Raw genomic sequence first — 57,671 nt, 5'->3', positions numbered from 1 at the left:
ATAAGGAACAGGGGCCGGGCAAACCGGCCCCTTTCGCTTAGAAGAGGAGACTTGGACGATGAAACCCCAACACCTTCTTCCCGCTTTGCTGTTTCTGGCCGCACCTGCCTGGGCGGATGAGACCGCTGAGCTGTGTGCTGAAGCCGAAGAGCGTTATGCCGAGCTGTTTGGTCAGCCCTCATCCTCCGTTGAGGATGCGGAAGTGGTGCTGATGTACAAATACACCTTCTGCCCGGTCGAGCTGACCGTGAAAGCAGGCACCACGGTGCGCTGGGTCAACGTGGACAAACGCACCAGCCACTCGGTCCTGCTAAAAGATGGCAGCGAACCCGAAAGCGACAGGCTGTTTCCTGAGGAAACGGTTGAACTGACCTTCCTCACCCCCGGCCCGCAGGAATATTTGTGCGGACCCCATTGGGAAACGCAGAACATGATCGGCATGATCACCGTCGAACCCTGAGCCGAGGCACCATACAGGCATGAGAGAGAGGAGCGCGGGATCAATTCCTGCGCTCCTTAACTTTAGTCAAGGAGGTTCCTTTTCGATTTCGCCAGTCTGGCCGCATGACACGCCCGGCTCACCCAGCAACGTCCCCTGATCGCGCAGGAATTCCGGGCTCCGAAGACATTCAGACCAAGCGAGTTTGCACATGAGCGGTAAGGTTTTTCTGATTGGCGCAGGCCCCGGTGACCCTGAACTGATGACCCTGCGCGCATTGCGGATGCTGCAAGAGGCAGATGTTGTTGTTTATGACCGTCTGGTCTCGACCGATATCCTCAACTTGCATGCCGAGGGCGCACGGCTGATCCCGGTTGGCAAGGCCCCCAAATGCCATACGGTGCCGCAAGATCGCATCAACGAAATCCTCGTCGAAGAAGCCAGCGCCGGTCACACCGTTGCGCGCCTTAAAGGCGGCGACCCGATGATCTTCGGGCGTGGCTCGGAAGAGGCGGCGCATCTGATGGCTAACGGCATCCCGGTCGAATATGCGCCGGGCATCACCGCCGCACAGGGGGCCTCCTGTTCCACCGGCGTGCCGCTGACCCATCGCGGGCTGGCGACCTCGGTGCAATATGTCACTGGGCATCGGCAGGCCGACAAGGTGCTGGATCTGGATTGGAAACGTCTGGCCGACCCGGATTCGACGCTGGTTGTCTATATGGGCGTCGCCAATATCGGCCAGATCGCCATGGGTCTGATGACCGAAAACCTGCCCGGCTCGACCCCGGTTCTGGCAGTGGGCAAAGCGACCACACCGGATGAACGCCGCATGGTATCCCGGCTGGATCGATTGGCAGCGGATGTGCGCGACGCTGATCTGAAAGCACCGACGCTGTTCATCATCGGCAAGGTCGTATCGCTATACGCAGAACGGCCCGTGGCCGAACTTTTGGAGCAGGCGCATGGCTAAGTTTGGTTCCAGGCAATCAGGGGGCAGTCGGTCGCTGCCCGATGGTGCTGCCAAGGGTCCAGGTTGGACCGCGCGCGCTGTACTGACAACGGCTGTGCTTGTGGCCACATCTGCCTTTGCCGCCGACACTCTTGACCCCAACGCGCTGAAACGTCTTGTCCATCAGGACTGCGGCTCGTGCCATGGGCTGTCGTTGAAAGGCGGTCTCGGCCCTGATCTGAGATCCGAGACACTGGAGCACTACGACGCGGACGTTCTGACCGGCGTGATTCTCGATGGCATCCCCGACACCGCGATGCCCCCATGGCGTCCTTTGATCAGCGAAGAAGAGGCTGAATGGATCGCGCGTTATCTGCTGGCACAGGAGGCACAATGAAACAGCTCATTCTTACTCTCGCCACCACTTTGCTCATGACCACAGCCCAAGCTGAGCCCACCGCGACGGGCGATCTCGGTCTTGTCATTGAACGCGCCAAAGGCTCAGTTCTGCTGGTGGACCAATCCGACCGCGCCGCACTGGCCCGGATCGAAGGGTTGGGCGATCTGTCCCATGCCTCGCTGGTCTACTCGCCCGATGAACGCTTTGCCTATGTTTTCGGGCGTGACGGTGGGCTCACCAAAGTAGACATCGTCACCCGCCAGATCGTGAACCGCGTCGTTCAGGCGGGCAATGCCATTGGCGGCGCGATTTCGGATGACGGAAAACTGGTCGCCGTATCGAACTATGAACCCGGTGGCGTGCGTGTCTTTGACGCCGAGACGCTGGAGATGGTGGCCGATATCCCAACTGACAGCAAAACCATCGGTCTGGTCGACGCACCGGGTCGCCGGTTTGTCTTTACCATGTGGGATACGGGCGAGACCTGGATCGCCGATTTCGCCAAGGGTGACCCCGCAATTACCAAGATCACCGATATGGGCAAAAACCCCTATGACGCGCTGATCACCGCAAACGGCCGCACCTATATCACGGGTCTGTTCGGCGAGGACGGCCTGACCGCGCTGGACCTCTGGGCCGAGACGCCCGAACCCATCCGCGTGCTGCCCAACTATGGGCGCGGACAGGAAGAGATGCCGGTCTACAAGATGCCCCACCTCGAAGGCTGGGCGCTGACCGGCCGCGAATTCGTGCTGCCGGCTGTCGGCCATCACGAGGTTCTCTGGATCGATTCCGACACCCTGACCGAGACCGGGCGCACGCAGACCCACGGCCAGCCGGTCTTTGCCATGGCCCGACCCGACGGTCGGCAGGTTTGGGTGAATTTCGCCCACCCGTTGAATGATACAATTCAGGTCATTGATTCAGTGAGCAAGGAAATCATCCACGAGTTCAAACCCGGCCCCGCCGTGCTGCATATAGAATTCACGCCTCGAGGGCATGAGGTTTGGATCAGCGTCCGCGATGCCAACAAAGTCATGGTCTACGACACCCAGACCTTTGAAAAGCTGCGCGAGATTGAGGCCGACAGCCCCTCGGGCATTTTCTTCACCGCGCGTGCGCACAGAACGGGGCTTTGACATGCAGCATATCACCGACCCGATCGACCGCCGTCTTCTGGACGATTTCCAGCGTGATTTTCCCATCGTAGAGCGCCCGTTTCAGGTTCTGGCCAACGCGCTTGGGCTGGAAGAGGCCGAAGTGCTCGATCGTCTTGCGCGGATGCGCAAAACCGGACGCATAACGCGGGTTGGCGCGACGATTGCACCCGGCGCGGTTTCCGCCAGTACGCTTGCGGCTGTGGCGGCTCCGGAAGAACGGCTGGAAGAGGTCGCGGCGCTGATCGATGCGGAACCCGGTGTGAACCACAATTACCAGCGCGAGGATGACTGGAACCTTTGGTTCGTGGCCACCGGCCCGGACCGGGCACATGTGAACGACACCCTCGCCCGGATCTCGCAGCGCTCGGGGCTGCGGGTTCTGGATTTGCGGCTAGTGCGGCCGTTCAACATTGATCTGGGCTTTCGTATGTCGGGCGAGACCCGCAATGCTCCTGGCCCGCGGAAAGTGGATCGTTCAGCCATGCGAGAGGGCGACCGACCCCTGTTGCAGGCCCTCAGTTCTGGCCTGTCGCTGGTCTCTGATCCTTATGCTGCGCTGGCTCGGACCCTGAACCGCGACACAGAAGACGTAATGGATCGCGTAGCCGCCTTGCACCGGGCCGGGATCGTCTCTCGCCTGGGCGTCATCGTACGCCACCGCGCTTTAGGCTGGTCCGCCAATGCAATGGTGGTCTGGGATATGCCGGCCGAGCAGGTCAGCAGCGCTGGCCCGGCACTGGCAGCGCATCCCGGTGTGACACTGTGCTATGAGCGCAACCCGGTCGAGGATATCTGGCCCTATCGCCTCTATTCCATGATCCATGCGCGTTCGCGCCCTGAGGCAATGGAGGTTTTGGCCGGGGCCGCCGCCCTGCCCGAACTATTTGGTGCGCAGCGCAAAGTACTGTTCTCGACCCGCTGTTTCAAACAGACCGGTGCGTTAATCCAACCGAAGGAGGCCGCCGCATGACGCTCGACGACACCGATCGCGCGATCCTGAACCGGATGCAGGATGACCTGCCGCTGACAGCGCATCCTTACGCTGCAATTGCCCAGGAAATAGGGATCGCAGAGTCCGACCTGCTGGCCCGCCTGACCCGCATGAAAGACGAGCGCGTAATCACCCGCTTTGGTCCCTTCTTTGACGCTGCTGCGATGGGTGGAGCCTTCTGTCTGTGCGCCATGGCCGTGCCCTCACAGGATTTCGAAAACGTCCTGACCAAAGTCAATGCGCATCCCGAGGTTGCCCATAATTATGAACGCACGCATCGGCTGAACATGTGGTTCGTTCTGGCGACCGAAACACCCGAAGGGATCGCAGCCACAGCCGAGGCTATCGAACGGGAAACCGGGATCGCGGTCCTGCAATTCCCCAAACTTCAGGAATTCTTCATCGGCTTCCGGGTGGCGGCATGATCGACGAAAAAGACCGAGAGATTATCGAGGCGCTGCAAGGCGGCCTGCCCCTTGTGCCCGCCCCCTTCGCCCAGGTGGCCGACGGCTTGGGCCTGGATGAAAAGACTCTGATGTCCCGTCTGGCCGATATGAAATCGCGCGGTGTCATCCGGCGCATCGCTGCGGCCCCCAACCACTATAAACTGGGCATGACCTCGAACGGCATGACTGTGTGGGATGTCGAAGATGGCCGCGTTGCCGAACTCGGATCGCAGATCGGTGCCCTGCCCTTCGTCACCCATTGCTATGAACGCCCGCGCGCCTTGCCTGACTGGCCTTACAATCTGTTCGCCATGGTTCATGGCGCTGACCGGGATGAGGTCGAGGAGAAGCGTGCCGAGATTGCCGCCATCCTCGGCGATGCCTGCCGGGCCAAAGATATCCTTTATTCCACGCGCATCCTGAAAAAGACCGGGCTGCGCCTGAAAAAGAAAGGCTGAGATATGTTCCGCCTGACCGAATACATGCACCAGCTCGTGAAACCGACCCCAGTGCGCAGACGCCGCCCCGGCCCGGTGAAACCGGTGGTGATCTGGAACCTGACACGGCGCTGCAACCTGAAATGCCGCCATTGCTATACCGTCTCGGCGGATGTGGCGTTCCCGGGTGAGCTCAGCCATGAGCAAGCCATGGTAACCCTTGAGGATCTGGGCCAGTTTCGCGTCCCGGCCTTGATCCTCTCGGGTGGGGAACCACTGGATCGGTTCGACGTCTACGATATCGCCAAACGCGCCCGTGAATTGGTGCCTATGCTGGCGCTGTCGACCAACGGCACACGGATTTACGACGAAACCGCCGATATGATTGCCGACGTGGGCTTCAACTATGTCGGCATTTCGCTGGACGGCATCGGAGCCACGAATGACTGGTTCCGAGGAGTCGAAGGCGCCTTTGCCGACGCCCTGCGCGGTGTGCGCGAATGCAAGAAACGCGGCATCAAGGTGGGCCTGCGGTTCTGCCTGACCGAAGGAACGCAACATCACCTGCCTGACCTGCTGCAGCTGTGCGATGATGAGGGAGTCGACAAGTTCTATCTGTCTCACCTTGTCTACGCCGGGCGCGGCGACAAAAACCGAGGCGAAGATGCCGAGCACCTGCGCACCCGTAAGGGTCTGGACCTCCTGCTGGAACGTGCGTGGGAGGCTGCGTCTGGCGGTCGTCCGCTGGATATCGTGACCGGCAATAACGACGCCGATGCCGGGTATTTCCTGAACTGGGTCCGGACGCATTTCGACGATGACAAAGCCGCCCATGTGCGCGAGCATCTGGCCGCGTGGGGCGGGAACTCCAGCGGGCTGGGCGTGGCCAATATCGACAATCTGGGCCGCGTGCATCCCGACACTTATTGGTCCGATTACACAGTCGGCAATGTGAAGACCAAATCGTTCTCAGAACTTTGGACCGGTGACGACCCGATGCTGGCCATGCTGCGCACCCGTCCGCGTCCTTTGAAAGGGCGTTGCGGGGCCTGCCAGTTAAAGGACGTCTGCGGCGGAAACACCCGCATCCGGGCGCTGCAACTTACTGGTGATCCGTGGGCCGAAGATCCGGCCTGCTATCTGTCGAACGAAGAAATCGGCGTGGATGGCGCGAGCGAGCGCCTGCAGGTCACGCCGTTCCGGGGGAAAAGCCATGATCCGGCGCATCAGTTCTTTTGACACTCTGAAAATCGGCGCTTTCTGCTCGCTACTGCTAGCGGGCACCGCATGGGCCGATGCTCCATCTGATTACGCCGAGCATTGCGCCTCATGCCATGGCGAGAACCGTCTGGGTGGGGTCGGTCCGGCGCTTATTCCCGAAACGCTGAAACGGATGCGAGGGCCGCGTGTGGCCGCTGTGATCGCCGAGGGGCGTATCGCGACACAGATGCCGGCGTTTTCGTATGAACTGGACGCGCTGCAGATCGAGGAACTAGCAGGGTGGCTGAAATCACCGCTGGAGACCGATCCCGAATGGGGCGAGGCCGATATCATGGCCAGCCGAACTCTGGATGAGGATTATATCTCAGTCGATGCCCCGGTCTGGGGCAGCGATCCTATGAACATCACTCTGGCCGTTGAGACCGGCGATCACCATGTCAGCGTTCTGGATGGGGATACTTTCGAGGTTCTGGACCGGTTCGAGACACCTTTTGCCGTGCATGGCGGGCCGAAGTTCAGCCCGGACGGGCGCTATGTCTTCATCATGTCCCGCGATGGCTGGGTGCAGAAATATGACATCTGGGCGCTGAAACAGGTGGGCCGCGTGCGTGCGGGCTTGAACAGCCGCAACATCGCCATGTCAGGAGACGGCAAGTGGGTGGCCGTGGCGAACTATTTGCCGAACTCTCTGACACTGCTATCCACCGAAGACCTGTCTGTAGCGAAAGTCATTGATGTAAAAAGCAAAAAAGGAAAACCCAGCCGCGTCTCGGCGGTCTATCAGGCACCGCCGCGCGAAAGCTTCGTTCTCGCGCTGAAAGACGTGCCCGAGATTTGGGAAGTATTCTACGGGGCGAACCCACCGCAATCCGGTTTGGGGCATGATTTCCGCATTGAGGGTCAGTTCAAGAACCCCGATCCCTTCCCGGTGCGCAAGATTACCACGCCCGATTATCTGGACGATTTCTTCTTTGATCAGAGCTATGAATACGTCATGGGCGCCTCGCGCGATGGCAAGGGCGGGCAGGTGATCGATCTGGTGATTGGCCACAAAGTGGCTGATCTGGACCTGCCTGGGATGCCTCACCTAGGTTCGGGGATTACCTGGAAACATGGCGACTCCACCGTGATGGCGACGCCGCATCTGACCGATGGCACGGTCTCGGTGATCGACATGGAGACATGGGAAACCGTCAAGCGGATCAAGACCGAAGGGCCCGGCTTTTTCATGCGCAGCCATGAGAATTCGCCTTACGTCTGGGCCGATGTGTTTTTTGGGCCGAACAAGGACGCCATGCATGTAATCGACAAGCAAAGCCTTGAAATCGTAAAAACTTTACGCCCTGCGCCAGGCAAGACCGTGGCGCATGTGGAGTTCACCAAGGATGGCAGCCACGCGCTGGTTTCGATCTGGGAAGATGACGGCGCGGTGATCGTCTATGACGCGCAGACGCTGGAAGAGGTCCGCCGCCTGCCGATGCGTAAACCGTCTGGGAAGTACAATGTCTGGAACAAAATCACCTTCTCGGAAGGCACCAGCCACTGAGGATAAATGGCCGGTCTGGAAACTGGCCATCCTGCTTTACCCGGCCACGGCTCTGACCGTGGCCATCAACCTGTTTCTGGCCGGGCTGATCCTGCACAGCGCTGGATTTGGTGCCATCGGGCCGGTGCCCGCGATCCTGTGGTCGATCCCATTGGGCATACCTGCCGCGTGGTTGGCGGGGCGTTGGGTGCGCGGGTTGATGGATGAGGCAGATAGTTGATTTCAAATGTTAAAATCGAAAGTTTCCAGAACCTGACCTAAGTCAAGTATCGCGCCGAGAGAATCCCCTAGAACACGCAGCATAGCTTCCCGAGTCGGAGTCTCCATGCCTGCCCTCGTCCCTTTGCACAATCTCCCTGCCCGTGCGGTTCGCGCGGCAGCTGGGTTGGCGGGCATGCTCCTTCTTTTGTTGCAGACCTTTGGACCGGCGCTGGCGAGTCCCGGTGAAAGTGTCTGGGTGGAGATCTGCTCGGAAGGCGGCGCGGTCTGGGTTGAGGTTGACCTTGAGGAGGACACCGAAGACCCGACCGCGTACTGCCCGAAATGCGCCGATTGCGCGCTGTGCGCGGTCACCAGCGCGGCACCCGTGCCCGAGCTGGCGCAAGTGCCGCAAATCGGAATCTTCCGTGTTGTACAGGTTCAGAACAGCAAATCTTCCTTGTTGTACAACTCGGATCGGCTGTGGCCCGAAACCCGGGGACCCCCGTGCCCGACCCAAGAAACAACTGAACGCGCCCCGCGCGCGTCCATGGCGTCCACCCTAAGTATCGGAGGTGCGCCGTGGTCGTAAGTCGCGCAATCCATTTCCTGCTGGCCCTTGCCCTGTCCTGCCTGATGGCGATCAGCGCCCATGCCGACAGCCTTGCCAGCTTCCTGCCCGATATCGAACCCGCCGATCTGGCCCCCGGTGCTGATGCCTTCGGGCCGGTCCGTGATGACGTTCCGGTTGCCCCCGTCCTGAAGGGCGGCGAGACCGTTGCCTGGGCCTTCCTGACTTCTGACTTCGTGGGCACCACCGGATATTCCGGTAAACCGATCCATGTGGTTGCCGCCATCGATGACGACGCGGTGCTGACCGGTGTGCAGCTGGTCAAACACTCGGAACCCATCGTTCTGATCGGCATCCCGAACTCGAGGATGGTTGAGCTGACCGAAGGCTATGCCGGTCTGGACCTGAAGGTTGAGGCCGAAACCGGTGGCGAGGGGCATGACCTCGACATTATCTCGGGCGCGACAGTGACGATCATGGTGATCGATGACAGCCTCGTGCGTGGTGGGATCAAGGTGGCGCGTGCGCTGGGGCTGGGCGGATTGTCTCCGCTACAGGCAGACGGGCCGAAACGCGAAGTCGATATGGCAAAGGACGCTGTATATGACTGGGCAACGCTTTCGGGCGACGGCTCGATACGGCGGCTGACACTGGATGTCGGTCAGGTCAACGCAGCTTTTGAAGCCACTGGCGATCAGCGCGCCATCAAACGCCCTGAACCGGGCGAGCCGGATGACACATTCATCGACATGCACGTGGCGCTGGTCTCGGTTCCATCGATCGGCAAATCACTGTTGGGCGAGGCCGAATATCAGAACCTTGTCGAATGGCTGGACGAAGGCGAACAGGCCATTCTGGTGCTGGGGCGCGGGTCCTACAGCTTCAAGGGATCAGGGTATGTCCGCGGCGGAATCTTCGACCGGATTCAGCTTATACAGGGCGATAATTCGGTGCGGTTCTTCGACAAGCAGCAAGAGCGCCTTGGCCGGGTTGCCGCCCCGGATGCGCCCAGTTTCACCGAGCTAGATATATTCAAGATCCCCGCCGAAGCCGAGTTCAACCCCGCCGAGCCGTTCCGCCTGCAATTGCTGGTGCAACGGGCCGTGGGTGCGGTCGAAAAAACCTTCCTGACCTTCGATCTGGGCTACAAGCTGCCCGAGCAGTATCTGTTGCCAGTCGCAGTCCCCACTGTTGTGGATGACGCCACTGGCGAAGCCGCAGCAAAAGCCGCCTTGTGGAAACGCATCTGGAAGGATCGCACGGTCGAGATTGCCGGTCTGGGCGTCATGTTGTTGGTGCTGACCGCAACCTTCTTCTTCCAGTTCCACGCCACGATGAACGCCCGGGTCTTTTACTGGTTCCGCATCGGATATCTGACCCTGACGCTGTTCTTTATCGGCTGGTACGCCAATGCGCAGCTGAGTGTTGTGAACCTGATGGCGCTGGCCGGCAGCCTGCGCACCGGTTTCAGCTGGGATGCCTTCCTGCTGGATCCGCTGGTCTTCATCCAGTGGTTTGCCGTGGCCGCCGCCCTGCTGTTTTGGGGGCGCGGGGCCTATTGCGGCTGGCTGTGCCCGTTTGGTGCCCTGCAGGAACTGACCAACAAGATCGCGCGCGCACTGAAAGTGCCACAATGGACGCTGCCATGGGGACTGAACGAACGCCTATGGCCTGCGAAATACATGATCTTCCTTGGTCTCTTCGGGCTCAGCTTTGTCTCGATCCCGCTGGCTGAGACCTATGCCGAGATCGAGCCCTTCAAGACTGCGATCATTCTGAAGTTCATGCGCGACTGGCCCTTTGTGGTCTTTGCGCTGACACTGCTGGGAATCGGGCTGTTCATCGAACGGTTCTATTGCCGCTACCTCTGCCCGCTGGGTGGAGCGCTGGCGATCCCCGCCCGAATTCGCATGTTCGACTGGCTGCGCCGCTACAAGGAATGCGGCAGCCCATGTCAGACCTGCGCCAACGAATGCCCCGTTCAGGCAATCCACCCAACTGGTGAGATCAACCCGAACGAGTGCGTCACCTGCCTGCATTGTCAGGTGCTCTACCAGTCCGAGGACAAATGTCCCGTCGTTATCCGCCAGCTTAAGCGGCGGGCCAAGACAGGGTCGGTCAACCTCAAGACCCCCCTCGGGCAACCACCGGCGAACCATCCGAACGCCAAACCGCAATCCGTTTCCTAAAAAGGAGGAACGATCATGTCGGAACAAGACAACAAACTGAACATCACCCGCCGCGGGATGCTGGGGGCAACCGCCACCGGTGCCGTGCTGGCCGGGACCGGCCTGGGTTCGACCCTGATGACCGCGAAACAGGCCAGCGCTGCGGCCAATGCCAACCTGGAGCCCGGTGAACTGGACGAATATTACGGCTTCTGGTCCTCGGGACAGACCGGCGAATTGCGCATCCTGGGCTTCCCGTCCATGCGCGAGCTGATGCGGGTGCCGGTGTTTAACCGTTGCTCTGCAACTGGCTGGGGTCAGACCAACGAGTCGCTTAAGATCATGACCGATGGCTTGCTGCCGGAAACCAAGGAATTCCTCGCCAAGCGTGGCATGAAAACCTATGACAACGGCGACCTGCACCACCCGCATATGTCGTTCACCGACGGCACCTATGACGGCCGTTACCTGTTCATGAACGACAAGGCCAACACCCGCGTTGCCCGTGTGCGTTGCGATGTGATGAAATGCGACAAGATCACCGAGATCCCGAATGCCAAGGCGATCCACGGTCTGCGTCCGCAGAAATTCCCGCGCACTGGCTATGTCTTTGCCAACGGTGAAGATGAAACTCCGCTGGTCAATGACGGCTCCGTGCTGGACGATCCGTCGCAATACGTGAACATCTTCACCGCGCTGGACGGTGACACCATGGAAGTTGCGTGGCAGGTAATCGTGTCGGGTAATCTCGACAACACCGACTGCGATTATCAGGGTAAATACGCCTATTCGACCTCGTACAACTCGGAAATGGGTATGAACCTGGCCGAGATGACCGAGAACGAGCTGGATCACGTCGTTGTCTTCAACCTCGCGGAAATCGAAAAAGGCATCGAGGCTGGCGACTATCAGGAACTGAAAGGCGTCAAGGTTCTGGACGGACGTAAGGGTCAGAACAAGAAATACACCCGCTACATTCCGATCCCGAACTCGCCACACGGCATCAACACCGCGCCTGACGGCAAGCACGTCTGCATCAACGGTAAGCTGTCGCCGACCGTATCGATCATGGATGTGACCAAGCTGGACGCCCTGTTCGAAAGCGATGCCGATCCCCGGTCGTGCATCGTGGGTGAGCCGCAGCTGGGTCTTGGCCCGCTTCACACCGCGTATGACGGTCAGGGCAACGCGTTCACCACGCTGTTCCTCGACAGCCAGATCGTGAAGTGGAACATGGACAAGGCGATCCGCGCCTATGCGGGTGAGGATGTCGATCCGATCATCTCGAAGGTCGATGTGCATTATCAGCCGGGTCACAACTCGACTTCCATGGGTGAAACCAAGGATGCCGACGGCAAGTGGCTGATTTCGATGAACAAGTTCTCGAAAGACCGCTTCCTGAATGTGGGTCCGCTGAAGCCTGAAAACGAACAGCTGATCGACATCTCTTCCGACGAGATGAAAGTGGTTCACGACGGGCCGACCTTTGCCGAGCCGCATGACTCGATCATCGTTCGCAGCGACATCGTTAATCCGGTCAACGTCTGGGACCGCAACGACGTCACATGGGAAGACGCCCGCAAACAGGCCGAAGCCGATGGCATCGATCTGGAAGAAGGTGCTGAAGAACCGATCCGGGATGGCAACAAGGTGCGGGTCTACATGACATCGCAGGCCCCGACCTTCAGCCTTGAGAAGTTCACCGTCAAACAGGGCGACGAGGTAACAATCTACGTCACCAACCTGGATGACGTGGACGACGTGACCCACGGCTTCTGCCTGGGCAACTACGGCATCGCCTTCGAGATCGGGCCAATGGCAACCGCGTCGATCACCTTCACTGCGGACCGTCCGGGCGTACACTGGTTCTATTGCCAGTGGTTCTGCCACGCGCTGCACATGGAAATGCGCGGCCGGATGCTGGTCGAGCCGCAGGGAGCATAACCCATGCGTTGGTCCCTGCTCATACCGCTCCTGCTCGGCTCGCCCCTTTGGGCGGCGGACTGGGATGTGCCCAACCGGGCGGGGGCCATCAATAAAACATTGGCGCAGGCGGCGGATGGGGACACCCTCCGCCTGAGCCCCGGTGTCTACACCGAAACACTGGTTCTGGACCGGCCCGTAACCCTCGACGGGCTGGGACAGGCCACCATAGACGGACAAGGCAACGGCAGCGTCATCACCGTGACCGGACCGGGCGTGACCGTGCGCGGTTTGACAGTGATCGGCTCGGGCTCAAGCCATGAGGGTATCGACAGTGGTATCCAACTGACCAAAACGGCTAAGGCGCCCGTGGTCGAGGATAACGTGCTGCTGGGCAATCTTTACGGCATCGATATTCACGGGGCCAAAGACAGCATCGTGCGTGGCAACCGGATCGAAGGACGTTTGGATCAACGGATGAACGACCGCGGCAATGGCGTCTATGTCTGGAATGCCCCCGGCGCAGTGGTTGATGGCAATGACATCCGGTACGGGCGCGACGGAATCTTTGTGAACTCGTCCAAGAAGAACACCTTCACCAACAATCTGTTCCGCGATCTGCGCTTTGCGGTGCATTACATGTATGCGGACAACTCTGTCGTCAGTGACAACGTCTCGATCGGCAATGATCTGGGTTATGCGGTGATGTTCACGACCAATGTGACGGTTGCCAACAACGTCTCGATCGGCGACCGCGAACACGGCGTGATGCTGAACTACGCCAACAAGAGCACCATCACTGGAAACGTGGTGAAAGGTGCTAAGGAAAAATGCACTTTCCTCTATAACTCGAACAAGAACGAATTCACCGACAACTGGTTCCAGGGATGCGGCATCGGCATCCACTTTACCGCTGGTAGCGAGCGCAACCGCATCGTTGGCAATTCATTCATCGGAAACCGGACGCAGGTGAAATATGTCTCGACCAAATGGGTCGAGTGGTCCGAAGACGGGCGTGGCAATTACTGGTCCGATTTCGCCGCTTATGATGTGGATGGCAACGGCATTGCCGATGCCCCCTATCGCCCCAATGACAGTATGGACCATGTGCTGTGGACCCAACCCTCAGCCAAATTGTTGCTCGGCTCCCCAGCCGTGCAACTGGTGCGCTGGTCTCAATCGGCCTTCCCGGCGCTGTTGCCGGGGGGTGTGATGGACAGCAATCCATTGATGCAAGCCCCTGAACCCCCAGCTATGAAAAAGGTGCCTCATGACGGATAAGGCCCTGTCAATCGACCATGTTCTCAAGGACCGTGGAAAAACCCGCGTTCTTGACGATATCACCCTGTCCCTTGCCCCCGGCCAGCGCGTTGCGCTGCTGGGCCATAACGGCGCGGGCAAGTCGACCCTGATCAAATCTATCCTCGGCCTGACGCCGATCCATGGCGGAGCCATTCGGATCGGGGATGCCACTCCCGGTAGTGCTCAGGCACGGCGCGAGACGGCCTATCTGCCCGAGGCGGTGTCATTTCATCCCGCGCTAACCGGGCGTGAGCAGTTGACCCTGTTTGCGCAGCTTTCAGGCGCAAAAGCCGATGTGTCCGGTTTGCTGGATCGTGTCGGCCTGAGCGACGCTCTGGACCGTCGGATCGGCACCTATTCCAAAGGCATGCGGCAACGTTTGGGCCTGGCGCAGGTGCTGTTGGGCCAACCGAAAGTGGCCTTGCTGGATGAGCCGACAAGCGGGCTGGACCCGATTTCTCGGCAGGACCTGTACGCCATCATCGACGAACTAGCTGCCCAAGGCACCGCCGTTCTGATTGCCTCACACGCGCTGACCGAGGTCGAGGCGCGCACCGACCGGATCGCCATTATGCGCAAGGGTCAGATGGTCGCCGACGACACCCTGAACAATCTGTCGGCTCTGGCCGGTCTACCGATCCGCTTGAAGGTACGCGCCAGCGCCAATCCGGATCTGCTGGCCGCTGAACTGGGCGGCAGCCGGATCAATGGGGCATCTGTTGAATTGCTCTGCACTCCCGAAGACAAGATGGAGGCCCTGCGCCGGATCGCCGGACTGGGCGACGCGGTAGCGGATGTGGAAATGACCCCGCCCAAGCTGGAAGATCTCTATCGCCATTACGCACAGGAGGATTTGCAATGACCCGCTTCCTCGCCATCACCCGCACCGAGATGCTGATCCTGCGCCGGAACCGATGGCTGCTGGTCGCCACGCTGATCATGGTGCTGTTCGCCTTGGCTCTGACCTTCGCGGGCAGCGCGCCAACTGGCACGCTGGGAGTCGACATGTTGACCGTTTCGGTCGCTTCGATGACCACGCTGTCGGTTTATCTTGCGCCGCTGTTGGCGCTGATGATTGCTTTTGACGCCATCGCCGGCGACGTGGATCGCGGCAGCTTGTCACTGCTGCTGTCTTACCCGGCTGGGCGCGGAGAAATCCTGTTGGGCAAGTTCACCGCCCATCTCGCCGCGCTGGCCTTTGCCATGACCATCGGTTTCGGCACCGCAGGTGCAGTGGCCACCTTCTTTGGCGGCGCTGGGCCGGACAGCTTGATTGCTCTGGCACGCCTCATCCTCACTTCGATCCTGTTGGGCGCCGTGTTTCTGGCGCTGGGATACCTGCTGTCCGCCCTGGCAAAGGGGGCCACGGCGGCGGCGGGTTTGTCGGCCGGGCTCTGGCTGGTTTTTGTCGTCCTCTATGATCTTGGGCTGTTGGGAGCCGTCGTCATGGACAAGGGCGGCACTTTCACCCAATCCGTCTTTCCTTGGGTGATGGTAGCCAACCCGGCCGACGCATTCCGTCTGTGGAACATCGCCGCGACCGAGGGCGTCGCTATGGCATCCGGCATGACCGGGGCGGCGCAGGCGCTGCCGGTCTGGGCTGCACCCGTCTCACTGTTGATCTGGCCGGTGATAGGCTTTGCACTCGCCCGGATCGCATTCCGGAGGGTCGAGCCATGAAGCGTCTCGCCCTGATCGCATTGGCCGCGCTGGCGGCCTGCAAGGAAGAGGTCGCCGAGGCCCCCGACCCGGTTGATCTGACCCCAGATGCGCTGAGTTATTTCTGCCAGATGAACATCGCGGAACATGGCGGGCCCAAAGGTCAGATTCATCTTGAGGGCTATCCTGCACCTTTGTTCTTTGCGCAGGTGCGCGACATGCTCGCCTATCTGAAAAGCCCCGAACGCGATGCCAAGATCACCGCTGTTTACGTCAGCGACATGGGTGTCGCCCCCAGCTGGGGGCAGCCGGGCATCTCCAACTGGATCGCAGCCGATGGTGCGACCTTTGTCGTCGGCGCAGATGTCGCCGGAGGCATGGGCGCGCGCGAGGTCGTCCCATTTGCGGAACCCACCGAGGCCGAATCGTTTATCCTGCGCTATGGCGGGTCTGCTTTGCCCCTGCCCGAGATCCCCGATGCCGAAGTCCTTGGACCCGTCGATCTGGACTTGATTCTGGAGACCCCCGCATGACCCTTTTGACTCGCCGCCGCTTCCTGACCATAACTGCCGCCTGCGCCGCTATGCCCGCAGCCGCCAGCGGTTCGGCCCAATGGCACGGCATCGCGCTGGGCGCACCTGCCAGCCTGCGGCTTGAAGGCCTGACGGATGTACAGGCCGCGCCGATCTTTGCCGCGGTCGAGGCCGAATTGAACCGGCTTGAGGATATCTTCAGCCTCTACCGACCACATTCGCAGATCAGCCAGCTGAACCGCACCGGTCACTTGAATGCACCTGCGCCTGAGCTACTGGAGGTGCTGAGCCTGTGTTCCGTGCTTCACGAAGCCTCGGACGGGGCGTTTGATCCGACGATCCAGCCGCTGTGGCTAGCGCTGGCCAGCGGAGCGGAGCAGCCAAGTGTGGAACGCGCGCACGCAACGATTGGATGGAACAACGTGCACGTCGGTTCGGATGGAATCCGCCTGCCATATCCCAGACATTCGGCGATCACGTTGAACGGGATTGCGCAAGGTGCGATCACCGACCGGATTGCTGCTTTGCTGCGGTCCTTCGATCTGCGCGATGTATTGGTGGATATGGGTGAGGTCGCCGCTCTTGGCCAGCGATACACTAGCGTACCATGGCGCGTGGGGCTGGCCGCCCCCGATGGCACGGTGGCCAAACGAATCAGGCTTCAGGATCGAGCTGTCGCAACCTCAGCGCCCGGCGGTACGATGTTACAGGGCAAACATGGCCATATCCTGAACCCGAAAGGGCACAAAGTTATGCAACGCGCAGTATCAGTATCCGCGGCGCGGGCCGCTGTTGCCGATGGACTATCAACCGCCCTTTGCCTGACTCCGGATAGCGGAGCAAACGCGCTGGCGTCGCGGTTTCCAGGGGCGAAAATCGAGATGCTACTCTGAGCCACAAGAGCGGCGGGCACCTCAAAAATATCTAGCGCTCGCTTTGGGGAGCCCCGTTACGGTCGGGATATTCAGTGAATGGTTTTGTTGGAGAATTATGTTCGCCAATGTGAATTGATTTTGACGGCTGGCCAGTGAGATGGAGGGGTTTGCACCCATCAACGAACCGCATTGTATTGATGCTTTAGCCAAGTTCCCCGAGGAGGCACGCCAACATCGAGCTATGATTTCATCGAGTGAATATTGCAAGCACAGTGACTGATAGAGAGTTCCTCTAACCGCCCTTAAGCGTCTAATAGGGTTAAGTTTTTTCATACACTTTTTACTCATTGAAATGCGTCGAGTAGCAGATTGTTGGCGCATTTCCTCAAATATTTGCATCGATCCGAACGAAGGCGCTGTCCGCTTGAGGCGGACGAAGATCAGTAGATCTGCACGATTACAACCTACAAAGCTCCGAAATCGCGCGAATTGTTAACGCAATGTTAACGATGCGTTTTCGATCCATTCAAAGACATTCCGGCATACTAACAGTATGTTATGTCGCCGACGATTATACGGCACCTGCCAAACTTTCTAGATTGGAAGACCCGATGTTAAACTTCTCTCTAAACTTCACGGTTGCCTCAATTGGGATCTTTTCCGGCTTTCTAACAATATATACTTTTTTGTGATCGGCTCAGGAACTGATGTTCGAACCATCAACCCCAAACAGTGCCGCCGCAAATGCATACCGGCTGAAACGCTCCAATTCGGAATATGACGTAGCGATGTGGGCAGCCTGCGCTTTAATGGCGCTGCACAAAGACGAGCCGGCCGCATTGCAAGAATATGCATGTCTCTGGGCGAGCAGAGCGAAATTAGACGGATCAAAAAGAAGTCACTCAGAGCAGTCATCAAGTGGACAGCCCGGCGATTAAAAGGCAACAACCTAAATGGACTAAAATTCCGCCTCAAAGCTAAATATCTGAGGCTAAGCTGTGACCCTGCTCGTGGATCCCGATCGTTTGGACGTAAAAGCCGTTTCTGCCTCTTCGTATTGATTGAATTGTGGTCAATGCCTGCCAAGCGGAACCACTGAATAACTCAAACGAAGCAAGCATGAGGAACACCGAGATTCGCCTAATAATCTGAAACTAGCCCGCCAACAAAAGTGCGCGCTCGCTTTGTGTTATGGTCGATCCTGCAGTTTTTGATGATCTTTCGTGCTTTGGCGAGATTGCAGCTGTCGGCAATACTGCAAGCTCCTTAGCTGACGCAGCATTTAAGGATGCGCTAGTTACTTTTTTCTCAGCGCCCTAGCCTTGTCAAACGCCAGAACGGGGCAACCCCATCATGAGGAAAAAAACTGACAGGCCCATCACTTTCCGCGCGTCCGAGGATATCCTCACCTGTTTGGTTCTTCAGTGTCTCATTCAAAGGTAGCAATCTATTGCTGTCGAATGGCTTGATCTGGGGGTGCTCCCAGTTTTGTTTTGACAGCATCAACATGCGGCGTAGTCCAACCCGCACCCTCTCGCCAGCTTCACTCTGCCAAGGGCGCAGCCCTGCAGCTGAAAGAAGGTCGAACAGGTTAACCCAACTCTGTAAATTGAAAGCCCAATAGTGCTGCGTCAGCGTGCGCTGCAGTTCGTGCGGTTGATCTCCATCAGGGGTGATCGTAGAAATTGCGCGGGCTTGCGCTCGTAAGTCAATGGCTTGCAGAATATCTTCTTTTTCCAGAAATGCGGCAAGACTGGCGGCCTGCAAGTCATAGCATGTCCCGTGGTTGTTGGCTGCTCTGCATTCTTGGCGACCTTGCACACTATCAGTGAACCAATCAAAAAACTCCGAGCTCCACTCTTTCATGCGGTCGGTTATGTGCGAATCTCTAAGAAGCCGAACCGCATCAAGAAGAAAATAAAAATCTTTGGTTTCAATAACCCCATGGGCAGCCCCCATGTTACCCTGGTGACCCAGCCGAACCTGCGCATAAGAAAGGTTGGGCTTCATGCCAGTTTCAGCGTCCAGAAACCACGTCCTCAGAATTGAGCAGGCGTGTGCGTGGAAACTCGGATCGGCGTCTTGTAATGTACTCGCTAATGCAAGGGCTGTGGTGTCGTCGAAGACGCGTTGCAGACGTGTTCGGTCGAAGCGGCCACTCTCTGCTTCATAAAGTTCCGTGCCCGGCAATCGTTCACCGTCGCGCCTGACATAGGGCAAACCATCTTTCGAATTTGGGTTCGGCCACCAATATGGCGCTGGATGAAAATAGTCGCGAAGATCGCCAGAGGGGCCGGGCTCGGGTTTTTGCGTAACCGAAAAGGGCCCTCGGTCTAAAGCCTGCTGTGCAGCTTCCCGAACAGCTGCCCAATCTTCTGACTGTGCCGGATCAGCCGTGGTCAGGTCATAAGTCAGGGCTTGGTCTTGCGCTAGAGCCGCACGGACTGGACGCATCGACAACATGTCCAAAGTCGAACGGATCGCAGCAGCGCGTGCGAGACCACGGTTAACAAATGCCTTCCGATCAGCCTGTTCAAGGTGGGCTTTTCCTGACGCCAGCCGCGCGACCCAACCGGCTTGCCCAACCCGATGACCATCAGGGTGAACTCGGCGTGGCGGAATGTCGAAATCTTCCACAGGCCATCGCTTCCACGGACCCTCGATACCAAGATGCATGAAAAGCTCAACCTTTGGACGACGACCATAGGGAAGGTCCTCGTTGAACCTCAATGGTGCATCGCATCGAAAAACCAATTGGGGCTCTTCTTCCGCAGAAAAGGTATTGTTAGGTTCCAGCAAATCTTGATTGTTGGTGATCCTTGCCATTGGAACAACAAAATATCGCTTGTCCCGGGCCTCTAAGATGTTCGAATGCAGCCGCGCCCATCCTGAGGACGTAAGGAAGCAATTCCCATCAAAAGGCAGCGCCCACTTGCCGTATTCCAGACAAAACTCGAGAGCTGCATTTCGTGCACCGTTGTTGTGCATCACATAGTTATTGCGGACGCGGTAAGCCTGCATAATTGCCTGCGTCGTGCGCGTACTGGTTGAATCTATTTCAAGATGTCCGTCGTAGAACATATCAGGCTGTTTGAACTTATCGAAGCTGTACCCGATAGACTGATATTCTTCTGGATCAAAGGCGATACGTCGATAGGTCTGCCCTCGTTCCTCAAGTAAGCTGATAATCTTTGCTTCAGTCTCGGTGTTAAATATCCTGTTGAGCAACCATAACTTTTTTACGCCATCGAATTCTGGTTCATTGTCTAAAATAAAGCGCACATTTGAGAGACTTTGGCCAACCTTGTGCCTTGGCTCGAGATCGTTGCCGACAATCCGACAGAGCGCGAATGTATCCGCCAAATCGTTGATCTCAGATTCCAGTTTTGGATCAATGAGCTCTTGTTTCACATCACGCAAAGTACCGCTTATGTCACCCATCCGCTGCACGCTGAAAGAAGTGTTGATGCGGTTGCGCCTAATGTCTCGCCGATATCGGTGCAGCCTGTACAGCAGGTAGAGAGGGAACAAAGCTATGATCGATATTCGAATTAGCGGGGAGCTTCGCTTGAAGTCAGATTTAAGTTGTTCGAGCAAAGCTTGCCTCCTGTTAGATCACTTTGAAACGCATATTGACTTTGTTTGATCTCAACAACCAATTCAAAGGCGGGCGTGCGCTCATGATTGGTTAGGCTCTTCTGAGACTTTGTTCGCAGGAGTGCCCCACTTGATGTGTTTGTGTGTTTGAATGCACGCTTGTTTTTGATGTAGCAAGCGGCGTTGCTGAATTGTTGGTTTCTTGATTTAGTACCTTTCTCTGATGGGGATTTATTGCGCCCGAAGTAGATATCGTCGGGTATATATTGTTAAGGCTCTCGTGGTTGTGCTGGATATTATGGGAATTGACGAAAGAGTCGAACTGACGTTCATATTCACCAGGCAAACTGTGGTTTTCTGGCGAGGCTCGTTTTTATTGGCCCGGTGCCATCGTTAGATTTTGTCCCGGTATCTGTTGTCAGGATGAGTGGGTGACTTCGCCCGCTCGCGTGGTTATGCGGAGCTTCCAGAAAATGATCTAATAGATGCAATCATCCAGGATCGAGCTCAGTCAATACCAACCCTAACCGATGATCTTAAAGCAGGTGAAATCGGCCTGTCACATCTGGTTGACGGCCGTGGTCCTATCCGTGTGCCAGTCAGCAACCTCGATCACCATATATTTCGCCGCAGTGAACAGGTCAGCTTTTCTCGGAAATAGGTAGGCTAATAATCCAGATTTGAAATACCGCTATTCATCGGTGTATTTCTTCGTCATTTCCTGATTCGGCAGCACCCCGTGTTGCAACCCGAACTCGATAAATTCGCCTTGGCTCCGCTATGGGAGGCAGCTAGAGAATGACATTGGGCCCGGGGAACGATCCACCAGGGCAAGTAAGCCCTTACGAGCCTGCGATCTTACCACCAATACCGTTATTCACTTTTGCATCGGCGGGTTTCCAAGGTCAAGTCGGCCCTACATGCGACGGTTCGGTCTGTGTGCTTTGTCTGGGCAGCGCGGATCCCTGTTGCACCACCTACGCAATGTGACGTCATGGTATGACTTCGTTGAGGCGGGTGGCTTTTGACAGACTATTTAGGCATGGACCCGTTTCAGTTAGGCTTGGGTATCAACACCATTGAGCTTGGTGGTCTCAACCAGAGGATAGCCGATTGCGGCAGCCGCGCGACCGGCATCGGAGCCGACAAAAAGGGAATTTCTTCCGCCCAAGAACACACAGCGGATTGAACCCTAGGCTGAGCATTGTTCAGTTCAAGCAACCCATTTGTCAGGTATCTTCGCATTTTCTTCTTTCAACCATGGCATAGCGGATCGAATTGGCGTGATCAATTTGACTGGAAATTCGGTCCAAATGGGTGTCAGCATTCTTTGGTCGGACGGCAATTAATGTGACAACTCCAACAACCCATTACCGTGACGACTAGGTCGCGACCAAAAGTCTCAACCCAACCTATCCCTGAACTTTCAAGATGTCACTTTGCGGGATAACCATCCCCTCAGGTGCCTCGAACTCCCGAGTTAGATTGCTGAAAGAGCGATAGAGTATTTCGTTCCTGTGCTCTTGATGCCATTTCTTCCAGCTGTCGCGATATTCGACCCGAATCTGAGAGGGACCGTCTCGGTTGCTAATCCCGGATGCCGGATTGTTGGTAAGACTGCCTTTTTCATTGAGGCAAAGCATTGTGCAAGCACGGTCTTCCACCACCGAGTTTGGGAATGCACGCTCGACACGCGCCAAGAATTCCATATCCGCGCCAAAGCGAACGCTGTCCCAGTATCCAACAAGCGAGAAAACCTCTCGCCTTAACATCAGCGAAATCATGGCGCGGCGCAAAATGCCATCAAAGCTGTGATTTGCAATGCGCGATAGATAGTTCGGGCGGCCAGTTTCGTCCAAACGGACCATGTGCCCGTAGGCTCCAACCAACGAATGGTCATGCAGCAAAGGCCGCACTTGGCGCTCTAAACGGTCCGGTAGTGCCAGATCATCTGCATCATGGCCAGTAATGAAATCGCCCGACGCAACAGCTAAGGCTCGATTCTTCGACACATAGGGACCCACATTTACCAGGTTGTTGAGAACTTTGAGGCGTGGTTCTTGTTGTGCCAGACCAGCCAGTATTTTAGCCGTGCTGTCTGTGCTGTTGTCGTTGACGACAATCAGTTCGAGGTTTCTCCAAGTCTGCTGGAGTATTGATTGCACCGCCAATCTGATCGTGGTCTCAGCATTGTGTGTCGGCATCAGGACCGATATTTTTGGCTGCGAGCCAACCACGGGTGGCAAATCCTCAAAGCTGATACGTAAGAACCTGGCATCTGTTCCAGGTTTCAACCTGATGACAGAATGACTGTGTCGTTTCAGCCAGGCATTCATGTTCTCAGTCCACGCCACATCATTTGTCGCTGCAATTGCTTTGAAAAGTTCTGTAGTTCCGGGCGAATGGTAGAAGTCATTTCGCCTGAGATAAGAAAGCGTCTTCTCGAGTCCATCAGATAGAAGCATGTCGTAGGCTGTGATGATGCTGCTATTTAGGTCTGCTTTCCTTTTCTTAGTAAGAAACAGAATTCCGGGTTTTCGAAGAACTCTTAGGAAACGAGCCCAGCGCGATAGTTTTCGGCTAGTTCTTACCCTTTTTCTGCCAAGAAAACTCACCTGTACCCTCCTAGGGTTAAGAACACATAGGTACAAAAATGGAACTCTATCTCCGCGCGGCACCGCGACCGCCGGAATTGCGGGACGTAAGCCTGGCGAAACTAATACGGCAAGTCGGGAAACTCAACAAAGGTTGCTGTTGCGCAGCTGCTTGCCTACCCGAAACTTCCTACGGTTGAATCTCTTGGATTTCGAACTATAAGCACCTGTGCTTGGAAACTCTGTCATTTGAACAGCCCATCAATAGCTATAACATCTGCGGGCAAAAAAGTAGGGCAAAACATGAGGAAACGTGCTTTAAGCTTATACGCTGTAAGCGAAAACTCATCCTCAAATCGATTGCGCCCACCGGGTTTTATTCGGAAGGTGTTTCGCCGAAAGCTCAAGCGAGAGATTCGGAGTAAGCGCGCACGAATGACAGAACTGAATCGCGAACGCAGATACTCGGAGGCACTAGTGCTTTGTCGCCAAATCTGCCAATCGAGCTTCGCGCGCCCTCAGGATCATTTCCAACGAACTAAAATTCTTCATGCGTTGGGTAAGGGCGCTGTAGTCAAGCGATATGTCGACTGGCTCTACACCCTCTTTGATCGCCAACAGATTTCACGGGCGGATTTGGCTTTCCGTCTGTGGAAATCATGGCGACCGAAATCGGCGATGGACGTTCTGGGGGAACGTCAGAACTGGCAAACCAACGCAACCGCCGAGCGGAGCGCCCTGTTGTCGCTGGTTGATTTGCGCCGCTATATCGAAGCGCGTGAGCTGAATTCAGATCTTAAACACGTGAGGCAAAGCAGCCGCCTCAATAAGCGCATCAATACTGCGCTTAATGCGTTGTCCGCTGAAGGCATATCCGCCGAGGCAGAGGAAGACATCGCCTTTTCGGTGCTTAGGCATTGGGTCAAATGCCAAAAAGAGCAACCGACGCAACCCTACAAGGCGCACGCCGGTCGGGTTCTGTTGTACAATCATTCGCTGGGAATTGGCGGAGCCGAGAGGCAGGTTACACATCTAATCGCAAACCTTGCTCAGGACCCTTTGGTTTCGTCTTTGCATATGCTCACAAAAGAGCAGCCCAAAAACGTTTACAAGCTTCCAAGCGGGTATAGCAAACTGTCAAATCATCAATTTGATGACATGCCGGTCTCGCTGCCCGACCCGTGGAAAGACGAGCCTACTCTACAGAGTGTTGCGTCACTATCTGAAGCGATAGGAATGCGGTGGCTTCGCGCGGCTTTGGGCACCCTTTACGAGTTGCGTCCGGAGGTTGTGCATATAAGAGGCGGCCTACACGCCGAACTTGCGCTGGCAGCGGTTATCTCAGGTACGCCGCGTGTTGTTGTGCATTTCGGATCGATGACACGCGGCCAGCAGTCGTCGGGGTCCGAGATCGAAAGCCTGCGCGAGAGGCTGTCCGAATACACCATCAAACTATGCGCGGGGTTCCCGCAGGTTGTTCTGGCGGCAAACAGCAGGGCCGCTGCTAATGATTGGGCCCAAGCAACAGGTCTGCCCGATACGCGCTTTACAACCATTTACAACGCCATTGAGCCCAAAGAACTTGGCTTTGAGGAACTGAGCCCACCAAATCCAGATTCCGGCCAACAATTGACTGTTGGCGGCGTCTTTCGGTTTTCTCCGGTGAAAGATCCGCTGCTATGGGTCTCGGTCGCCAAAAGAGTGAACACCGCAATCCCGGGTACCCGCTTTCTAATGGTCGGTGATGGACCCCTGCGGAAAGACATCGAAAAAGCCATTGCATCAGCCGGGCTGACAGATCAGTTCGTACTGCCCGGCCTGGTGTCCGAGGGCTTGTTCGACTATCTGCGGCAAATGGACTTGTTCCTAATGACCACGTGTACAGAAAGCCTGCCAAACGCGGTGATCGAGGCTCAACTCGCAGGATTGCCCGTTGTCGCCCCGGATGTTGGTGGCATAAACGAAGCAATTGCCGACCATGACACCGCAAGGCTGACAATGCGAAGCGCTGATGCATTGGCTCAGGCCGTTATTGACGGGTTGCAAAATGAAGATTGGCGCGCATCTGTGCATGCGCGTAGTCCGGGTTTGATCCTGAACAAATTCTCGCGCGCCGCTCAGCTGAATGCTGTTAAAACAGCTTATGGGTGGTGCTAAAATATGAAATACAGGCCAGAAATTGACGGCCTCCGCGCGCTTGCAGTGATCCCGGTTATCCTTTTTCATGCAGGATTCCCCTATTTCACAGGAGGTTATGTCGGCGTAGATGTGTTCTTTGTAATCTCTGGGTATCTCATCACAACAATTCTCGTTAGCGATCTTGAACAGGGTCGCTATTCGATCCTTAAGTTCTATGAGCGTCGCGTAAGGCGCATCATTCCTGCCCTTTTCTGCGTCGTGGTGGTAAGCTTTGTCGCGGGTTGGTTCATATTGCTTCCGGCAGATCTCAAAAGCTTCTCACTCAGCGTTTTTGCGGTCACAACGTTCTGGTCTAACTTCTTTTTCTGGATGGAAAGCGGATATTTTGACACCGCGACCGAACTAAAACCACTTCTGCATACCTGGTCATTGGCTGTGGAAGAGCAATTCTATATCTTCTTCCCGATTGCGCTCGCGCTGCTCTGGCGATTTGGCCTCAAGATTGTCTTTGTCGTGCTAAGTCTGATTTTTGCGGTCAGTTTTGCATTTGTCACATGGGATCTCGGCGCGTTGAGCAAACCCGAAGCCGCATTCTACCTGCTTCCAACCCGCGCTTGGGAGTTGATGGCCGGCGCGCTTGCCGCACTTTATATGGGACGCCCAAACCCGTGGCGACCAAGTTCGGCCCTGTCCGGAGTTCTATCGGTTCTGGGTATTGCGCTGATCCTGTATGCTATCCATTTCTATGACAAACACACGCCTTTCCCTAGCCCTTATGCATTAGCACCTGTGCTGGGAACCGTTCTGATCATCTTGTTCGAGCGTCGAGGCACGTGGTCTTTCCCTATTTTGGCCAATCCGGTTTGCATAGGTGTCGGATTGATCAGCTATTCTGCATATCTTTGGCATCAACCCGTTTTGGCCTATGCCCGATATCTGAGTTGGCATGAGCCGCCGCTTTGGTTGATGGCAGTGCTGTGTGGCTTAACGCTGCTGCTTGCATTCCTTAGCTACAAGTTTGTTGAAACGCCCTTTAGAAAAGGTCCGATTTTCCCCGGTATGACAATAATGTTGCCGGCAGGGACGGCCGGGGTCATGCTGATCGTGGCTGGGCTGACTATCACTTGGACGCAGGGTGTACCGGGTCGCTATGCCGCAAACCATCAAGCCGTATTCGAACAATATGATGATCCAGCAAACTATGTACGCGGGCAGTTCTCAGAATTCCAAAATGCAGAGTTTGATGGGACTGATCAACGAAAAAAGTTGCTGATTATCGGTGACAGCTACGCGCAGGACATGCTTAACGCCGTGCTGGAATCTCCATTGGCAGACAAGTTTCAACTTTCGACCTTCTACATATCTGGGCGCTGCGGTAACCTGTTCCTGAAACGTGATTTCACGGATCTTATCGCTCCTAAAGATCGTGAGTTGTGTGCAAAAAGGCCAGGCTACGAGGACGAAACGCTGCAAGCCCGGATAGAGCATGCGGATGAAATCTGGCTGGTATCCAGCTGGAAAGATTGGCAAGTCGAGAATCTGCCTGAAAGTCTTGAAAACCTTGGCGACGTGACACTGGCAAGAATTCGGGTTATGGGACGCAAGAACTTCGGTTCCGGTATGTCTCTCAAGCGCTACATGACGGAATTCGAAACCGGCAACGAGAACATAATGGTTGAAATGAGCCAAGGCCATTTGGCTACTAATCAATCCATGAACGAAACTCTATCACCGGCACAATTCGTGGACATCTCAAACCTGATGTGCGGCAATGGTAAAACGTGTCGCAATACGAACGAGGACGGGCTTTTGATTTCATATGACGGAGGCCATCTGACCCGTGCGGGCGCAATTATGCTGGGTCATCGCTTGACCGAATGGCTGGAATAATGATTTGAGAAGGCTCTCAACTCGCATCCAGAGCCCTAGGGTGTTCTTAACTAAGCAACAAAACAAGGAAACAGACGGGTGCAAAAAGTTCTGATTACCGGCACAGCCGGGTTTATTGGTTTTCATCTTGCCAAACTGCTGCTCGCGAATGGAGACAGAGTGCATGGCTTTGACGGGATGACAGATTACTATGACGTCCGTTTGAAACAACGCCGCCATGCCGCACTGTTGCAGAACCCCAATTTTTCCTGCGATGAAGGAATGCTGGAAGACGCGGAGAAATTCGATGTCGTCGCCGACGGCTTCGAGCCCGATGTCATCGTTCACCTCGCGGCACAGGCCGGTGTCCGTTATAGCCTTGAAAATCCCCGCGCATATATCGACAGCAATGTCGTTGGCACGTTTAATGTCATGGAAGCCGCACGCCGCCACAAGGTTCAGCATTTGCTCATGGCGTCCACTTCCTCGGTTTACGGTGCCAACACAGATATGCCGTTCGATGAATGCGAAAAAGCGGATACGCAGCTGACTATCTATGCGGCGACCAAAAAAGCAAACGAAAGCATGGGGCATTCCTATGCCCATCTCTGGGATCTGCCCACAACCATGTTCCGGTTCTTTACAGTTTACGGCACGTGGGGTCGGCCTGACCTTGCACTCTATAAATTTGTCGATGCGATACTGAATGACCGTCCGATCGACATCTACAACCACGGTGATATGTACCGCGATTTCACTTATATTGACGACCTAGTACGAGCGATCTCACTTCTGATCAAGGCCGTTCCAGTACGCCCGGAGAATCCGGAAGACATTGAAGAAGGTGACAGCCTAAGCCCGGTTGCACCTTACCGCGTCGTCAATATAGGTAACTCGGACAAAGTGCGGTTGCTGGATTTTGTCGACGCAATCGAAGATTGTCTGGGCAAGAAAGCTATCAGAAACTACATGGACATCCAAATGGGTGATGTCCCGGCAACCTGGGCAAACGCGGACCTGCTGCAGCGTCTGACCGGATATCGCCCTCAGACCGATTTCAAAGATGGAATTCAGAAATTTGTCGACTGGTTTCGCGACTATTATGACAAATAGAGGACAAAGCGCACCTTTCGTAGACATTGCCCAATCGTCAGGGTGCAGGTGCCTGCGCTTAGACAGGACGCTGTGAAAATGACAATGCCCCGCTTATTCCGCCTGACATACACTGGCACATTCAATCTAAGACGCCTATTAATCCTGTCGTGATAAACGGGGCAATTCAAAACATTCGTCAGGCATTAGGCCAAGTCAGTGACCCGGCAACTTTGTTCGCCAACATCGGCTCTGTGGCTGCTCTGGCGGTTTCAGGTGTTGCGCTAAACCTGTTGATCGGTAGGTACTACGGCTTTGAGGGGCTCGGCGTATTCAGCCAAGCCCTGTTGTTTTTCCTTATTCTGGGTCAGGTATCGGCGGGTGGCTTTGCCTTTGCGGCACTATACTATTTTTCCCGCCATGGCGCATCGGACCCCAGCGCACGTACCTATTTGATAGCAGCTTTTTTGCCCGTTCTCGCGGTTGGCATGCTGATGGCATTGCTGCTGTGGCACGGGGCACCGGTCATCGGTTCAGTTCTCGACAGCCCAGAGCTGGCAGAAACCATGCCTGCGGTCGGGTTAGGGGTAATGTTGTTTGGCCTCAACAAGGTTGGCGTTCACTCGCTCAATGGGATGGAACATCTCAAAACCTATGCGGTCCTGCAGGGTATTCGTATGCCAACTATGCTGTTGGCATTTCTGGCTTTGCTAATCCTGCACGCCCCGACAGGGTGGTTTGGATGGCTGTTTGTGGCATCCGAGGCACTGATATTTGCGCTCATGCTGGTGATGCTTTGGCTCTATACTAGGGGAACACGTCTGGAGTTTAGTAGACTATTTGCGGTCATGATCAGCGAGAACGGACGTGGTTGGCGGGGTGCATTAATCGGATTGCTGTCGGATGTGAACAGCAGGATAGATGTTTTGGTTCTGGGTCTTCTGGCATCCGACAGGGTTGTGGGCATGTACGCTCTTGGCGCGATGTTTGCAGACGGATTGCGTATGCTTCTCGCTGCGGTCCAAAGCGTCATTAATCCGCGGGTTGCCAACTATTTGTTCCATCAAGACAGGGCTGCATTTGACAAGTTGTATTCTTCCTTGGCGTTAGTTGGCAGGGCAATCAGTATCGTCACGCTGATATGCGCTTCGGGGTTGCTGATTTTTGCCGCCCCAGTGCTGCTGGGTGCCGAAGATAGTCGAACCTCCACCGAAGTATTTTTAATCATGGGCCTCGCGACGACAGTTGCAGCTCCTGCGATAGTTCTCAATCAATCGTTCACCCAGGGAGGGCAACCAGTCTTACAAACAGCGTTCTTTGCGATCCTCGCAATGCTAAACTTGGTGTTCAACCTCGTGCTGATCCCGTATTTCGGCCCACAAGGCGCAGCGGTAGCAACGGGAATCGCAGAGATCGCGCAGCTTTATCTGCTGCGGGTGTGGAAACCCAGATTGTTCGGTACGACTTGATATTCCGGCTTCAAAGAATGGTCGCACGTCTGATATGCCCCGTGAATCAATACCGTCTGGGGATTGACAGAATCCTCGTCATGGCTTTGTCGAAATTCACTCCAACGGTCGCCAGGTATTCGCGAAGATCGTCCATCCTGGGTTCATTTTCGATTTGAATACGTTCGGCACCGAATTCTCGTGTGATCTTACCGTCGCGAATTTGATTTGAGCGGAAGGTATCAAACTCGGTAAACCCAGCAACCGTGCGGTAGATAAAGTTGTAGAACGGTGCCGTTCCGTCGCCAATTCTCCACGTAGTCGGACAACCCTCTGGGACTTCAAAACCATATTCGTCGATCAAAACGCGTTCGACGGTTTCTTCTTCCCACGGGATATAGTCAAAAAGCTGAATGTAGTCATGCTTGAGGAAATAGCTCGAGATGAACGCTTCTATGCTGTCCAGTAGCGAGCGGTTCAGATAAGCGGGGTTCCGCAGAAACTGACCTGCATAATACGACATGTAACGGAACTTTTCGATCATCGACAGGTTCCAAAGCCGCCGATTCCCCTCATTGATGCCAGCAAACCCCGCTTTGAACCAAGTCTTCTCGTAGCGCCCGTTCTCGCAAAAGATAATCGCGGGCACATCCAGTTCTTTCTGCAAGCGGTTCGCGTGCTGATAAAACTGTTTATCACCCGCTGTGAATATCGGAACCATCCCTAGTTCCGGCCGTTTGAGCCATGCTTCGATATTCTTGCGGATGTTCTCTTGCTTACGAGGAATGTCCGCCGAAACGATGATATGCTCGATGCCCAGTTTGGCGCAGACGCGCGATGTGTTGCGTCGGGCCAAGTCTGTCACCATGCCCCAATCGTAAGTGAAGGCAATCGGGTTCAGCCCAAGTTCTGTCTTTGCAACGTGAAGACCATAGCAGCTGTCTCGTCCGCCACTGACCGCCATAAGGCAATTTGGGCGATCTATGATGTTGCGTAATTTTTCGAGCTGCGCATCCAGTTCGTCGCGCTCTTTCAGCGGCGTCAGAAGGCTGTTGCGGCACCAGTTGCATACACCAGCATCATCAAACTCGATAAAGGGCATCGTGTGGGGCAGCAGACAGTTTGTGCAGCGGCGTAGCTCGGCTTTTCTTGGGTCCGTTAGCGCGCTTAGATCTACTGGTTTCGTAGTCGCTGCTGGTTTGATCGCCTTTTGGTCGTCGGTCACGCACCAGCTGTCTACAGTGCCCGGATCATAGCGGCGGACATCACCTTTCTGGATACCAACGCTCGCAAGATGCGCTTCCATCAACCGAAGCATTTCCCGCTCGGACATAAGAATCCGGCCGACCGGAGCACCATCACGCATCAACCGCGCCTCATAGAGCGAGCCATTGTTAGATGCCGCATGTATTTGACCGAACACGGTGTCAACCATCAGGTATGATACGACCCCCTGAAGATCGTTCAGCGTGGCCACATTGGCGTCCTCGGCGGAGTTGCCAGCATCAAGATGGTGGCGCAACCGGGTTGGGATTGCCAAGCTGTCCAGCTCGGGCACGGGAAGGTCAGGGGCAAAGAATTCGCTGTGATTGACAATCACCCCGTTATGCACCCCCACAAATCCTTTGTCATCAAAGGGTTGGTTATTGTCATGAAAGGCTCTGAGACCATTTGTAACCAGCCTTGCGTGACCAATAATTGCAACACCGCCGTTGTCGGGATTCACAAAGGCTTTTTGGGAAAACTCGGCGAATTCCGGACCTCGAACGATTGCAGACGCAGAACTTGGGCGCTTGATGTAAAAAGTCCGCCCGTTTTGATAGGTGCAGACTCCCGCCGCTTCCCGGCCCCGCCGTTCGGCAATCAGGAGCATTTCGCGCGTCAATCGGGTCAGGATTGCCGCGTCGAGATTGTGATTGGCATCGAGCGAAAGACAGAAAATCCCGCACATAGGCGTTCAACCCTTTAGTTCGTTGTTCGGCATTCGGACCCTGACTTCGCTATCCCAAAAAATGCTGCAACGCCATTGCTGTTTGCAAGATGCGTTCGTTATTTGCACGCCCAGTTCGCTGCGCGCTCAAAATGCGCTCAATGTAATCAGGATTGAAAAAGCCAACGCGCTCGACGGCCCCACGGCTGAGATAATGATCGATCACGGGTCCGAATTGGGGACCATTTATCCAAACAGTAGTCGGAACCTCGAATCCCATCTTCTTATACGGACCAAGCGCGGCTACGGCATCGGGTGCGCTCTGCTGCAAATAGTGGTTCAAGGCTTTCTTCAAAAGCCGCTTGGGATCTGTCGCGTGGAACCGGACCCCCAATGGCAGAGTTTTAACCAGCTCCGCCATTTCAACATCCAAAAGCGGAATCCGCGTCTCGACACTTTGCGACATATAGGCGTTGTCGTTCGGAACCAGACTGCAGGATGCCAGAAAGCTCTTGATATCAATGTATGAAAGCTGGTCTATCAGGGGCCAGTCCTCGATCCGCTCGCGGTATTGGGTGAACGCAATCGCTGGATCAATTTCACCAACTATCGCATAGGCTTCCGGTGTCAACGCCTCTTTCCAATCACGATAGCGAATGACTTCTTTGAAACCGTAGAAGCTGCGTAATAGATCACCCGTCACGGATTTTGCAAAGCTTTGCGCCATGAAACTAAGCGGAAGTCGGCTAGATCCAGCTGGCAGCAGATCGGTGGCATTGGCGATCAGAGATCTGACGGGCGCGGGAAGGTATCGGTAGTAGCGTGCGATATTCGCAGCATGAAGAGTCGGGTAGCCGCAGAACAACTCGTCACCACCTTCTCCGGTCAGCACCGCCTTGTAGCCCTGCGCGCGAATTTCTCCGGCAAGGGCTTCGGACGCCGAATTGACCCAGACTCCATAAGGCTGACCATGTCCAGCATAGCGATTTGGGACAATGCTAGCGAATTGTGCTTCGCCAAGACGTAAAACATGATGCTCACGATCCAGCGCCTTGGTCCAGGCAGCAGCCAATGGGCTTTCGTCAAAAGCGGCCTCGTCATATCCGACCGTATAAGCTCGGCCGGTCCCCCCTTGCGCCCAGGCCGCCGCAGAGACTGCCCGGCTATCAAGACCTCCAGACAACAGTGTCCCGACAGGTCGATCCGCCATCAGGTGCCTGCCTACCGCCCGTGGAAGCACATCGGCAACTGCCGCAATCGCATCGGCTTCATTGCGACGGCTATTGTCGGGATTGAAAGTCATATCCCAATAGCGGTGTTTTTCCTGACCTTGCGCAGTGCAAACCAAAGCACATCCCGGTTCCAGCGCCCGTATATCCTCAAATGCCGTAAAGGGCTCGGAAACATACATACTGCCGAGAAAGGTGGCGAGCCCTTCGGGGCTATATTTGTTCGAGAAGCCCTTGACCGATTTGAGCGCATTGAGCTCGCTGGCAAATAGCAGATCACCAGGCACCGACAGGCTCTTAAGAATATAAAGGGGTTTCATGCCAAAGCGATCGCGGGCAATGATCACCTTGCCCTTGCGCAAATCGTAGATTGAAAAGGCAAACATTCCGTTGAGATGATCCAGAACTTCAAGCCCAAATTCCTCGTATCCGTGAACCAGAACTTCGGTATCAGTGTCGGTGGAAAACCTGTGTCCCATTTCCGTCAGGCTGCGTACGAGGTCTGGAGCATTATAGATTTCGCCATTCATTACGACGACGACAGTGCGGTTTTCGTTCCAGATCGGCTGGCGACCGTTCTCCTCACCGACGACCGCAAGACGTGTGTTACCCATCCAGACGCGATCACCGTTAAACTGTCCACGTTCGTCAGGACCACGATGATGAAGCCGATCCAACATCGTCGCGAGACAAGCTTCAGCTTTTGTTGGGTCAATGGTCTGCGTTAGCGCCAAGATACCTGCGATGCCGCACATTCCTCAGGCGTCCCGCTGTTTTTCAGCAATCATATACATTACATCGCCGGTCGGCACATAGATGGTAAGCTTGCCCAGACCCATCTTCACCGCGAGCTTTCCCAATGACTTCGGCAACAGGCCAACCCTACCCGCCTTGTAGACAATGAACGCGACGTTGGCGTATTTGCCCATAGACTTGGAATATGATGTGTATAACCCAGCACTTTTCAGCGCCTGCACCATCGCGGGACGAGTAAAAAATGAAAGGTGTTCCGGTGGTGTCATAAATGGCCACCGACGGCCTGTAAGCTTAGCCATATTCGCGCCAATATCTGGGGTTGTTACGATCATACGACCTCCCGGCTTGAGCCAGCTTGCTGCGCGCTTCAAAACTGGTTGCGGATCGTATACATGCTCAATTGTGTCAAAAATCAACACACCATCGAAACCACCGTCCGGGAGACTGGGGTTGAAATCTTCAACTGATTGTGATCTCAGCCTGTCGGCAGGTAAATTCGGAAGCCTGGTCCGTGCCTCCTCGATTCCGGCCTCTGAAAAGTCCATACCATACCAGTTGTAAGTATCTGCACAGGTTGCGATAAACTGCCCTGCTCCACAGCCAATTTCCAGCAGACTATCCTCGGGTTTGAATCCGGCGCGAGCCATCAAATTGTGGCGACGCTCATACTCAAGCTCTATGGCTTTTGGATCGGTATATTTGGCTTTCTGAAAATAGAGGGTCCCATAGAGCTCTTGAAGTTCTGCACCAGAAGGCTCTGGGTCTATTTGCTGAAACCCGCATGCGCCACATTTGAACAGGTCAAACTGTCCAAAGCGATAGCCCGATCGCAGTTCTGTTGTACCGCCGCACAGGCGGCACCGTTCATGCAGCTTCATCTTTTTGCGTGGTGCCTGCTTCTATACGCGCCAAGGCCGCGTCGGTACGGGCTTGTGCGATACGGATGGCTGAAACCTGATCGCAAACGATCCCCATGAAAAAGAGGATCAGAGATGTCAGAAGCATCACAGCGCCAAGGACCGGCAGACCCAGCCCCTGTGCGACAATCACGATCACCGAGTAAACAATACCCAGAGCGGCCAGCGTAAACGAGGGCAACAAGAACAAGCGAATTGGATCATATAAGGCCACAAGACGGGTGATCAGGAGAAGCACATTAAAGCCATCCTTGATTACAGAAACCGATGACTTGCCAACCCTTTTGCGAGTTTCAATGGGCATGAAGCTCACGTCGAATTTTTGTTTGAGATAAAGGATCAGCGATGTTGCGGAGGCTGAGAATCCATTGGGCAACAACTCTGCGAATGACAACAGCTGAGTGCGTCGGTAGATCCGCAAGCCGCAATTCAGATCGGGGATTTGCTGCCCCACCAGAAGCCTCGAGAACCCCGACAGTATCATCTTACCGGGTTTGCGAACCGGGTCCACATGAGAAGATTTGCTGCGTGCACCAGAAATCAGCGCGGGCTTGGTCCGCTGCCATTGCTTGATCAATGCACGGGCCTGTTGGGCCGTGAACTGACCATCAGCATCAAAAAACATGACAAACGGAGTCGTGGCCTCTTTCAAACCTGTTTTCCATGTTCCCCCATAACCACGATTGCGAGGGTGCGAAATAACATGAGCCCCTGCCGCACGGGCAACTTGGGCCGTATTGTCAACGCTTCCATCGTCAACCAACAGTAACGTCACTTCCGGAAGCTCATCCCGCAAATCGCGGATCACCGAACCGACGGCCTGTTCCTCGTTATAGGCAGGCAATATGATTGTGATATTTTCCGGTGAAAATTCTTCCACGGTTCAGCGCTTTCTATGGCCTCATCGATATTGCTGTTAACAGGGGACATGCTTTCTTACAAGCGCGGTCGTGGCTGCTATTGTGCGCGTCGGTAGTATGCAAATGGACCAAGTTCCAACTGCAAGTCAAAGCCATACTCGGAGACAAGCCGTGCTTCTGCCAGTTCTTGCACGACGCGACGATCAATCACCACATCTGGTGAACCAAGCACATCCACAAATCCAGTAATGATTGGAACCTGAGCGTCGGGATCACGTCGCGCTTTGCGGATGGCATCAATTTGGTCCATCAATGCGCGATGCTCGCGCGAATCAAGGCGACCGCTGTACGATATGAAGTTATTGTCCTTGCGATTAAAAGTCAGCGGTAAGAACGCGACATAACGTAATGCGCTAGAAAGATAATCATAGCGCAAAACTGGGGTGATCGGACCAACGCCGTCGATTTCAGCCATCTTCTGAGAGAATTGTCCAAACTGCGTCAGATTGGTATCTTCTATGCTCTGACCTTTGGTCATGCGATACAGACCGTGGCTGGTAGACGGGTAGGCAAACAACCAGACCCAGACGGCGAGCGCTATCGTACAAGTTGGAGCAAGGCACGAGGCCTTGGGCTTAAACCGCTGTGCCAGATATGTGATCAGCATAAACATGCCAATATATGTTGCGGGAACTCCAAAACGCGTGGCTCGAATGAAATCAAGCTGCAGAGGGCCACGCGCCTGCGCCGCCGCAATAGCTTGATCAATAGCAGAAATACCCAATGCCAAAAAAATCGTGGTGGTAAAGAAACCAGCAACCCAATACCACGACTGCGAAAAAGACAGACGTGACCGTAGATGCGAAGGTAGAACGCTTGTAAAGGTGACGACCAATAAGGATAATCCCCCAACAACGAACAACACGCCGAAGAAAGGTACCACAACTCGATCCGCCCACTCCATGCCCGGTACGCGAGAAATCAAGATAGACATGCGTCTGACGCCTCGCAATGTTGATAGATGATCAATCGCCATGCCGACATTCGCATAAGGAGAATTTGCAAACTGCTGCAAAGCCTCCTTGTCCCCTGCAGCGAAGGTTTGAGAGAACAACAAAGCATACGGGCTCATCAGCGCGAGATATAGCACCCCGGCAAGCACATGATGAACGAAAGCATAACCCCAGCCTTGGCCCTCACTTCGCCGCAACAAACTGACAAACAGAAGAGCCAGAGCAACAGGTGGGCCAGAAGGAAGATGCAGGTAGCTCGCAGCGGCAGCGGCGGTCATCAGTGCATAGGGTCTGGGTCGGGAGGGTGATATCAATATCAACAAAAGCCAGGGCAACGCTGCACCGTATGCGCTGCGCAGAAGCGGTGAATAGTAGTGACCCCATAAATCACCGGAAATCGTAAAAACCGTGGGAATGCTGATCAGTGCAAGAGCGATCGCAACATTCCGATTTAAAAAGAGCTGTTTACCAAGAAGGTAAAAGCCGCCCATCTGCGCCATCGCTATTGGGAAACATATGATCACATAAAAAAAGCCGAGCTCAACCCCTGCTAGCCCAAGCAGATAGTTGGGCCACATCAAAGCTGCCTGATAAAAACTGGTTGTGCCATCGACGCCCAACAACACATCATCCATGAACGCTTCGGGCTGAATCCAATGTGCGATGATATAGAGAATGGAACCGTTGTCACCGTTTTCGATCACGAATGGCGCACGTGTGTTCAAGGCGAGAAACATTTGAAGGAGAAACGCCACGCCGACAAAAATTGCCCATGCTGACCACTCCGAACCGTATCGCCCAACTGCAGAGCGGTGCTGAAGTTCATCAAGATTGTCAGACCCGTTTTGACGCATGGGTTCCATTTGTTAACTTTCAATCTATCGATATACGAATCCTGCAACCAAAGACGGCTTCGCGGTCACAACTGTCTGGTGATATTTGTCAGCTCGCGGATATTACATAGCACATAGTAGATCTTTGAGCTTCTATCCCTCTTCCGCATCTGTCCACGTCAGACGCAATTACATGCGTGCGCAAAGTCACCCTGCTAGGCTCTTACGACATTTTTCGCACCAGTAACATATACACCTCTTGTGTCGATGATGAGCTGAGCGTGCTTGGTGATCATTTCATAGTCAAACTTATCATGATTGGTCGCAAGAATGATCGCATCTTGCGCGGCCAGCACGTCGGGCGTCAGCGCTTCGGACGACAAGTCGAACTGGTGTTCCCTCATATTTGGGAAAACCGGAACATGTGGATCGGAATAGCTTAGGACACCACCCCGGTCCCGAACTTTCTCCATCAGCGCAACGGATGGGCTTTCACGCATATCATCTACATTTTTCTTGTAGGCGATCCCCAGAACCATGATTTTACTCCCGCGAACCGATTTGGAACGCTCGTTCAAAGCCGAGGCGAGCTTGCCAAAGACATAGTCCGGCATTGCGGTGTTGATTTCACCGGCCAATTCGATGAAACGCGTATTTACACCGTATTCACGGGCCTTCCAGGTCAGATAAAAAGGGTCAATCGGTATACAGTGCCCGCCGAGGCCAGGGCCAGGATAGTAGGGTGTAAATCCAAACGGTTTTGTTGCCGCTGCTTTGATCACTTCAAAGATATCAATTCCCATTCGATCGGCTACGATCTTCATCTCGTTTACAAGACCAATGTTCACTGCGCGGTGGATATTTTCTAGAAGCTTCGTCATTTCGGCGGTCTCAGTCGAACTTACTGGTACCAGACTGTCAATCGCGTGATTATACAGAGCGAGACCTGCTTCAAGACAAGCTTCGGTGTGACCTCCAACGACCTTCGGAATAGTATGGGTAGTAAAATCTGCGTTGGCCGGGTCTTCGCGTTCTGGAGAGTAGACAGCAAAAATTGTCTCGCCAGCCTTTAAACCATTACGTTCCAGACGTGGCAGAACTTCATCCTTCGTTGTGCCTGGATAGGTGGTGCTTTCCAATGCTACGACCTGCCCTTCACGCAAGTACGGAGCGATCTGATCGCAAGTACTCGTGACAAAGCTCATGTCGGGCTCGCGATACTTGTTCAGAGGAGTCGGTACGCAGAGCATTATTCCATCGGCTTCTGCAATCCGTAAGAAATCGGTTGTCGCTTCAAAGCCATTCTCGCGCGCTTGTCCAATACGTGCATCTTCGATGTGTTCAATGGAGCTATGTCCGCTATTCAACTGGCGAACACGCTCTTCATCCAGATCAAAGCCCAGAACTTTGTATCCGATTTCTGAGTACCGAAGCATCAGAGGTTGGCCGACATATCCTAGTCCAACAATACCGATTACGGCAGTTTTGTCCGATAATTTCTTGAGTAGATTATCCAAACACATTTTTTGTGAAGAAGAAGCGTTCATTGAATCATACAGACCATTTTTTAAAAGTTATTTCAGACCGAGAGAATTTTCCCGGCGGGCTCTTTAGGTCGGCTTTTATATATTTGCACAAGGATGGCAAACAAAAAACTGTTACCGAGCTTGTCTAGCTTCTGGACCTATTAATTTGGTTGCCGTCATCCCGCCTGCGTGATTCATGCCCGTGAGTTTCAGGGGTGTATCATGAGCAATCTATTCTGGCTGACCGACGAGCAGATGTCTCGCCTTCAGCCTTACTTTCCAAAGTGCCATGGCAAGCCAAGGGTGGACGATCGGCGTGTGCTCAGTGGTATTATCTTCATCAATCGCAATTGGTTGCGGTGGTCCGATGCCCCTCGCGAGTATGGTTCACCAAAGACGCTGTACAACCGGTGGAAGCGGAGGAGCGATATGGGAGTGTTCGCTCGGATCATGACTGGGCTTTCTGCGGAGGGAAGCGATCATTAAGACCATCATGATTGACGCGACTTACCTCAAAGCGCACCGCAGGGCTTCCAGCCTGCGGTTTAAAAAGGGGAGTGTGGCAGGCTGATAAGGCGCACCAAGGGTGGTATGAATACGAAACTGCATGCCGTTACCGACAGTCTGGGACGCCCCATCCGCTTCTTCATATCCGCTGGGCGGGTGAGCGATTACACGGGGGCCAGGGATCTGGTGAACAGTCTGCCATCGGCTAACTGGCTGCTGGGAGATCGAGGTTATGACGAGGACTGGTTCCGCGAAGCCCTTAAGGACAGGGGAATAAATCCCTGTATCCCGGGTCGCAAATCACGCGATAAACCTTTCCGGTACGACAAGCGTCGCTACAAACGTAGCAACAGGATCGAGATTACGTTTGGACGTCTGAAAGACTGGCGCGGGGTTGCTACGCGCTTTGACCGATGCCCAAAGGTCTTCCTCTCTGCCATCGCTCTAGCAGCTACCGTGCTATTTTGATTGTAAATCAATGAGTCTGGAACCTAGAGGTATCTAACTGGCAAATATGGCGCTTCGAGGGGGCTGGAATTCCCGACCTTCGATTACGAAGAATCTGCTCTACCGGTAGAGCTATTGAGGCGCTCCATCTAGTAGCGCGATGCGGGCCATGCATCGCCGGTTCGCTCAGGCAGTGGTGTTGACCCATTCGCAATCATCCCGCATCCTGACCCCGACTTGATCCGCCTGGCGGGTTTGGTTGGTTAATCACATATTTACCAAGGTCAATTGAATGCTCGGAGAATCGCAGAAGACCTATGTGCTGGATACCCACCGGCTGCGCGATCCAGAAGAGACCCTTGCCATCGTCAAACCGTTTCTCAAAGAGATGGGCATCACACGGATCGCAAATCTGACCGGACTTGATCGGATCGGGTTGCCGACCGTGATGGTGACGCGGCCCAATTCGCGCTCGGTTGCGGTGTCGTTGGGCAAGGGATTGTCGCTGAGTGCGGCGCAGGCCTCGGGGGTGATGGAGGCGATCGAGTCGTGGCATGCGGAACGGATCGAGCTGCCGCTGCGGCTGTGCAGCCACACCGATCTGGCGCAGGAATACGTGGTCAATGTGGACCGCCTGCCCCGCGTAACCGGCGGGCAGTTTGACCCGCATCGTGCGATGCTGTGGGTGCAGGGGAAGGACTTGAACGCGGATGCTGCTTGCTGGGTGCCCTATGAGATGGTGGATACGGATTACACGACCTCTATGGCCAACGGACAGCGCGCGTTTCCGCGTACGACAAATGGTCTGGCATCGGGAAACGATGCCGCTGAGGCTAGCTGCCACGCGATCTGCGAACTGATCGAGCGCGATGCCACGACGCTGTGGCATCATCGGGGTCCAACACCCCGCGTCGATCCTGATACAGTCGATGACCCGCGCTGCCGTCAGGCCATGAGCTTGATCGCAGAGGCGGGGCTGGAGCTGGGGATCTGGGACACGACCTCGGATATCGGCATCGCCAGTTTTCGCTGTGTAATCTGCGAGACCGGCGAGACAAACGGCCATATCGGGATCGGGGATGGCTGTCACCCCGACCGCGCCATCGCGCTGCTACGCGCGCTGACCGAGGCGGCGCAAACACGGCTGACCTATATCTCAGGCGCGCGGGACGACCTGGACCCTGAGGAGTTTATCGACGAGGCGCGCCAGTGGCGCGGACGGTATATTCGCGAGCTGATCGAAGGCGCAAAGCCGACAAAGCGTTTTACGGATTGCCCCTCGCATGTAACAGGGTCTTTCACGGAGGATCTCGATCTGCTTTTGTCCCGGCTGTCTGAGGCCGGGATCTACCAAGTGATAACGGTTGATTTGTCCCGACCCGGGATCGACATCGCGGTCGTCCGCGCGGTCATTCCGGGGCTGGAAGCCCCGCATGACGATCCTGACTTCATCGCCGGTCCGAGGGTGCGGGCGGTGTCGGCATGACCGTCGTTGTTTTTGTTGGACCCACGCTGCGACCCGAAGCCGTGCAGGAGCATCTGAATGCAACAATCCTGCCCCCGGTTCAGCAGGGCGATGTGTATCGTGCGGTGCGCGACAGGCCGCAAGCAATTGGCATTATCGACGGGTATTTCGACGGGGTGCCTTCGGTCTGGCACAAGGAAATCCTGTGGGCGCTGGAACAGGGCATTCCGGTATTCGGCAGCGCCAGCATGGGTGCGTTACGGGCGGCGGAACTGGCTGATTTCGGGATGATCGGCGTCGGACGGGTGTTCGAGGATTACCTGAGCGGCGCCATTGCAGATGACGATGAGGTCGCGGTGCTGCACGGCCCCGCCGAGCTTGGCTTCATACCGTTGAGTGAGCCTATGGTCTCGATCCGGGCCACGCTGTCCGCAGCGGTGAAGGCCGAAGTGGTGTCGGAGGATGAGGCACAGATATTGCTGGGTGCAGCCAAGGCGCTGCACTATCGCGACCGAGTTTGGGACAAGGTGATTTCGGCTGCAAAGACCGACACAGACTCGGCGACGTTTCGGAACTGGTTGCCCGGCGGGCAAGTGGATGCCAAAGGCGACGATGCACGCGAGATGCTGGCGCAGATGGCGCGGTACCTGGAAGCAGGTTCCGACGCGCCGGAATCGACACGCGTCGAACGAACTCTGGTCTGGCGTGAACTGCGGACTCGTGTGGATTCCGAGACCGCTCCGCATGACCCGGATGCGTGGGCACTGGTGGACGAGCTGCGGCTGGACCCAGCCCTTTATGTCCAACTACGCGACCGCGCCGCGCTGCACCTGTTGGCGCGCGACGAAGCATATCGGATAAATCACCTGCCTGATCGGGATACCTTGCGAAAACAGATGGCTCAGCACCGTCGCGCGGCCCGCCTGCCCCGCCACTCCGATCTGATGGAATGGTTGCAGGACAACGATCTGACGCTTGCTCAATACGAGGCATTGCTGGCGGACTGTTCCTACAAAGATACGGCCATCACAGCGCGCGCGGATGAGCTCGACTTTGCCCTGCTAGCCCAGCTGCGCCACGATGGTCGCTATGGCGCGCTGCGTGATCGGGCGCGACGCAAGGCCAGCCGGATAGCGGGGCTGGATCGGGTGAATGGTTCTGCAAACAGAATGCAATCGCTGCTCTGGTATTTTGAAACGCGGCTTGACCAGGCGGTGCCAGATGATCTTGAATCCCATGCAATCGCGCTTGGTCTTGACGGGCGCGAGGCGTTTCTTGATCTGATTGAAGCTGAATACATGTTTTGCCACACCGAAGGTGAACCGGGACAATAACGGGAGGGGACAATGACGATCTGGCCCGACTATTCGGACAACGAAACTCCGGGCACACGGTTCTTGCTTTACCCGCAATCGCCCTTCTTAGAGCCGAATTCGAAACCTGAACTGGTCGAGATCTCTGCCCCGCAGGGTACGATCGGACCCGGCCCATCGGGACCGCGAATGTATGCGATGTACCCGGTCGACAAGACGATCCCCTATGGCGCGATGATTGAAGGCGAAGAAGGGCCCGAGATGTATCTGCCCGCCTGGGATGGCTATATCTTGCCGCCCCCTGAACCCGACGAGTTCGGAAATTTTATCCATATCGATCCCGACGATCCGGCCTTTGAAGCTGCCCATCTGTTTGGCGCAGCGCATTTTACGATGGATGTATGGGAGGGCTATTTCGGCCGCCCTATCCCCTGGCATTTCGAGCGTGATTTTGAACGGTTGGAACTTTCCCTACTGCCCAGCCTTGATAACGCGCATATCGGCTGGGGATTTCTGGAAACCGGCGGCACCCGAGAACATGGCGACGAATACCGCCCCTATAGCCTTAATTTTGACGTCGTGGCGCATGAGATCGGCCATGCCATCATCTACAGCGTCATCGGCATGCCGTCAGAAGAGGACGCAACTGGTGAGTATTATGGATTTCATGAATCAGCAGCAGATATGGTGGCACTGCTTGCATCACTGCATTTCGGTTCAGTCGTAGATGAACTGCTGAAGAACACGCGCGGGAACCTGTATACCTATAACCGGCTCAGCCGTTTTGCTGAGCTGTCCCAAAACTCGCAAATCCGCATCGCCGCTAATGACCGGACTCTGTCCGAGTTCTCACATGGCTGGTCCAGTGAACACGCGCTGTCGGAACCGCTGACCGGGGCGATGTTCGACATTCTGGTCGATATCTACCACGAGCGGCTTGTTGCACATGATGTGATCGACCCCGAGATGGAGGAGCTTTCGGATGAGCTGGAAGGCTCTGACGAATACAACGCGATCATGCAGGATTTATTCGACGAGCATTACGCCGCTGACCCGGAAGGATTCCGCGTTGCGCTGATAGAAGCGCGGGATTTGCTGGGAACCTATCTTGCCGACGCTTTGGACATGCTGGATGCAGATATGTTGAGCTACTTCGGGGTTGAGCGTGCGTTGGTTGTTGTTGACCAAGAGATCACGGGAGGGGCATTCCGCCAGATCATCGAAGGCAATTTCCGCATGCGCGACATCGGATTGGCACGCCCTGGCCCACGTCTGACTAAGCCGGATGGGTCGAGCCATGCAGCATCGGTTCGAACACTAGCGCCCGAGCCAAAAGAACCTTAAAGTCTTTGTTTTTACCTCGGTTTTATGTCAGGTTACGGGCACGGGGTGATAATTCGACAAACGAAGCGCAGACCAATGCGCAAACCGGGACGGACGTGGCATAAAGCTCCGTCAGCCCCCGATAGGGAGAAAGTGATATGTCTGAGTCGTTACTCAGTTTTTCCGAGGTATTATTGTTTGGGCGAGAGTTAAGCGATCTTAAACTGCGGCAGAAATCGGTCCGGCTGGCAATTGAGGTGGCGACGAATTTTGATTTTTCAGATGAGATCACCAAGATTGATGGTGTGGCTGTCCGCGAAGATGATCGGATTCTTGTGCAGGTTGGAGACAGCGCAAACAACAAGTCCGGGATTTACAAGATCATCAAGGACCAGAACGACGGCGACAAGCTGAAACTGGACAAACGTAAGAAGGTCTCTTTTGAATCATTTGTCTACGTTCGTCGGGGACGCGTTTTCAAACACACATTCTGGCAGCAGACAGCAAACAGCCACAGCAAGCAGTTGTTTGTTGAACAAGATGACCGCAGAAAGGGTCGCGGCGTCAACAACTTCATCGGGGACCAGTTCGGAGGCGATGCCCGGCTGGCCCGAATCTATGGCTTCGCATATGACGGCACCTATTACGAAATGCCGGAACCGACGATCTTTCTAGTACATGGTGCAGGCGACAGCGCCACGGGTGGCAACCTGCCCTATGGGTTCAAGCTGCAAACCAGCAATGACGCCGACGCCCAGGACACCACGCAACAGGCGGCACGTGCCCCGATGAACCCATCGGTATCAGGTGTTGCAGCCGCGGACTACCAGATGGCGAATGACATCCGTGTCTGGAACTATGATCAGGCCGACTACACCATCCGCATGGATATTGCCGCCGGTCAGATCGAGGAAGTACTTCTGGACGTCTATTTCGAATACGACGCGCCAATGATGGCTGGAGCCAAGGTATCGGGTGCCAAGGTGAGCGGGGCCAAGGTTTCTGGCGCCAAGGTCAGCGGAGCCAAAGTGTCGGGTGCTAAAGTTTCAGGTGCCAAAGTCAGCGGTGCAAAGGCCCGCGGGGAATAGGGCCTGATTAAGCAAAGCGCTGTTGGGTTAAGCCTGATATGACAAGTGTTGCTGGCCACATACGTGCAGGTGTGTGGGCAGCAGCAACTTTATGTCAGCTTCGAACCCAATCCAGGATTTGTCGCACCGCCCTATTTCTGCATGGGGCGAAGCTTCGAAACTTATTACTCAATGAAAAACGCGGGATGGTAAGTTACCGCGCCGTCAGGTTGTTTGCCATTTAAGACTTGCTGCATGAAATACTCGGGCGGCACGCCTTCAAATCGAAGCCTGTCATCTCGTACAAACCCGAAACGCGGATAATAATCCGGGTGCCCCATAACAACACATCCATTTGCATCCAGAGCGCGGAGCTTCCCCAGCCCATCTTGGATAAGAGCGCCACCAATTCCTTTGCCCTGGTGGTCAGGGCGGACGGATACTGGCCCCAGGCCATACCAATTCATGTCTTTGCCATCAATCAGGATCGGGGAAAATGCAGCGTGGCCTAACAGCTCCCCATCTTCCTCAGCGACCAATGACAAGGTGAGAGCGGAAGCTTCGCGCAGGCCATCGACTATAGCAGCTTCCGTGCCTGAACTGTGCTCTGCTGTAGCAAATGCTGCCTCAGTGACAGCCTGAATGAGCGCAATGTCAGCGCCTGTTTCGTTACGTATTATCATAACATCATCATGCTGTTCTGTTGCTTAGCTGTCGCCCAACAGAGCGGCGACCGATAGCCGATATGCTGTTAGAGCCGGAGTTTCGCGACACGGTCAAGCGCTTACGGCGCAGTTTACCAATGATGTCGAACGTGCAGTCGGATAGCAGGGATCTGTCAAGCGTATTGCACACAACATGCACTATTTTTCCATTGGGATTGCGTTCGTGGCGGATTGTTCCGCCTTGAGCCAACATGTGCAGGACGCGTTGTTCAGTTATTGATATATTCATGGTTACCTGCGGAAACTTCTAATTGTGCGTCGTTGCATCGGACACCGCGCCGGATGAAAGGCGGCGGCGCAGGACGCATCCGTTCTTGCCTCTCAGAATCCAGCCTTTTTCAAACCTTCGACAAAATGCTGCGTATCGTCGGACAGGCGGTCTGGTTGAACCTTGGCCCAGCGCGAGAGTGAGAAATTAGGATGCGCCGCACGGTGTTTGTCAGCGATCTGGCGGGCCATATCCAGTTCGCCCTTATGAGCGTAGCTGGCGGCCAGTACGCGCTGCCCTTCGGTCGGGTTGTTCATCTTGTTCACGCACGCGATCACGTCGTCGTAGCGCTTGAGGTTGTAATAGGCTCCGCCTAGATGCCACAGATATTGATCAGGGAAATACGGGTTAAGGCGCATTGCCTGTTGCAGATGCTTGATCGCAGTATCGTTATCTCCCCAATGAGCTAGTGCGTCTGCGTAGTCCGAGTGCATATCCGCGTCGTTGGGGTTCAGCTGCAGGGCGCGCTTGTAGGATTCGATCGCGGAATCGAACTCTTTTCGATAGAGTTGTACATAACCCAGCTCTCCAAACCCCCGTGCATCGGTCGGGTCGAGTTCCACGGCACGTTGGGCCAACGATAGTGCCTTGTCGAGCGCGCTGTTTGGGTCTTCAGTCCACGAATAGCGCCAATCAATATTCAACGTGCGCGACAGGGCTGCTGCAGCACGTGCATAGCCGCCGTCACGCTCAAGAGCGGATTCATAGCAATGCTGTGCCTTGCGGTTATCGTTGCGTGTGTACTTGAAGATATGATGCTGCCCCTGAAGGACAGACCCATAGGCCCGCAAGTCCGACGGGATCGCCTGTACCATACGCTGTTTTTCATGCGACTCGATCATCACCGCGGTGGCTGCAACAATGCATTCAGTCACTTCGTCCAGAATGTCGAATATATCGTCGAGCTTGCGGTCAAACCTCTCGCCCCAAATGGTGCGTTCAGTGTTGGCGTCAATCAGCTCGGCCGTGATCCGGATTCTGCTGGATGATCGGCGCACGCTGCCGCGCGCGATGTAGCGCACGTTTAGGCGCCGGGCAGCTTCCTGAGGCGACATTGACTGGGTTTTGAAGAAGAAGGACGAGTTTCGGGCGATGATGAACAGGTTCCGGAACTTGGACAGGTTCATGATGATGTCATCGGTCAGCCCTTCGGCGACCCAGTTATCATCTTCCTCACCACCTTGACTGGCAAACGGCAATACTGCGACCGAGGGGATATCGGGCCGTTCGAGCACTTCCAACTGCATCTCAGGACGCAAGGTGGCGGCCATTGTCGCTCCTTCGACCTCGGTTCGAACACAGTAGGTCGCGACCGGAGACATGATGTTCTTGAGCTGTTTGGGGCCAAGGAATTCATAGCCATAACGCAGCCGGTTGCGGATCTGCTCATAAACGGCCGCACTGACAAAAACCCGCTCGGGCTCGGCAATCTCTTGCAGGCGGGCGGCGATGTTGACGTTGTCGCCGTGGATGCCACGCTCATCCATCAAAACCTCGCCCAAATGAACGCCCGCACGGAATTTAATGTGCTGGCCGTCCGGCCGCGTCAGATTATGCTCGGCCGCAATTCGATGCAGTTCGATGCTGAATTCAACCGCGCTGGTGGCCGTATCAAACAATGCAAGAATGCCGTCGCCGCGCACCTCAATGATTTTGCCCTGATACTTCGAGCAAGTCTCTTCGAGCTGGAACAAAAGAGATTTCAACGCGTTATACGTATCCATCTCGTTCTCACTCATCAAGCGGGAATAGCCAACAACATCGGCAAACAGCACCGCCCCAAGCTTTTGTCTGATTGAAGTGTCCGAACCGGTCGTATTCACTGGGTGCACTCAACTGCGTGGTCTCGTCGATTCCGACAAGAGCGTTTTAATAATATACCAAGCAAAATTCGCATCATTTCAAGTAGCAGAACCGCATTCAGGCGGCCAGGACATGCCTGTTGCCCCAAAACTGACCACCGTTTCCCGGCCCAGTTCCTGTGCCAACACGTTCCGACGCTCAGCCCAGTCCTGTTGCAACATACCGACGACCACCATGTCGTGAAACTGCCCGTCCGCGAACCAAGCCTGCCGCATCGTGCCTTCGATCTGGCAACCCAATCGACTGATCAGATCGCGGCTGCCGTGATTGTCGGCCCGATAATAAGAAGTTATCCGGTTAAGTCCTAATTGCTGAAAGGCAAAATCTAACATCAATGCAACAGCTCGCACCGCCACGCCCTGACGCCGCAATGACTTTTCTACAAAAACCGGAACAACCGCATCCCGATTGAAGGGTGAAATCGATTCGAGACCAACCACGCCCACCGCATCTCGATCATCATTTTCAATCACAAACCAACATTTTTCCTCTCTGTTAGAAATGCCAACAGCGCCTTCCCATGCGTGTTCGGTTTGCGTCAAATTTTGCGGAATTCGCGTGGTTCTGTCGAACAGAGCTAGGTCTTGAGCATCCTGAAACCAGCGGGTCACGATCTCAAGATCAGCCTTTTCCAGAGGGCGCAGCTTGAACTGCCGGTATGAGGTATCGGGCAAAGGAAACGACCTCCTGAAACAAAATGAAATAATCTATGCGTGCGATACTAGCACAAATATCCCAGAAACAAGAAAGGGTTATTCACACAAGCCTGACGTCGGCTGCGACCCGCTGAACGGGGCAACCAGTCAAGTCCGAAGAATGTTTGAATAGTGCAAGCGAAGTCCTAATCAGCGCTTCTCGGCCCGGATCAGGAAGATGTTGCGTAGGTAGATCGACAAACCCATCGACTGGCCCAGAATAAACACTGGATCACGGCGATAGATCGCATAGCTGAGAAGTATCAGCCCGCCGCCAATCGAAAGATACCAGAAGGCCATCGGTATGACCGATTTCTTTGCGCGTTCTGATGTAATCCACTGAACGATGAAACGAGCGCTGAACATCAATTGACCAGCCAGACCGATGAATACCCAAAGGGCCTCGGTCGGGCTGTCGACGTGCAGGATTTCCAGAATGGTTTCTTTCACGACCGGTTTGCCTCGGTTGCTGAAACAGATTTGGCGCGGCGGGTCAGCCAGACAACGCCGAACAAATCCCAAATGCCGACCATGGCCCGCCCGAAATTGGTGTATTTTGACTCACCGGTCATGCGCTGCTGATGCGCCACATCAACCAGTGCAACATTCCATCCGTAGGCTTTGAACAGCGCTGGCAGGTATCGATGCATATGGTTGAAAAACGGTAGATCAAGGAACGCCTGCGTTCTGAACGCCTTGAATCCGCAACCCGTATCGCGAGTACCGTCTTTCAGCATCCAGCCCCTCAAGGCATTCGCAAATCGCGAGGCGAGCTTTTTTGATGCGGTATCTTTCCGACCGACCCGTTGCCCCGCCACAAGACCGACCTGCGCATCATCGCCAGATACCAGCGGCGCCCAGATCTTGGGCAGTTCTTCTGGCGGGTTCTGTCCATCGCCATCCAGAGTGCAACAGATATCGGCGCGCGCGGCCTTGACGCCAGAATGGACAGCGGCACTTTGCCCACCTGCCGTTTTATGCCGTAGTATGCGCAACTGCGGGCATTCTTTCTGCATCTCCTGCAGCGCCGCAAAGGTACCATCGGTCGAACCATCATCAACCGCGATGATCTCGAACGCAGGAAGATCAGAAGCGGCGTCGCAGATCCCCTGAATCAATCCAGCAGCGGCCCCTTGCTCATTATGCATGGGAATCACAACCGAAACTGTGGGTCGATTATCAGCGTTTTCCTTAGGTTCGGTCGACATCGCAATCAAAGCTTCTTGGATACAGTCACCGGGGTTTGTGATTGATCAGACCCCGAAATTCAAGTACTCGCCTAGTCCAAAACACATCATATTACAACAAGTCAGAGGATAACCAGAGTGGTCCAAAATTCGGGCATCGAACATTTGCAGACCCACAAATGGCTACCCTATGCAATAACAGGCATCACCATCGCATTGTTGTGGTGCTGGTACATGTCCGGGTTGGGGCAAGATGGCCTGTCAAAGATTGATGAATTTTTTACTTATGACCGCAGCCTGGGTTTCATCCGCAACAATGACTGGCTTACCGTATATTCTCAGAATGAGCCCAGCCTAAAAAAACCACCCCTTCAATATTGGATGACAGCGGCATTGATCGAGCAGGGAATGTCGCACATGCTGGCCCTGCATCTGCCTTCGATGCTGTTTGCGCTTGGGTCGCTGATTGCAACGGCTTTGCTCGCCCGAGTTATGGTTCCCGATCAACCTTGGCTGATGTTGCCTGCGGTGTTGCTTGTGTCCAGTTCAAAAAACTTCTGGGGACATGCGACATCGGCCATGCTGGATAGCGGGGCAATGCTTTTTTCCACCTTGGGGGTGGTCACGATGCTTGCCGCGTTCGAGCGTCCAAAGTTGTGGCCATGGTTCGGGGTCACTGTGTTTCTGGCTGGATTGCAGAAAAGTCCGACCCCACTCGCATTTTTGGCTCTGGCACTCCTGACACTTGCTCTAACCCGGCGCTGGCAGGATCGACCCGTAAGCGAGATTCTAAGAAACAAAACCTTCCAGTGGACCATGGTGGCCTGTTTACTGCTGGCATTTCTATGGCCGTTGTTCCAGTACCTGCGCTTAGGTTTTGGTACCGAGTTTCAAGGCAGTGTGCGCGGTGAAATGCTACACCGGTTTGCGCCCACCGTGTCAGATCGAAGTCTAAAGAAGCTGTCAGAAATCATCCTGGGTAATGCACCAGTCTTAAGGTTTGCGGGTATTTTAGGCCTTTGCGCCCTGCCCTTCGCACTCGGCCGACCACGGCTGCTTGCCCCTGCCGGGATCGCATTGTTCTTTTTCCTGGCAATGTGGATGGCATCGGGAAAGGTCTATGATCGCTATACTTTGTTGATATTGCCAATGTTGATGGTGGGCGCAGCTTGGGGCATCTTGCTGATCTCAAAACGGCTTTGGGTGCGGGCCTTACTGCTGGCGGTGTTGTGTTTTTCCGAGCAGGGTCCGATCAAACGTACGGTTGATTATAGTCATCCCAACACTGCAGAACAGTTCGGCATAGACCTGCAGGATCTGCTTTCGCCGTTGCAATCAACCCATCAGCCAGATGAAACACTTGTTGTATGCGGTTTCAAAAACAGACACCGATTGCCCTTGGGTGCCGCCTCAGTGTACGCGTCACCCGACCGACGGTTCGTGTATATGAGGCACTCTGATTTACCGGGCTACCTCAAAAGATTTGGCTATACTTCCGGTCCTTTGAGAGGGGTTTGCCGAGCCCAAGAACTTAACCAGTTCTCAGATGTGCTTTCCGGATTGGATCGGCAATCTATTGAAGGCACAGATTTTGTCTATTGGACGGCACGCGGTTTGCGCCTTGATTGATGACAATCCCATTCGCTCGCAAACAAGCTATTTGCGGTGGCATGCGGGCAAAGTTCTTCGGAATCGAAGTGTTTCCCATCCCGAAGATCGGTAAGGTGTTTATTCCGAACGAGAACCTTCGCCAGAGCGGTGACGACCTTAAGCCCCTGTTTGTTTTTTGGCAGTTATGGAACATTCCGTGAAATTAGCGGCATGTTCATCAGCTTTGTTTCTTCCGAAAATCCTCAATTCTGATACAAATGCAATTATTCGAAAGTGAGATCGCAATGAATGCACTAACCAGAATTTCGCGAGGGATCGGTGTCGCCTTCAAGGACGGCAGAGTAAAGGGACTTTTGGCCTTTACGGCCGGTATGATCCTTTGGGCATCGGTGTTTTATCATTATGTCGAAGGCTGGAGCTGGCTCGATTCCATCTATTTTTCTGTCGTGACGATTTCGACTGTGGGATTTGGTGACTTTTCTCCGGAAACCGCGGCGGGGAAGATCTTTACGATGATCTACATCATCGTCGGCCTGGGTATATTTGTGACCACGGCAACCACTGTGGCGGATACCATTTTGTCCCAGAACGATGAGAAATCAGAAAAATAAGCCTCGTAAGGTTCAACCCACAAGAAGTCATGCGCAATCGCTTTATAGCCAGAACAGCTAAAGCGCTAATCCGGATTCATCTGTGTCTTCAGGCCACTGTAAGATCTTTGGTAGATTATAAATATACATATCGAGTTTTTTGAGTGTAATGTTGAGATAACAAATAGTGGAGGGATGGAATGGAAAAGACCCAGGACGCAAAGATTGTCGATCTAGCGATACGATTGCTTTTTCTCGGATTATTCCTCTACAGCGCCCTGGTCATGGTGGCGCCGCTTGCAAGCGTGGTTATCTGGGCAACGATCCTATGTGTGGCGCTTTACCCGGCATTTGATTGGCTGCAGTCCAAGCTGGGAGGTCGGAAAAAACTTGCCACGACGATCTTGGTTTTGTTGGGCCTTGTTCTAACCCTCGGGCCAGTCGCAACTGCGGTGTCTGGTGCCGCGGAACTTGGGTCCGAATTCGCGGAACAAGCAGACAAGGGTGAATTAAAGATTCCACCGGCACCCGAAGGCCTGAAAGAAATACCGTTAGTCGGGGGCAAAATTGCCGACGTGTGGGGAATGTTTGAACGGAACCTGGATGGTGCGCTTGCCAAATACGGTGCGCAAATCCTTGAGATCACCAAATCGCTCTTCGGAAAAGTGCTGGGCATCGGTATCGGGCTACTTGGCTTAGCTCTGTCCGTGTTGATTATGGGGGCGTTGTTCAGCCCCGGGCCAAATTTGGTCAAGGGTCTTCAGCGCTTTGCAAACCGTGTTTTCGCCCCGCGCGGTGGAGAATTCGTAACATTGGCGGGCGCAACAATTCGGAACGTGACAAAAGGAGTGATTGGCGTAGCAGCCATTCAAGCTGTCTGCGTTTGGATACTATTGGCCTTGTTTGGGATTTCTTCGGCCGCCACTCTCGCATTTATCTGCCTGATCCTCTCGATTATCCAAATCGGGCCCGGATTGGTTCTTATACCGGTTATTATCTACGCATGGAGTTCCATGTCCGGCGGTACTGCTTTGATCTTCACCCTATTGGCCGTTCCCGTCATGATAATGGACAGCTTCCTAAGACCCGTGTTCATCTCAAAAGGCCTTGAGACTCCTATGTTGGTCATCCTCATCGGTGTTCTCGGAGGTATGATGGCGTACGGTTTGATCGGCGTCTTTATGGGGCCGGTTCTCTTCGCTGTCTTCTATGAACTGTTCAAGGTTTGGATTGATACCTCACCCGAAGTCGAGAGTGCCGCTGAAGGAGCGGCGAAATGAGAAAGACGATTTGGACCACGCTGACCGTTATTCTTATCTTCTTAATCTGGTACCTGATCGCTGACCGAAAAACGCCATTTACCGGGAATGCCCGAGTAAAAGCAATTGCGACACAGATCGTTCCACAGGTCACCGGTACAGTCACCGAAGTTCTTGTCGAAAACGGTCAGGTCGTATCAGCCGGTGATGTTCTGGTTCGAATTGACCCAAGGCCCTACGAAATTGATCGCGACAAGGCCGAGGCTGATCTTGAGGCAGCCACGCAGGAGGTGGGTGCATCTTCGGCAGAGGTGAGCGCTGCACAAGCAAAGCTGGCAAGGGCACAAAGCGATCTAGACACGATGCGCATTCAGTCCGAGCGTGTTTTTGCGCTTGAAAAGAAAGGGTTGATTGCAATTTCAAAGGCCGATGACGCGCGTGGGCAACTGGCAGAATCCGAGGCAAATTTTGAAAACGCCAAAGCGGATCTGGAAAAAGCCAAACAGCGATTAGGCGACGACGGAATTGACAACCCGAAAATCCAGCGCGCGTTGGCTGCCTTAGCGGATGCAGAGCTTAATCTCGAGTGGACAGAACTGCGTGCTCCAGCGACAGGCGTCATATCCAATTTGTTGATCGCACCCGGAACATATGCGCGATCTGGCCAGAACCTATTGACTTTTCTGGATGCAACAGACGTTTGGATCGAAGCGTATTTTACCGAAAACAACCTTGGTCGGGCTTCGGTAGGATCACCTGTCGATGTGGTACTGGACATGCATCCCGGCCAGATTGTTCCAGGCGTGATCGAGAGCTTCAGCGCAGCAGTCTCCCTGAGCGGTGGGGATGAGCCCGGCCAGTTGGCCAGCCCGCCCAGCACCAAAGGATTTCTTCGTGAGCCTGAACGCTTTCCAGTGCGGATCGTATTGCCTGGCTACGAAGCCGGGAATGCCGAAGACGACTTGCGCTTCCAGCTTAATGGGCAGGCCGACGTTATCATGTATCTGAGCGAAAACACTCTGCTGAACGTGGTAGGTCGGACCTATATCCGTTTGGTATCAATCCTGTCCTATGCGTACTGAGGATCGAAATTCGGTTGTACGCCTGGCACTCGGCGTCACCGGGGTATTCTCCTTGGGCTTATTTCTGGGGTGGCCACTTGCGGTGGTAGGAGCGGTCTTCACCGCACTGTTTCTTCAGGCGCCCGCGGCTTTGCCCTTGGCAGCATTTGCAAAGCTCTTTGTCTTCTCGATCGGGCTGATGTTCATTTCATTCCTGCTGTCGTCAGTCTTTGCCCCATATCCCGTGGTGTTTTTGATTCTAGTTGCCATTGGGATCATCCTGTCTTTCATGTGGTCCGTTTCAGGTGCAGGCGTCCTGCCTGGTGTCATAGCCCTCATGGGTGCATTGATGATCCCAAACCTTGTTCTGCAGTCACAGGATCTGGCATTGGTGCTTGTATTTTGGATACCGTTGAACCTGCTATTTGCAGGTTTCATATCAACGCTGATGTTTGTGTTGATACCAGCTGCCCCCCCCACAGCGGCTCAGAAAAAGACCAATACTTCGCCTGACTTTGACCCGCATCGCCGGATCGCCAGAATGTCGCTTGTCACGGTTCCGTTCGCGATGGCGTTTTTTGTGTCCGGCGCTTCAGCCCTGTTGGTCCTATTCTTTGTCGCGCTTCTTAGCCAACAACTTGCAGCCATGCCGTCGATGGGCAAAACGGTGGCCAAAGCCATGCTGACGGCTAATCTCCTCGGGGCGGCGGTTTCAATCATCTGCTATGAAATAAACGTAATAGCTCCGGTTATTCTTACCCCAATTTTGTTGGGTTTTTTCATTTGCCTGACACTCGGAGCGCTTGGCAAATCGCAGGTCCCGCTCGCCGCTGCTGCAGGTTCGGCATTAACAACGGTTCTGATCGTTTACGGTGGTTCGATCGCTCCGTTTTCCGATGAGGCTGACGTCAAGAGCATCACAAGAGTATTGCAGGTCGCCAGCGCGGCCATTTTCGTGATCATCGCATATGTCGTGGTCGATGAGTTTTGGCCAGAACAAGAGCGCCGTGCAGCTCAATAGAGTGTGTTGCAAAAGTGCTTTGATCTAAAACCAGTGGCGTCACCAACTTAAACCTTCTGCTCTATTCATTTGGCCTGAAACCGTTCAGGTCAGCCTGTTTGCGGTGACTTAAGCACTCATAGGTCGTCGCGGAAGCTAAACCGGTTCTTCGATGTATGTCACAATTCGGGGTACAGGAAGCATCTAAGTGCTAGAAAGCGCAGTATTTGTATGAATAGTCTGGCGACCCCGGCAGGATTCGAACCTGCAACCTGCCCCTTAGGAGGGGGCTGCTCTATCCAGTTGAGCCACGGGGCCGCGTTTCGCTTTCTGTAACCGGGTTTATTCGGATTGTCATCGGCTTTGCACAACAGTTGAACAGATCACCCTGTTCACGCTACCATCGCGGAAACAAACAATGCAGGTATCCCCGGTGACAATAGAAACAAAACGCCCGCTTACCCTTCGTGATGTTTCGGAAGCGTCCGGAGTGTCGGAGATGACAGTCAGCCGGGTGCTACGCAATCGCGGAGATGTATCGGACGCCACCCGTACCCGCGTTCTGGCTGCTGCGAAGGAATTGGGATATGTGCCCAACAAGATCGCCGGTGCCTTGGCATCAAGCCGGGTGAACCTTGTGGCAGTGATCATTCCATCGCTGTCGAACATGGTTTTCCCCGAGGTTCTGACAGGCATCAATCAGGTACTGGAAGATACTGAACTTCAGCCGGTGGTCGGTGTCACGGACTATCTGCCTGAAAAGGAAGAAAAGGTGCTCTACGAGATGCTCTCGTGGCGGCCTTCGGGCGTGATCATTGCTGGGCTGGAACATACTGAAGCCGCCCGCGCCATGCTGGATTCGGCAGGCATTCCGGTGGTCGAGATCATGGATACCGATGGCAAGCCCGTCGATGCCATGGTAGGAATCTCACACCGCCGCGCCGGACGCGAGATGGCACAGGCGATCCTGAAGGCTGGATATGAGCATATCGGTTTCATGGGTACCAAGATGCCGTTGGATCACCGTGCCCGCAAACGGTTTGAAGGCTTTACCGAAGTGCTCGGCAAGCACGGGATCGAGATCGAAGATCGCGAGTTTTATTCGGGCGGCTCAGCGCTGGCCAAGGGCCGAGAGATGACGCATGCCATGCTGGAACGTTCGCCTGAGTTAGATTTTCTTTATTATTCCAACGACATGATTGGCGCGGGTGGGCTGCTTTATTTGCTGGATCAGGGGATAGACGTGCCTGGTCAGATTGGCCTCGCCGGGTTCAACAACGTCGAGCTGTTACAAGGATTACCGCGTAAGCTGGCGACGATGGATGCCTGCCGAACCGAGATCGGGCGCACCGCTGCAGAAATCATCGCGGCAAAGCTGGCCGATCCAGAGTCAGAGGTTGATGCCCGTGTCACCTTGACCCCTAAGATCAGCTTTGGTGACACGCTAAAACGACGCTAGGATCCCATGACCCTGCAACGCCTGAACAACCGCCAAGCGCGGACAATGTTCATGGATCGCCACGCGCTGCTGGAGCAGCCGGCAGGCGGTTCTAAAGGTGAGGATCTGTTGCGATTGATCCACCGCCTGGGTTTTGTGCAGCTCGACAGCATCAACACGGTCGCACGCGCCCATGATATGATCCTGTATGCGCGGCGACCAAGCTATCGCCCGCGCAACCTCAAGCGACTTTACGAGCGTGATCGGGCGCTGTTCGAACACTGGACCCATGACGCTGCCGTTATCCCGATGGATTTCTATCGCCATTGGCACCTGCGGTTCCTTCGCGATGCCGACATGCTGAAAGCCCGATGGAAGAACTGGCGACGTGATGGCTTTGAACAGAGATTCGAATCTGTTCTTCAGCACATTCGCGATCATGGTCCCGTCGGATCATCTGATGTGGGCAAGGATGAAAAAAAGGGGTCTGGTGGTTGGTGGGATTGGCATCCGTCAAAAACAGCGCTGGAATACCTTTGGCGATCCGGGGCGCTGACTGTAATCGGTCGTGAGGGGTTTCAGAAACGCTATGATCTGACGGAGCGGGTTATCGACACCCAACTTTGCCCCGGCAGCATAGCGTGCGACGTAGATGCAACCGTGGATTGGCTTTGTAACGCGGCACTCGACCGGCTGGGCTTTGCCACGTCAGGAGAGCTGGCTGCATTTTGGGATACCGTCAGCGCCGGCGAGGCAAAGGCGTGGTGTGATCAGGCTCTGACAAAGGGAATAATCGCAGAAGTATTCGTAGAGTGTGCGGATGGGAATGACCGCAAAGTCTTTGCACGGCCCGAAATATCCGAACAGGTGGCAGCGCTGCCAGAAGCGCCCGGTCGGATCAGGGTTCTTAGTCCTTTTGATCCCATGTTGCGCGATCGTAAACGCGCGGAACGCCTATTTGGGTTTCATTATCGCATCGAAGTGTTCGTCCCCGAGCCCAAGCGCATTTACGGATACTACGTCTTCCCCTTGATGGAGCGGAGCCGCATGATCGGCCGTATCGACATGAAGGCACACCGTAATCACGGCAATCTGCATGTTCGGGCAATGTGGCCCGAGCAGTCGGTCCTCTGGTCCGATGCAAGAACCCGACGGCTAGAGGCGGAACTTGACCGGGTTCGACGATTCGCTGATCTAGACACCATAGAATTCGCTAGAAACTGGCTGA

At 54.9% G+C, this 57,671-nt stretch carries 49 protein-coding genes, 1 tRNA gene and 1 pseudogene (2 of these 51 running past the window's edge); 36 read left to right on the top strand and 15 right to left on the bottom strand.

Going from position 1 to position 57,671, the window contains the following annotated elements; translation table 11 throughout:
- From G7G_RS0119300 to G7G_RS0119200, 19 genes are all read left to right on the top strand, one after another.
- Positions 1–4 carry the final stretch of a NapC/NirT family cytochrome c gene (locus G7G_RS0119300; RefSeq protein ID WP_010443105.1) on the top strand. Its footprint begins 1,787 nt before the window's first position, so the window shows 4 of its 1,791 coding nt (coding positions 1,788–1,791); its start codon lies off the left edge, out of view; it ends in the stop codon at positions 2–4.
- 54 nt (positions 5–58) lie between these two features.
- Positions 59–460, top strand: coding sequence for a cupredoxin domain-containing protein (locus tag G7G_RS0119295; RefSeq protein WP_010443104.1), 402 nt, complete (start codon positions 59–61; stop codon positions 458–460).
- A gap of 190 nt (positions 461–650) precedes the next feature.
- Positions 651–1,412, top strand: a complete 762-nt coding sequence (gene cobA, locus G7G_RS0119285; RefSeq protein WP_010443103.1) for a uroporphyrinogen-III C-methyltransferase — start codon at positions 651–653, stop codon at positions 1,410–1,412.
- A complete protein-coding gene (locus G7G_RS23365; RefSeq protein ID WP_010443102.1) occupies positions 1,405–1,788 on the top strand; it encodes a c-type cytochrome in 384 nt (127 codons plus the stop codon). Before cobA ends, G7G_RS23365 begins: the two co-directional genes overlap by 8 nt.
- Positions 1,785–2,930, top strand: coding sequence for a cytochrome D1 domain-containing protein (locus tag G7G_RS0119275; RefSeq protein ID WP_010443101.1), 1,146 nt, complete (start codon positions 1,785–1,787; stop codon positions 2,928–2,930). Before G7G_RS23365 ends, G7G_RS0119275 begins: the two co-directional genes overlap by 4 nt.
- A gap of 1 nt (position 2,931) precedes the next feature.
- Positions 2,932–3,921 carry a siroheme decarboxylase subunit beta gene (ahbB, locus tag G7G_RS0119270; RefSeq protein ID WP_010443100.1) on the top strand — a complete coding sequence of 330 codons (990 nt, stop codon included), beginning with the start codon at positions 2,932–2,934 and terminating at the stop codon, positions 3,919–3,921.
- Positions 3,918–4,367 carry an Lrp/AsnC family transcriptional regulator gene (locus G7G_RS0119265; protein WP_010443099.1) on the top strand — a complete coding sequence of 150 codons (450 nt, stop codon included), beginning with the start codon at positions 3,918–3,920 and terminating at the stop codon, positions 4,365–4,367. Before ahbB (G7G_RS0119270) ends, G7G_RS0119265 begins: the two co-directional genes overlap by 4 nt.
- Positions 4,364–4,846 carry a siroheme decarboxylase subunit beta gene (gene ahbB / locus G7G_RS0119260; RefSeq protein WP_010443098.1) on the top strand — a complete coding sequence of 161 codons (483 nt, stop codon included), beginning with the start codon at positions 4,364–4,366 and terminating at the stop codon, positions 4,844–4,846. Before G7G_RS0119265 ends, ahbB (G7G_RS0119260) begins: the two co-directional genes overlap by 4 nt.
- A gap of 3 nt (positions 4,847–4,849) precedes the next feature.
- Entirely contained in the window at positions 4,850–6,064 is a 1,215-nt protein-coding gene (gene nirJ, locus G7G_RS0119255; RefSeq protein ID WP_010443097.1) for a heme d1 biosynthesis radical SAM protein NirJ, read from the top strand.
- Positions 6,039–7,592, top strand: a complete 1,554-nt coding sequence (locus G7G_RS0119250) for a nitrite reductase (protein ID WP_010443096.1) — start codon at positions 6,039–6,041, stop codon at positions 7,590–7,592. Before nirJ ends, G7G_RS0119250 begins: the two co-directional genes overlap by 26 nt.
- Positions 7,549–7,812 carry a hypothetical protein gene (locus tag G7G_RS0119245; RefSeq protein ID WP_010443095.1) on the top strand — a complete coding sequence of 88 codons (264 nt, stop codon included), beginning with the start codon at positions 7,549–7,551 and terminating at the stop codon, positions 7,810–7,812. The genes G7G_RS0119250 and G7G_RS0119245 overlap by 44 nt, the downstream gene beginning before the upstream one ends.
- A 105-nt stretch (positions 7,813–7,917) precedes the next feature.
- Entirely contained in the window at positions 7,918–8,382 is a 465-nt protein-coding gene (locus G7G_RS23360; RefSeq protein ID WP_010443093.1) for a DUF2946 family protein, read from the top strand.
- Between the two features lie 44 nt (positions 8,383–8,426).
- Entirely contained in the window at positions 8,427–10,550 is a 2,124-nt protein-coding gene (locus G7G_RS0119230; protein WP_238528840.1) for a NosR/NirI family protein, read from the top strand.
- 15 nt (positions 10,551–10,565) lie between these two features.
- The gene (gene nosZ, locus G7G_RS0119225; protein WP_010443091.1) at positions 10,566–12,473 is read left to right on the top strand and encodes a TAT-dependent nitrous-oxide reductase; all 1,908 of its coding nucleotides are present in this window, start codon (positions 10,566–10,568) and stop codon (positions 12,471–12,473) included.
- A 3-nt stretch (positions 12,474–12,476) separates the two neighbouring features.
- Complete coding sequence (locus G7G_RS0119220; RefSeq protein WP_010443090.1) at positions 12,477–13,733, top strand: nitrous oxide reductase family maturation protein NosD; 1,257 nt, start codon at positions 12,477–12,479, stop codon at positions 13,731–13,733.
- Positions 13,723–14,616, top strand: coding sequence for an ABC transporter ATP-binding protein (locus G7G_RS0119215; protein WP_010443089.1), 894 nt, complete (start codon positions 13,723–13,725; stop codon positions 14,614–14,616). The genes G7G_RS0119220 and G7G_RS0119215 overlap by 11 nt, the downstream gene beginning before the upstream one ends.
- Positions 14,613–15,434, top strand: a complete 822-nt coding sequence (locus G7G_RS0119210) for an ABC transporter permease (RefSeq protein WP_010443088.1) — start codon at positions 14,613–14,615, stop codon at positions 15,432–15,434. The genes G7G_RS0119215 and G7G_RS0119210 overlap by 4 nt, the downstream gene beginning before the upstream one ends.
- Positions 15,431–15,946, top strand: coding sequence for a nitrous oxide reductase accessory protein NosL (locus G7G_RS0119205; protein ID WP_010443087.1), 516 nt, complete (start codon positions 15,431–15,433; stop codon positions 15,944–15,946). Before G7G_RS0119210 ends, G7G_RS0119205 begins: the two co-directional genes overlap by 4 nt.
- Complete coding sequence (locus G7G_RS0119200; RefSeq protein WP_010443086.1) at positions 15,943–16,839, top strand: FAD:protein FMN transferase; 897 nt, start codon at positions 15,943–15,945, stop codon at positions 16,837–16,839. Before G7G_RS0119205 ends, G7G_RS0119200 begins: the two co-directional genes overlap by 4 nt.
- 1,290 nt (positions 16,840–18,129) lie before the next feature.
- Here the strand turns inward: G7G_RS0119200 and G7G_RS0119195 are convergent.
- The gene (locus G7G_RS0119195) at positions 18,130–20,262 is read right to left on the bottom strand and encodes an alginate lyase family protein (RefSeq protein ID WP_010443085.1); all 2,133 of its coding nucleotides are present in this window, start codon (positions 20,260–20,262) and stop codon (positions 18,130–18,132) included.
- A 1,180-nt stretch (positions 20,263–21,442) separates the two neighbouring features.
- On the opposite strand from G7G_RS0119195, the gene G7G_RS24430 reads away from it, so the two are divergent.
- Positions 21,443–21,607 carry a hypothetical protein gene (locus tag G7G_RS24430; protein ID WP_010443083.1) on the top strand — a complete coding sequence of 55 codons (165 nt, stop codon included), beginning with the start codon at positions 21,443–21,445 and terminating at the stop codon, positions 21,605–21,607.
- Positions 21,608–21,830: 223 nt separating this feature from the next.
- On the opposite strand, the gene G7G_RS0119175 is transcribed toward G7G_RS24430, so the two are convergent.
- Complete coding sequence (locus G7G_RS0119175) at positions 21,831–23,033, bottom strand: glycosyltransferase family 2 protein (RefSeq protein WP_139056628.1); 1,203 nt, start codon at positions 23,031–23,033, stop codon at positions 21,831–21,833.
- 414 nt (positions 23,034–23,447) lie between these two features.
- Here G7G_RS0119175 and G7G_RS0119170 point away from each other — a divergent pair, with 414 nt between their 5' ends.
- From G7G_RS0119170 to G7G_RS0119155, 4 genes are all read left to right on the top strand, one after another.
- On the top strand, positions 23,448–25,169 hold the full coding sequence (locus G7G_RS0119170) for a glycosyltransferase (protein ID WP_010443081.1): 1,722 nt from the start codon (positions 23,448–23,450) through the stop codon (positions 25,167–25,169).
- A 3-nt stretch (positions 25,170–25,172) separates the two neighbouring features.
- On the top strand, positions 25,173–27,041 hold the full coding sequence (locus G7G_RS23755; protein WP_010443080.1) for an acyltransferase family protein: 1,869 nt from the start codon (positions 25,173–25,175) through the stop codon (positions 27,039–27,041).
- A 78-nt stretch (positions 27,042–27,119) separates the two neighbouring features.
- Positions 27,120–28,133, top strand: coding sequence for an NAD-dependent epimerase/dehydratase family protein (locus tag G7G_RS0119160; protein ID WP_010443079.1), 1,014 nt, complete (start codon positions 27,120–27,122; stop codon positions 28,131–28,133).
- Positions 28,134–28,282: 149 nt separating this feature from the next.
- A complete protein-coding gene (locus tag G7G_RS0119155) occupies positions 28,283–29,581 on the top strand; it encodes an oligosaccharide flippase family protein (protein WP_010443078.1) in 1,299 nt (432 codons plus the stop codon).
- Between the two features lie 46 nt (positions 29,582–29,627).
- Here the strand turns inward: G7G_RS0119155 and G7G_RS23350 are convergent, their stop codons facing one another.
- The 6 genes from G7G_RS23350 to G7G_RS0119125 form a co-directional block, all read right to left on the bottom strand.
- Entirely contained in the window at positions 29,628–31,511 is a 1,884-nt protein-coding gene (locus G7G_RS23350) for a lipopolysaccharide biosynthesis protein (protein ID WP_010443077.1), read from the bottom strand.
- 49 nt (positions 31,512–31,560) lie between these two features.
- Positions 31,561–33,474, bottom strand: coding sequence for an asparagine synthase (glutamine-hydrolyzing) (asnB, locus tag G7G_RS0119145; protein WP_010443076.1), 1,914 nt, complete (start codon positions 33,472–33,474; stop codon positions 31,561–31,563).
- A gap of 3 nt (positions 33,475–33,477) precedes the next feature.
- Positions 33,478–34,353 carry a class I SAM-dependent methyltransferase gene (locus G7G_RS0119140; protein ID WP_010443075.1) on the bottom strand — a complete coding sequence of 292 codons (876 nt, stop codon included), beginning with the start codon at positions 34,351–34,353 and terminating at the stop codon, positions 33,478–33,480.
- Positions 34,340–35,272 (bottom strand): glycosyltransferase family 2 protein, encoded by a 933-nt coding sequence (locus G7G_RS0119135; protein WP_010443074.1) that lies wholly within the window; start codon positions 35,270–35,272, stop codon positions 34,340–34,342. The genes G7G_RS0119140 and G7G_RS0119135 overlap by 14 nt, the downstream gene beginning before the upstream one ends.
- Before the next feature lie 77 nt (positions 35,273–35,349).
- Entirely contained in the window at positions 35,350–37,119 is a 1,770-nt protein-coding gene (locus G7G_RS0119130) for a hypothetical protein (RefSeq protein WP_139056627.1), read from the bottom strand.
- A 194-nt stretch (positions 37,120–37,313) separates the two neighbouring features.
- Positions 37,314–38,645, bottom strand: coding sequence for a nucleotide sugar dehydrogenase (locus tag G7G_RS0119125; RefSeq protein ID WP_238528835.1), 1,332 nt, complete (start codon positions 38,643–38,645; stop codon positions 37,314–37,316).
- 201 nt (positions 38,646–38,846) lie between these two features.
- Here G7G_RS0119125 and G7G_RS23995 point away from each other — a divergent pair.
- The 5 genes and pseudogenes from G7G_RS23995 to G7G_RS0119095 all read left to right on the top strand — a co-directional run bounded on the left by G7G_RS23995 (position 38,847) and on the right by G7G_RS0119095 (position 44,767).
- Positions 38,847–39,599 (top strand): annotated as a pseudogene (locus G7G_RS23995) (IS5 family transposase).
- A 271-nt stretch (positions 39,600–39,870) separates the two neighbouring features.
- Positions 39,871–41,064 carry a YcaO-like family protein gene (locus G7G_RS0119110; RefSeq protein WP_010443069.1) on the top strand — a complete coding sequence of 398 codons (1,194 nt, stop codon included), beginning with the start codon at positions 39,871–39,873 and terminating at the stop codon, positions 41,062–41,064.
- A complete protein-coding gene (locus tag G7G_RS0119105; RefSeq protein ID WP_010443068.1) occupies positions 41,061–42,377 on the top strand; it encodes a TfuA-like protein in 1,317 nt (438 codons plus the stop codon). The genes G7G_RS0119110 and G7G_RS0119105 overlap by 4 nt, the downstream gene beginning before the upstream one ends.
- 12 nt (positions 42,378–42,389) lie before the next feature.
- Positions 42,390–43,700: a gluzincin family metallopeptidase gene (locus G7G_RS0119100; protein ID WP_010443067.1), complete on the top strand. Its 1,311-nt coding sequence runs from the start codon at positions 42,390–42,392 to the stop codon at positions 43,698–43,700.
- A gap of 137 nt (positions 43,701–43,837) precedes the next feature.
- Entirely contained in the window at positions 43,838–44,767 is a 930-nt protein-coding gene (locus G7G_RS0119095) for a pentapeptide repeat-containing protein (protein WP_010443066.1), read from the top strand.
- A 164-nt stretch (positions 44,768–44,931) separates the two neighbouring features.
- On the opposite strand, the gene G7G_RS0119090 is transcribed toward G7G_RS0119095, so the two are convergent.
- The 6 genes from G7G_RS0119090 to G7G_RS0119070 form a co-directional block, all read right to left on the bottom strand.
- The gene (locus G7G_RS0119090; protein WP_010443065.1) at positions 44,932–45,429 is read right to left on the bottom strand and encodes a GNAT family N-acetyltransferase; all 498 of its coding nucleotides are present in this window, start codon (positions 45,427–45,429) and stop codon (positions 44,932–44,934) included.
- Between the two features lie 7 nt (positions 45,430–45,436).
- Positions 45,437–45,700 (bottom strand): YjhX family toxin, encoded by a 264-nt coding sequence (locus G7G_RS23990; protein ID WP_010443064.1) that lies wholly within the window; start codon positions 45,698–45,700, stop codon positions 45,437–45,439.
- Between the two features lie 92 nt (positions 45,701–45,792).
- Positions 45,793–47,562 (bottom strand): tetratricopeptide repeat protein, encoded by a 1,770-nt coding sequence (locus tag G7G_RS0119085; protein ID WP_010443063.1) that lies wholly within the window; start codon positions 47,560–47,562, stop codon positions 45,793–45,795.
- Positions 47,563–47,640: 78 nt separating this feature from the next.
- Positions 47,641–48,276, bottom strand: a complete 636-nt coding sequence (locus tag G7G_RS0119080) for a GNAT family N-acetyltransferase (protein ID WP_010443062.1) — start codon at positions 48,274–48,276, stop codon at positions 47,641–47,643.
- 171 nt (positions 48,277–48,447) lie between these two features.
- Complete coding sequence (locus tag G7G_RS0119075; RefSeq protein ID WP_010443061.1) at positions 48,448–48,747, bottom strand: lipid-A-disaccharide synthase N-terminal domain-containing protein; 300 nt, start codon at positions 48,745–48,747, stop codon at positions 48,448–48,450.
- Positions 48,744–49,505: a glycosyltransferase family 2 protein gene (locus tag G7G_RS0119070; protein ID WP_010443060.1), complete on the bottom strand. Its 762-nt coding sequence runs from the start codon at positions 49,503–49,505 to the stop codon at positions 48,744–48,746. The genes G7G_RS0119075 and G7G_RS0119070 overlap by 4 nt, the downstream gene beginning before the upstream one ends.
- A 117-nt stretch (positions 49,506–49,622) precedes the next feature.
- Here G7G_RS0119070 and G7G_RS0119065 point away from each other — a divergent pair, with 117 nt between their 5' ends.
- The 5 genes from G7G_RS0119065 to G7G_RS0119040 all read left to right on the top strand — a co-directional run bounded on the left by G7G_RS0119065 (position 49,623) and on the right by G7G_RS0119040 (position 55,026).
- Positions 49,623–51,113: an ArnT family glycosyltransferase gene (locus tag G7G_RS0119065; RefSeq protein ID WP_010443059.1), complete on the top strand. Its 1,491-nt coding sequence runs from the start codon at positions 49,623–49,625 to the stop codon at positions 51,111–51,113.
- 239 nt (positions 51,114–51,352) lie between these two features.
- Entirely contained in the window at positions 51,353–51,706 is a 354-nt protein-coding gene (locus G7G_RS0119055) for a potassium channel family protein (RefSeq protein ID WP_010443057.1), read from the top strand.
- Between the two features lie 179 nt (positions 51,707–51,885).
- A complete protein-coding gene (locus G7G_RS0119050) occupies positions 51,886–52,965 on the top strand; it encodes an AI-2E family transporter (RefSeq protein WP_010443056.1) in 1,080 nt (359 codons plus the stop codon).
- Entirely contained in the window at positions 52,962–54,026 is a 1,065-nt protein-coding gene (locus tag G7G_RS23340; protein WP_010443055.1) for an HlyD family secretion protein, read from the top strand. Before G7G_RS0119050 ends, G7G_RS23340 begins: the two co-directional genes overlap by 4 nt.
- Entirely contained in the window at positions 54,016–55,026 is a 1,011-nt protein-coding gene (locus G7G_RS0119040; RefSeq protein ID WP_010443054.1) for a DUF2955 domain-containing protein, read from the top strand. The genes G7G_RS23340 and G7G_RS0119040 overlap by 11 nt, the downstream gene beginning before the upstream one ends.
- 220 nt (positions 55,027–55,246) lie before the next feature.
- Here G7G_RS0119040 and G7G_RS0119035 read toward each other — a convergent pair.
- Positions 55,247–55,323 (bottom strand) — tRNA-Arg (locus tag G7G_RS0119035).
- 115 nt (positions 55,324–55,438) lie between these two features.
- On the opposite strand from G7G_RS0119035, the gene G7G_RS0119030 reads away from it, so the two are divergent.
- The gene (locus tag G7G_RS0119030; protein WP_029622196.1) at positions 55,439–56,464 is read left to right on the top strand and encodes a LacI family DNA-binding transcriptional regulator; all 1,026 of its coding nucleotides are present in this window, start codon (positions 55,439–55,441) and stop codon (positions 56,462–56,464) included.
- Positions 56,465–56,470: 6 nt separating this feature from the next.
- A protein-coding gene (locus G7G_RS0119025) for a winged helix-turn-helix domain-containing protein (protein ID WP_010443052.1) crosses the window boundary here: on the top strand, positions 56,471–57,671 show its 5' portion. Its footprint extends 14 nt past the window's final position; only the first 1,201 of its 1,215 coding nucleotides appear in the window; it begins with the start codon at positions 56,471–56,473; the stop codon falls past the right edge of the window.

The organism is Ruegeria conchae, assembly GCF_000192475.1.
Taxonomy (GTDB): Bacteria; Pseudomonadota; Alphaproteobacteria; order Rhodobacterales; family Rhodobacteraceae; genus Ruegeria; species Ruegeria conchae.
This window is presented reverse-complemented; position numbering and strand designations above follow the sequence as displayed.

Coding starts and splice junctions, on each gene's coding strand:
- G7G_RS0119295 (WP_010443104.1), top strand. CDS start 59: ATGAAACCCCAACACCTTCTTCCCGCTTTGCTGTTTCTGGCCGCACCT.
- cobA (WP_010443103.1), top strand. CDS start 651: ATGAGCGGTAAGGTTTTTCTGATTGGCGCAGGCCCCGGTGACCCTGAA.
- G7G_RS23365 (WP_010443102.1), top strand. CDS start 1,405: ATGGCTAAGTTTGGTTCCAGGCAATCAGGGGGCAGTCGGTCGCTGCCC.
- G7G_RS0119275 (WP_010443101.1), top strand. CDS start 1,785: ATGAAACAGCTCATTCTTACTCTCGCCACCACTTTGCTCATGACCACA.
- ahbB (WP_010443100.1), top strand. CDS start 2,932: ATGCAGCATATCACCGACCCGATCGACCGCCGTCTTCTGGACGATTTC.
- G7G_RS0119265 (WP_010443099.1), top strand. CDS start 3,918: ATGACGCTCGACGACACCGATCGCGCGATCCTGAACCGGATGCAGGAT.
- ahbB (WP_010443098.1), top strand. CDS start 4,364: ATGATCGACGAAAAAGACCGAGAGATTATCGAGGCGCTGCAAGGCGGC.
- nirJ (WP_010443097.1), top strand. CDS start 4,850: ATGTTCCGCCTGACCGAATACATGCACCAGCTCGTGAAACCGACCCCA.
- G7G_RS0119250 (WP_010443096.1), top strand. CDS start 6,039: ATGATCCGGCGCATCAGTTCTTTTGACACTCTGAAAATCGGCGCTTTC.
- G7G_RS0119245 (WP_010443095.1), top strand. CDS start 7,549: ATGTCTGGAACAAAATCACCTTCTCGGAAGGCACCAGCCACTGAGGAT.
- G7G_RS23360 (WP_010443093.1), top strand. CDS start 7,918: ATGCCTGCCCTCGTCCCTTTGCACAATCTCCCTGCCCGTGCGGTTCGC.
- G7G_RS0119230 (WP_238528840.1), top strand. CDS start 8,427: ATGGCGATCAGCGCCCATGCCGACAGCCTTGCCAGCTTCCTGCCCGAT.
- nosZ (WP_010443091.1), top strand. CDS start 10,566: ATGTCGGAACAAGACAACAAACTGAACATCACCCGCCGCGGGATGCTG.
- G7G_RS0119220 (WP_010443090.1), top strand. CDS start 12,477: ATGCGTTGGTCCCTGCTCATACCGCTCCTGCTCGGCTCGCCCCTTTGG.
- G7G_RS0119215 (WP_010443089.1), top strand. CDS start 13,723: ATGACGGATAAGGCCCTGTCAATCGACCATGTTCTCAAGGACCGTGGA.
- G7G_RS0119210 (WP_010443088.1), top strand. CDS start 14,613: ATGACCCGCTTCCTCGCCATCACCCGCACCGAGATGCTGATCCTGCGC.
- G7G_RS0119205 (WP_010443087.1), top strand. CDS start 15,431: ATGAAGCGTCTCGCCCTGATCGCATTGGCCGCGCTGGCGGCCTGCAAG.
- G7G_RS0119200 (WP_010443086.1), top strand. CDS start 15,943: ATGACCCTTTTGACTCGCCGCCGCTTCCTGACCATAACTGCCGCCTGC.
- G7G_RS0119195 (WP_010443085.1), bottom strand. CDS start 20,262: ATGGGTGACATAAGCGGTACTTTGCGTGATGTGAAACAAGAGCTCATT.
- G7G_RS0119170 (WP_010443081.1), top strand. CDS start 23,448: ATGACAGAACTGAATCGCGAACGCAGATACTCGGAGGCACTAGTGCTT.
- G7G_RS23755 (WP_010443080.1), top strand. CDS start 25,173: ATGAAATACAGGCCAGAAATTGACGGCCTCCGCGCGCTTGCAGTGATC.
- G7G_RS23350 (WP_010443077.1), bottom strand. CDS start 31,511: ATGTGCGGGATTTTCTGTCTTTCGCTCGATGCCAATCACAATCTCGAC.
- asnB (WP_010443076.1), bottom strand. CDS start 33,474: ATGTGCGGCATCGCAGGTATCTTGGCGCTAACGCAGACCATTGACCCA.
- G7G_RS0119140 (WP_010443075.1), bottom strand. CDS start 34,353: ATGAAGCTGCATGAACGGTGCCGCCTGTGCGGCGGTACAACAGAACTG.
- G7G_RS0119130 (WP_139056627.1), bottom strand. CDS start 37,119: ATGCGTCAAAACGGGTCTGACAATCTTGATGAACTTCAGCACCGCTCT.
- G7G_RS0119125 (WP_238528835.1), bottom strand. CDS start 38,645: ATGAACGCTTCTTCTTCACAAAAAATGTGTTTGGATAATCTACTCAAG.
- G7G_RS0119110 (WP_010443069.1), top strand. CDS start 39,871: ATGCTCGGAGAATCGCAGAAGACCTATGTGCTGGATACCCACCGGCTG.
- G7G_RS0119105 (WP_010443068.1), top strand. CDS start 41,061: ATGACCGTCGTTGTTTTTGTTGGACCCACGCTGCGACCCGAAGCCGTG.
- G7G_RS0119100 (WP_010443067.1), top strand. CDS start 42,390: ATGACGATCTGGCCCGACTATTCGGACAACGAAACTCCGGGCACACGG.
- G7G_RS0119095 (WP_010443066.1), top strand. CDS start 43,838: ATGTCTGAGTCGTTACTCAGTTTTTCCGAGGTATTATTGTTTGGGCGA.
- G7G_RS0119090 (WP_010443065.1), bottom strand. CDS start 45,429: ATGATAATACGTAACGAAACAGGCGCTGACATTGCGCTCATTCAGGCT.
- G7G_RS23990 (WP_010443064.1), bottom strand. CDS start 45,700: ATGAATATATCAATAACTGAACAACGCGTCCTGCACATGTTGGCTCAA.
- G7G_RS0119070 (WP_010443060.1), bottom strand. CDS start 49,505: ATGTCGACCGAACCTAAGGAAAACGCTGATAATCGACCCACAGTTTCG.
- G7G_RS0119055 (WP_010443057.1), top strand. CDS start 51,353: ATGCAATTATTCGAAAGTGAGATCGCAATGAATGCACTAACCAGAATT.
- G7G_RS0119050 (WP_010443056.1), top strand. CDS start 51,886: ATGGAAAAGACCCAGGACGCAAAGATTGTCGATCTAGCGATACGATTG.
- G7G_RS23340 (WP_010443055.1), top strand. CDS start 52,962: ATGAGAAAGACGATTTGGACCACGCTGACCGTTATTCTTATCTTCTTA.
- G7G_RS0119040 (WP_010443054.1), top strand. CDS start 54,016: ATGCGTACTGAGGATCGAAATTCGGTTGTACGCCTGGCACTCGGCGTC.